22 protein-coding genes and 8 pseudogenes (1 of these 30 cut by a window edge) are annotated in these 57,671 nt (G+C 71.3%); 10 read left to right on the top strand and 20 right to left on the bottom strand.

The features are described from left to right. The first annotated feature begins 72 nt into the window (after positions 1-72). Complete coding sequence (locus AC3IYI_RS32065) at positions 73-726, top strand: hypothetical protein (RefSeq protein WP_489406954.1); 654 nt, start codon at positions 73-75, stop codon at positions 724-726. Between the two features lie 360 nt (positions 727-1,086). On the opposite strand, the pseudogene AC3IYI_RS32060 reads toward AC3IYI_RS32065, so the two are convergent. Continuing rightward, a pseudogene (locus AC3IYI_RS32060) lies at positions 1,087-1,880 on the bottom strand (IS5 family transposase). Between the two features lie 116 nt (positions 1,881-1,996). On the opposite strand from AC3IYI_RS32060, the pseudogene AC3IYI_RS32055 reads away from it, so the two are divergent. After that, positions 1,997-2,804 (top strand): annotated as a pseudogene (locus tag AC3IYI_RS32055) (IS5 family transposase). Between the two features lie 203 nt (positions 2,805-3,007). On the opposite strand, the pseudogene AC3IYI_RS32050 reads toward AC3IYI_RS32055, so the two are convergent. Both AC3IYI_RS32050 and AC3IYI_RS32045 read right to left on the bottom strand, forming a co-directional pair. Next, positions 3,008-3,343: pseudogene (locus AC3IYI_RS32050) on the bottom strand (flavoprotein); the annotation flags it as partial. A gap of 218 nt (positions 3,344-3,561) precedes the next feature. Further along, complete coding sequence (locus AC3IYI_RS32045) at positions 3,562-3,963, bottom strand: NUDIX hydrolase (RefSeq protein WP_489406953.1); 402 nt, start codon at positions 3,961-3,963, stop codon at positions 3,562-3,564. A 320-nt stretch (positions 3,964-4,283) separates the two neighbouring features. Here AC3IYI_RS32045 and AC3IYI_RS32040 point away from each other — a divergent pair. Further along, a pseudogene (locus tag AC3IYI_RS32040) lies at positions 4,284-4,469 on the top strand (CorA family divalent cation transporter); the annotation flags it as partial. A gap of 27 nt (positions 4,470-4,496) precedes the next feature. On the opposite strand, the gene AC3IYI_RS32035 reads toward AC3IYI_RS32040, so the two are convergent. The 4 genes from AC3IYI_RS32035 to AC3IYI_RS32020 are packed head-to-tail and all read right to left on the bottom strand — an operon-like array spanning position 4,497 to position 10,707. Further along, complete coding sequence (locus AC3IYI_RS32035) at positions 4,497-4,979, bottom strand: barstar family protein (RefSeq protein ID WP_489406952.1); 483 nt, start codon at positions 4,977-4,979, stop codon at positions 4,497-4,499. Then, entirely contained in the window at positions 4,979-9,667 is a 4,689-nt protein-coding gene (locus AC3IYI_RS32030) for a putative T7SS-secreted protein (RefSeq protein ID WP_489406951.1), read from the bottom strand. Before AC3IYI_RS32030 ends, AC3IYI_RS32035 begins: the two co-directional genes overlap by 1 nt. Continuing rightward, positions 9,668-10,312, bottom strand: a complete 645-nt coding sequence (locus AC3IYI_RS32025) for a hypothetical protein (RefSeq protein ID WP_243339077.1) — start codon at positions 10,310-10,312, stop codon at positions 9,668-9,670. Beyond that, positions 10,309-10,707, bottom strand: a complete 399-nt coding sequence (locus tag AC3IYI_RS32020) for an SseB family protein (protein ID WP_489406950.1) — start codon at positions 10,705-10,707, stop codon at positions 10,309-10,311. The genes AC3IYI_RS32025 and AC3IYI_RS32020 overlap by 4 nt, the downstream gene beginning before the upstream one ends. Before the next feature lie 315 nt (positions 10,708-11,022). Here AC3IYI_RS32020 and AC3IYI_RS32015 point away from each other — a divergent pair, with 315 nt between their 5' ends. Together AC3IYI_RS32015 and AC3IYI_RS32010 are read left to right on the top strand one after the other, a co-directional pair. Continuing rightward, the gene (locus AC3IYI_RS32015) at positions 11,023-11,217 is read left to right on the top strand and encodes a hypothetical protein (protein ID WP_489406949.1); all 195 of its coding nucleotides are present in this window, start codon (positions 11,023-11,025) and stop codon (positions 11,215-11,217) included. 274 nt (positions 11,218-11,491) lie between these two features. Then, positions 11,492-11,677, top strand: a pseudogene (locus AC3IYI_RS32010) (CorA family divalent cation transporter); the annotation flags it as partial. A 932-nt stretch (positions 11,678-12,609) separates the two neighbouring features. Here the strand turns inward: AC3IYI_RS32010 and AC3IYI_RS32005 are convergent. From AC3IYI_RS32005 to AC3IYI_RS31955, 11 genes and pseudogenes are all read right to left on the bottom strand, one after another. Beyond that, the gene (locus tag AC3IYI_RS32005) at positions 12,610-14,193 is read right to left on the bottom strand and encodes an acyl-CoA carboxylase subunit beta (RefSeq protein WP_489406948.1); all 1,584 of its coding nucleotides are present in this window, start codon (positions 14,191-14,193) and stop codon (positions 12,610-12,612) included. 2 nt (positions 14,194-14,195) lie between these two features. After that, on the bottom strand, positions 14,196-14,927 hold the full coding sequence (locus tag AC3IYI_RS32000; RefSeq protein WP_489406947.1) for a 4'-phosphopantetheinyl transferase family protein: 732 nt from the start codon (positions 14,925-14,927) through the stop codon (positions 14,196-14,198). Further along, positions 14,924-15,826, bottom strand: a complete 903-nt coding sequence (locus AC3IYI_RS31995) for a metallophosphoesterase family protein (RefSeq protein ID WP_489406946.1) — start codon at positions 15,824-15,826, stop codon at positions 14,924-14,926. The genes AC3IYI_RS32000 and AC3IYI_RS31995 overlap by 4 nt, the downstream gene beginning before the upstream one ends. Before the next feature lie 12 nt (positions 15,827-15,838). Next, entirely contained in the window at positions 15,839-16,606 is a 768-nt protein-coding gene (locus AC3IYI_RS31990) for a thioesterase II family protein (RefSeq protein WP_489406945.1), read from the bottom strand. Between the two features lie 248 nt (positions 16,607-16,854). Next, positions 16,855-18,036 (bottom strand): cytochrome P450, encoded by a 1,182-nt coding sequence (locus AC3IYI_RS31985; RefSeq protein ID WP_489406944.1) that lies wholly within the window; start codon positions 18,034-18,036, stop codon positions 16,855-16,857. Between the two features lie 41 nt (positions 18,037-18,077). After that, positions 18,078-19,526, bottom strand: a complete 1,449-nt coding sequence (locus tag AC3IYI_RS31980) for a flavin monoamine oxidase family protein (RefSeq protein ID WP_489406943.1) — start codon at positions 19,524-19,526, stop codon at positions 18,078-18,080. A gap of 207 nt (positions 19,527-19,733) precedes the next feature. Continuing rightward, positions 19,734-20,573, bottom strand: a complete 840-nt coding sequence (locus tag AC3IYI_RS31975; RefSeq protein ID WP_489411747.1) for an NAD(P)-dependent oxidoreductase — start codon at positions 20,571-20,573, stop codon at positions 19,734-19,736. Positions 20,574-20,744: 171 nt separating this feature from the next. Then, entirely contained in the window at positions 20,745-21,170 is a 426-nt protein-coding gene (locus AC3IYI_RS31970; protein WP_327303704.1) for a YybH family protein, read from the bottom strand. A gap of 188 nt (positions 21,171-21,358) precedes the next feature. Continuing rightward, positions 21,359-22,705: an FAD-dependent oxidoreductase gene (locus AC3IYI_RS31965; RefSeq protein ID WP_489406942.1), complete on the bottom strand. Its 1,347-nt coding sequence runs from the start codon at positions 22,703-22,705 to the stop codon at positions 21,359-21,361. Beyond that, positions 22,692-28,358, bottom strand: a pseudogene (locus tag AC3IYI_RS31960) (thioester reductase domain-containing protein); the annotation flags it as partial. The pseudogene AC3IYI_RS31960 and the gene AC3IYI_RS31965, both read right to left, overlap by 14 nt. A gap of 73 nt (positions 28,359-28,431) precedes the next feature. Continuing rightward, a pseudogene (locus AC3IYI_RS31955) lies at positions 28,432-33,117 on the bottom strand (type I polyketide synthase); the annotation flags it as partial. Between the two features lie 313 nt (positions 33,118-33,430). Between AC3IYI_RS31955 and AC3IYI_RS31950 the strand changes: the two are divergent. The 3 genes from AC3IYI_RS31950 to AC3IYI_RS31940 all read left to right on the top strand — a co-directional run bounded on the left by AC3IYI_RS31950 (position 33,431) and on the right by AC3IYI_RS31940 (position 52,775). Further along, a complete protein-coding gene (locus AC3IYI_RS31950) occupies positions 33,431-35,071 on the top strand; it encodes an aspartate aminotransferase family protein (RefSeq protein WP_489406941.1) in 1,641 nt (546 codons plus the stop codon). 59 nt (positions 35,072-35,130) lie between these two features. Continuing rightward, positions 35,131-52,281, top strand: coding sequence for an SDR family NAD(P)-dependent oxidoreductase (locus AC3IYI_RS31945; protein ID WP_489406940.1), 17,151 nt, complete (start codon positions 35,131-35,133; stop codon positions 52,279-52,281). A gap of 137 nt (positions 52,282-52,418) precedes the next feature. Then, the gene (locus AC3IYI_RS31940) at positions 52,419-52,775 is read left to right on the top strand and encodes a nuclear transport factor 2 family protein (RefSeq protein ID WP_489406939.1); all 357 of its coding nucleotides are present in this window, start codon (positions 52,419-52,421) and stop codon (positions 52,773-52,775) included. Here AC3IYI_RS31940 and AC3IYI_RS31935 read toward each other — a convergent pair. Beyond that, a complete protein-coding gene (locus AC3IYI_RS31935; RefSeq protein ID WP_489406938.1) occupies positions 52,762-54,990 on the bottom strand; it encodes an ATP-binding protein in 2,229 nt (742 codons plus the stop codon). The genes AC3IYI_RS31940 and AC3IYI_RS31935 overlap by 14 nt on opposite strands. A gap of 1,172 nt (positions 54,991-56,162) precedes the next feature. Between AC3IYI_RS31935 and AC3IYI_RS31930 the strand changes: the two are divergent. Continuing rightward, positions 56,163-56,447, top strand: a pseudogene (locus AC3IYI_RS31930) (GNAT family N-acetyltransferase); the annotation flags it as partial. On the opposite strand, the gene AC3IYI_RS31925 reads toward AC3IYI_RS31930, so the two are convergent. After that, complete coding sequence (locus AC3IYI_RS31925) at positions 56,359-56,691, bottom strand: hypothetical protein (RefSeq protein WP_489406937.1); 333 nt, start codon at positions 56,689-56,691, stop codon at positions 56,359-56,361. The pseudogene AC3IYI_RS31930 and the gene AC3IYI_RS31925 overlap by 89 nt on opposite strands. A gap of 131 nt (positions 56,692-56,822) precedes the next feature. Between AC3IYI_RS31925 and AC3IYI_RS31920 the strand changes: the two genes are divergently transcribed. Continuing rightward, positions 56,823-57,671: the 5' portion of an arylsulfatase gene (locus AC3IYI_RS31920; RefSeq protein WP_489406936.1), read on the top strand. Its footprint extends 651 nt past the window's final position; the window shows 849 of its 1,500 coding nt (coding positions 1-849); it begins with the start codon at positions 56,823-56,825; its stop codon lies off the right edge, out of view.

Raw genomic sequence — 57,671 nt, 5'->3', positions numbered from 1 at the left:
CTCGCGATTGACGTGTGGCAGCGCCAATGCCAACGCCCTAGCTCACACCACAAACCAACCTAGGTGGACAACATGTCTGTACCCCTCGCGGTGAGGCGGAAGGGCCTGGTGGCAGCCGCAGTGCTGTTCGTCGGCATCCTGACCGGGGCCTGCGCCGAGTTACCGCAGAATGCGGCAGCAGAGAAGCTCTCCGGCCCGACGCCTACCAGCCGGCTCTCGCCGCCCGCCTCTGCGAAACCGTCGACACCGGACTGCCCGTCTCCCACGCCCCCGCTTTCCCCATCGTGGACCCCCTCGACCGAGGCTCAACGCAAGGCCGCGGAGGAAATCGACCGCGCGCGGCAGGAACAGGCCCAGCAGCTCGACCCCTCTGGAACCAATACCCCGTCCGGCGCTGCGGCTCCGGAACCCGACCAAGGGGAGCCCGTTGCGGTGAAGGGCGACGTAGCGGCGTACGAGCCCAAGCGAGGCAACGACGGATCGTCACTCGTTATCCCGATCGAGATCACCAACTGTGGCTCCGGGCGAGCCTTCTACGAGGTCGGCATCAAGGTCACCGGGCCCGGCGGCTACCGGGCCACCGCGGACATGAAGACCGAGACCACCGGCGTCTACTCCGGAACCACTTGGCCGACCGAGCTGACCGTCAGCGACCCAAAGCACTCGGCACCCGAGCATCCCAAGGTCGAGATCACCGTCAACCGCAAAGAAAGCCCGGTGTCCTGAGTCGCGAATTCGCTGCGTAGTTCCCTCTCAGAGGACGTTAAGTCCGTTTCTGGTGGCACTCTCGTCCGGCTTGGGTGAGGAAGTCTTGGCGGGTGAGGCATCCGAGGTGGCTGCGGGCGACGTTCATGGACGGGTCGTCGGTGGGCATGCCGAGGAGTTCGTGCAGCTCACGGACTCGGAAATCCTGGTCGGGGTGCTGGTTGCCGCGATGACCTTCCGGGTGGTGGCCAGGTCCGCGAGACACGCTTCGGTCTCGGCGAGGGCGGCGGTGAGGTGCTCGATCTGGTCGCGTAGGTCGCCTGCCCGAGCGGTGGCCTCATCGCACTGGGCCTGGAGGTCCGTTGAGGAGTTCGATGACGCTCACGCGGCCGGCCCGAGGGTGTCGCGCCAGGCCGGGGTGGGGGTGGTGAAGCGGCGGGCCATGTTCGCGGTCGAGGCCCAGTAGACGCGTGAGGCAAAGGTGTCAAGTCGGTGGTCGTACTCACGGGCCAGCCGCCGGTGCAGCATCAACGTGCCGTTCGTCTGCTCGACCCCCACCGCTTGGGCTGCGGGACGAATCCTTTGCCTTGGTCTGCAGGGTTGCGGCGGACGACCTCGACGTCGATGTCCAGCAGGACGCCGTGGATGATGACTTCGTCCTTGAACCCCTGGTCCACCGGGGGTTCCTCCAGGCGCATCCCGCACCGCCCGGCGGCCTGGTCGAGCAGGGTGGTGCCGACGGCGTTGTCGTGCGCGAAGGCGGGCAGGATGACGACGCCGATGATCAGCCCCAGAGCATCTCTGGCCAGTCCCCGCTTGCGTCCCGACACCTTCTTGTTCGCGTCCAGCCCCGTCATGGTCCTCGGGACACCCGCCGCGGCGCGGACGGACTGGGTGTCGTTGATCACGAGAGACGGGTCCTCTAATCGGTGGGCCTTCTCCCGCCCCTGGCAGCGCAGGAGTTCCTGGATCCGCTGGTCCAGCCCGTCCTGGCGCCACAGGCCGAAGTAGTAGAACACCGCCGACCAGGCCGGTACGTCATGTGGCAGGAAGCGCCACTGACAACCCGTCCGATTCTGATGGAAGATCGCGTTCACGACCTCCCGGAGGTCGCAGGACCCGGGATCGCCGGTCGCCAACCGCGCCACCCTGTCCTGCTTCCAGGCCGTGATCATCGGCTCGATCAACACCCACTGCTCGTCCGATAAGTCACTAAGGGCTCGTAACAGGATCTTGATGAGATGTGCCGGACGGCCGTGACTGATGTGACGATTCGACCGTTCGTGGTGGTGTGAGTACTCGGTCGTGGATCGTGGACGACGACTTGTGGGCATGTATCGAGCCGTTGCTGCCGCCCTGGCCGACGAGATCACCGGGCCGAGGCCGGTGGCTGACCGGCTGCGCCTTCAAGGCATCTTGTACATGCTCTGCAACGACATCGCTTGGCAACCCCTGTCCCCTGAGCTGGGATTCGGCTCAGGGCAGACCTGCTGGCGGCTCCTGGAGCGGTGGCAGCAGGCCGGGGTCTTCGACCAGCTGCACCGACTCCTGCTCGCCGAGTTGAACGCGACCGGCCGACTCGACTGGTCCAGGGCCTGCGTGGATGGCTCCCACATCCGGGCGAAAGAGGGGGCGCCGACACCGGTCCGTCGCCGGTCGACCGGCGGAAGACAGGCAGCAAACACCACCTGATCTGTGACGGCCGCGGCACCCCGCTGAAGGTCATCACGACGGCGGCGAACGTCAACGACGTCACCCAGACCCTCGCCCTGGTAGACGGCATCCCACCCGTCGCAGGCCGCCCCGGCCGGCCCCTCAAGCGTCCGGAAGCCCTGCTCGGCGACACGGGATACGACTCCAACCCCAACCGGGAAGAGCTGCGTAAACGCCGGATCCTACCCGCCATCTCCCGCAAGGGAACCTCGAACATCAAGGGCATGGGCAAGCTCCGCTACGTCGTCGAGCAGACCTGCGCCCTGCTCCACCAGATCAAACGCCTCGCCGTCCGATGGGAACGCCGCACCGAGCTGCACGACGCGTTTGTTTCCCTGGCCTGTGCACTCATCTGCTGTCGACGCCTGAAGAAGCACCGACCATGATCGCGTTACGAGCTCTAAGGTACGGCTCTCTCTTCACGCCCACATCTCAACATGTACATGGTCACCACGCGGCGCGGACGGCGATCAGTACCACGATCGAGCGAGCGATCACGAACCGAGGAAGGTCGGACTTAACGCCCACTTACGCTTGGGGCCGCGCCCCTTGCCGTCTTCCCAAACCGAACGGTGACACGCCAACGTCGTCACGACTGCCGCGCCACGTGCGGGAAGTGCGGAGCAAGGAGATCAACAGCCTCTTCCCAGAGGAACTGGTCAGCACCACCAGTGGACTTCGGGCGGTGCGGAACGTACCACCCGAACATAACCCCCATCTCGCAAAGCTCGTCAACGCTGCGCCGATAGGCGCGGTGGGCAGCGAGGGGAGTGTTCCCGTAGGGCGGCACCACGGCGGGAATGCCCATGCCGGGCACCTCTCAAAGAATGCCGAGAGCGAGGTCGTCCGCGAAGCCGGCGGCCCATGTGTTAACAGTGTTGAAGGTGGCTGGCGCGACGGCGATGGCGTCGGCCCTCGGGTGCGGCAATGATGAGTTTGCCGAATCGCCGGCGATCCCCGCAGCGCGGACGCCGACGTACAGGACAGCCTTGCGTTGCGGCTCGGTCACACGGGTACTCCCAGTCGGCGGCTCGAGCGGTCGAGCTATGGCAGGGTACGACAACGGCCTCAGGCAGCCACATCTCGTGGGCCAGATCCCGGACCGCCGGCTTCCGACGCATCTGCGGCTCGCAGATGGGCCGATCAGCCGAGTGCACCGTCCAAATACGCCTCCACCGGTCCGAAGAACCCGTGCGGTACATACGCCGAGATCTGGCCGCGGGTGACCCAAGCGATCTCGGCGACTTCCCGCTCTGCCGCGACGTGCGCCGTGCCGCTGAGTACATCGCAGGCCGTGTAGGAAATCAGCCGGCCGGTAGCGGGATGGACCCGCTCGCCGAGCAACTCACGCGCAATCACCCGCAGACCGGTCTCTTCCTGCGCCTCCCGGACAGCAGCAGCCTCGCGTGACTCCTCCGGCTCCACCTTGCCGGCGGCGAACTGCCAGGACAGTTGCCCCTCCGTGATGCGACGCCGCACCAACAGCAGCCGCCCCTTGTGCACCACAACAGCGGCGGCAACAGGTCGCTCAGACTCATCGGCCACAGAGACCACAGCCTCCTAGTTCAACCTGGGCTCGGAGATACGCAGGGACGTCCGCGATCGCCAGGTCGTACCGTTCCCATTTCCTACGCCGCGTAGCCCTCCCTGCCGCCGCAATCACGGCCCCAGCCAGCGGCGACCCGCCGCCAGAAGCTGCCTCCGCTGGGGGAAATCTGGGGGGAATGAGGCCTCGTGGGGGGGCGACTGGGGGGAATCGGCTGCATACGCAGGCAGTAGGGTGAAAGACTCGGAAAGGTCGATCGCTGCAGGTCAGACCGCCTGCGTGGGCAATTTTCGCAGGTCAGCGGTGTGAGGGTGACGACTTCAAGAAGATCTCCTCGTGGGCCGCCAGCTTGTTTGCACCCACCCTGGTCGGCACGATCTACGGCATGAACTTCGAGACCATGCCCGAACTCCAGTGGGCGGCGGGCTACCCCTTCGCAATCCTGCTGATGGCAGTGGTCTGCGTGAGCCTCTACGTCATCTTCAAGAAGCGCGACTGGCTGTAGCCGGCAGCCCGGGTGCGCGGTTGTCGGTTAGGAGTGCGATCGGGCCTCAAGTGATTCAAGCTGTGCGGCGAGGCCGGCTGCGGACTCCTTGCCGCATGACAGGACCACAACGAGTTTGCTGAGCGTGACACCCTCGGGTCTTTTCGTGTAGGACCACCGCTGGCCGGCGCGCCATAGGGTTCTGAAAAACTCCTCGCGAGCGGCATCGTCCTCGGAAAGGACACTCTCGGCGGCGTCGACAATGAGGATGTGGTGATCCGATGAGAGCCATCCGAGGTCGCGAAGGCAGTCAAAGAATGCATTCCAGTTCCATCCGAAGTATTCGGGGAACTTCAGCGATTCATCGAACTGCTGAAACGTCGAGATCTCGTCGGTCATACCCTGCCCGTTCAGACGTGCCACGTAGACACTGCCGGACGTGGGCAGGAGTTCATCGAGGCATACGCCGCCGCCTGCCGTGATGACGTGCATCCACGGGGCGATACGGATTGCCGGTTCCTCTTCTGTCATCAGTTCACCCATCTGGGACTTTCGCCCACAATGTACGTCTGGTAGTGAGTGGGAGTGTAGTAGGCGGACCCATCGCTGCCGAACACCCAGCGCTCGCCGCCTGGCTTGGGATTGTCCGGTGACGGGTAGGTGCCATATTCCCTATAAGTGATCGGCTGACCTGAGGGCTCACGGGTGGGAAGTATGTAGCCGTCGTTCTTTCCGCTGTTTTCGAATGGCTCAACCCACCATTTCGGCCCATAGAAGCCGGGCCCTCCTCCCCAGCCCCAACCTTCCTTGCGCACGTCCTGAAGGACGTCCAAGGCCTCCGCGGGGATGGACTTGGGTACCCATCCGTGGACTTTGCTGACGTCCCCCAGCGTTTCTCCCGGAGTGAAGGTCGGGCAGGCCGCCAACCCCATCGGGTCGACCCACGTGAGGGGATTGGGGACGTAGGCCGCCGGATTGGGTGCCGGGGTGAGGCCCAGGGGGTCGTGGCTGACGTAGCGGGCGGTTTCGGGGTCGTAGTGGCGGAAGTAGTTGTAGTGAAGGCCCGATTCCGGGTCGAAGTACTGGCCCGGGAAGCGAAGCGGGGTGTACGCCTTGCTGGTGGACGCCCAGGTCGTGGTGCCCCACACGGCGCTCCGGGTGCGCCAGGCCAGTGCCCCTGCCTCGTCGATCAGTTCCGCGGGGGCCCCCACCAAGTCGGTGACGATGGTGAAGAAGCGGGCGTCCATGACCTCTTGGGGTGACTCCCGGTCCAGGAGGCGTTCTCGCTGGGCCAGGGGCTGCAGGCCCTTGTGGTCCCAGGTGAGGACGACCGCGTGGGCGAGGTCCGGCGATTCCGTCCTCTGTTCGCACAGGGTCGTGCCGTCCCAGGTGAACACAACCTGTTCGAGAACCCTCGTGCCGTCGGCAGCGAGGCGCTGCTTGGAGGTGCGGCGGCCGAGTGCGTCGTACGCGTAGCGCCATACGGCACCATCGGGGGCGGTCACCCCGCGCAAGCGGTCCTCGGCGTCCCAGTCGTAGCGCCAAGTGTCCGTCGCGCCGGACAGCCGGGCCCTGCGGCGCAGGGTGACGCGGCCCAACGCGTCGTGTTCGTAGCTCGTCCTGCCCGCGCGCGTGATCGTCGTGCCGGTGTACTCACGTGGCCCCACGGCGTCCTGGCCCGGGTGAGTGGCGGGCCAGGAGGCGGTCGTCTGGTTGCCCGCTCCGTCGTAGGCGTACCGCTCGGTCCAACCCTCCGCCCGGACGGCGGTCACCCGGCCGGCCGCGTCCAGGTCGAAGGTCTTCGCGCCCGCGAGCTGGTCGTCCAGGGCCGTCGGGTTGCCGTCGGCGCGGTACGTGTAGTCGCGGCGCTGGATGCTGTGACCGGCACGGGTGACGTGTTGGGTGCTGAGGCGGCCCCCGTGGTCGTACCGGGACGACAGCGTGACGGTATCACCGATCCGGCGGGTGACCTCCCGGCCGGCCGCGTCGTAGTCGAACGCGATGGCGAGGTCGGCCGCGGTCAGTGCGGTGAGGGAGCCGACCTCGTCGTAGGTCCAGGTGCTGACCGCCCCCGTCGGGGTCGTGCGGCCCGTGCGACGGCCGAGCTCGTCGTGCGCGAACGCCGTCGTCCGGCCGTTCACCGTCTCGGCCTTGAGGCGGCCGTACCGGTCGCGCAAGCGCGTGAGCGTGGCATCCGGGCCGACCGCTTCCGCGAGCTGATCGCCGGAGTCGTACACGAAGGTCGTCACGGCGCCGGCGGCGTCCTTGCGGACGACCCGGTCCAGCTCGTCCCGCTCGTAGCGGATGGTCTGGCCGAGCACGTCCGTCCGGGACACGAGCCGCCCTGCCGCATCCCTTCCGTACGTCAGCGTCCGGTCGCCGAAGTCGGTCTCGGCCGTGACCCGGCCGACCGGGTCGTACACGTAGTCCCAGGTCAATCCCTGGGGGTTGGTGACCTGGGTGAGGTGGAGGTCGGTGTCGTAGCGGAACGCGTAGCGGAAGCCGTCCGGCCCCGTGCGGGCCGTCAGGACATCGAAGTCCGCGTACTCGAAGGTCGTGACCCCGCCGAGAACGTCCACGTGGGCAACGCAGTTGCCCTCCCCGTCGTATGTCCACGACTGCTCGCTGCCGTCGGCCTCGACACGGCGGGCGAGTTGGCCCTCGACCGTCCAGTCCAGATGCGTGACGGCACCGGCCGGGTCGGTGATCGAGACGGCTCGGCCGAAGGCGTCCCGCTCGTAGTACGTGGTCGCCCCCAGCGGATCGGTGATGGCGAGGGGCAGACCGGCCTTGTCGGAAAGGATGGCCGAGGTGTTCCCGAGCGCATCGGTGACAGAGGTGACGACGCCGGTCTCGTCGTAGGTGAACCGGGTGGTCGCTCCGGACGGCTCCGTGACCGACGTCCGGTTGCCGCTGGTATCGAACTCCTGACGCCTGACGTTGCCGTCGGTACCGACCGTGCGTATCGGGAGCCCGATCTCGTTGTACTCGGCTCGCGCCTGCCGTCCGTCCGGGCGCTCCACCACGGCGGTGCGGCCCCGCTCGTCGAAGACGCGGCGACTCACGTGGCCCAGCGGATCGGTCCGGGACAGCAGTCGGTTGTAGCGGTCGTACTCGAAGTGGGTGACCGCGCCCATGGGGTCGATCTCGGCGACCACCTGGGACCGGCCATTGACCAGGTGACGCTCGGTGTGCCCCAGGCCGCTGGTGAGGGTGGTCATGCGGAGCCCGGTGGCAGGATCGACGTCGTCCCAAGTGAAGGTGGTTTCGAGGTGTCCGTTCGTACCCGACTGGTAGGTGCAGCGGTCCCGCTCGTCGTAGACGTAGGCGAAGCCGCTTCCGTTGGTGTCGGTCCACGAGGTGATGCGGCCGTGTTCGTCGTAGCCGAAGTTCAGCGGGCGGCCGGAGGAGTTGGTGACCGTGGTGAGGTGGCCGTCGGTGTAGCCGTAGCGCAGCACCTCTTGGTCGGACCCGTCCGGCGCAGCGCCCTTGAGGTGCAGGGCCGTGACTCGGCCCGCACTCGTGGTGAGCTTCAGCTGGTAGCCGGCGTGGTGGACGATGCTCGTCGGGGCGCCCGCCTCGTCGTGCTCGAAGGTGATCCAGCGACCGTTGCGGTCGTCGATCTGGACCAGGAGCGCGAGCTTGTCGCCGTGGTCGGTGAAGTGCCAGACCCTGCCGGTGTCGGGATCCGTGATGGTGTACCCGCCCGGAACCCGGTCCAGCGGCCACTGCCGACCGTGCGTTGGCCGGACCGGGACCCCGGGGGCCGGGTGGGGGTAGGCAAGGAGGCTGCCCTCGCCACAGCTGAAGATCACTCCCTGGGAATCGATCTCCAGCCGCTGATCCACCGTGGAGGACCACGTCGGCCCGAACCAGCGTCCGGAGCGGCGTGAGGAGTCAAAGGTGCGCTGGAAGACGAGCGGAAGCGCGCCGGGCAGGGCAATGTCGGTCGCGGGCAGCAGCATGCGGCCCGTCGCGATGTCGACCGGGTCCCGCTTGCACACCGTCTCGCTGCACCGCTTGCCGTTGCTGTCCGGGTTCTGTTCGTGGTCCCCGCGGCTGCCGCCCGGCTTCGCCTTCCCGTCGGGCAGGTGCTTGGCGCCGTTCAGACCGGCGCGCAGACCTCCCCGGATCACGCCCGCGCCCTTCGTCCCGATCAGCTCCGGCACCAGCCGGCCGATGAACTCCGACGGATCCCCCTTGGCTGCCTCCCACGCACCCTTCAGTGCCCGGTCCGGGTGCGCCGCCGTGGACGCCAGACCGGCCAACGTCAGGTTGATATTCTTGTAGTACTCGGCGGGGTGGGTGATGTTGTACGGGTCGAGCGGGTTCACCGCGCGGACGAAGTTGGTGATGCCCACCACGCCTTTGACGACACCGCCGCCCAAGTGCATCGCCTCCACTCCCTGACCCATGCCCCAGTCGGCCAGGTTGAGCTTGGCCCGGTCCGTGGCCGACGGCATCGCCGGTGCGTTCGCGAGCGCGGCGGCGACCGCCCTGTTCGCCGTGTCGGCCGCCTCGTTGCGCTGGCGGCGCGTGTCGTTCAGAACTTCCTGTGCTCGGCCCCGGTCCGCGTGGCCCGGGTCGGCGAACGGGTCCGGCTTGGGCAGCGGATCATCGCCGGTGCGCGCTTCGTTGTAGGCGTCGACCTTCCTGTTGTACGCGTCGACGGCGGTCTTGGAGGTCTCCTGCCCCTTCTTGTAGAGGGCGATGGCCTCCTTCGCCTTGCCCTGTGCCCACGTCACCGTCGTGGCGTACGTCTCCAGGGCCTTGGCCGCGTCCTCGAAGGCGTCCGCCGCGTGCAGCCAGTCCGTGGGGAGCGTCTGGAACTTCTCCCGGAAGGCGTTGGCCGCCGCGCCCTTCCACTGACTGGGGTCGAGGCCCCTCATCCCCTGGCCCACCGAGTCGAAGGCGCCCTGGAAGTCCCGCAGGTTCTTGACGCTGGCGGTGATGGCGCCGACGTTGCCGTGGATCAGCTCGTTGGCCTCCTCGGTCTGCCCGAGCTGCTGTTCCCCGACCTTCGCTCCCAGCGAGGACCCCGTACGGTCGCCCCAGTCCTCGACGGCGTCCGCCCAGTCTTCGGCGCCGACGTACTCAAGACCGTCCCCAACGGCATCCGTGGCCTTGTCGATGCCCTCGCCGACGATCTTCTTGCCGGCGTCCCATCCGTCTTCGAGCTTGCCGAGGCCCTTGTCGACGAGCCCCCCGAAATCCACCACTTACCCGCTCCCCCACACCGGCTGCTTCGCGCGGTCCACCGCTTCCTGCGTCGGCTCCAGCGTCTCGCGCAGTTCCTGGTCCATCAGCCCGCGCTGCTTCGCATCGAGCAGGCCCGAGTTCTCCATCGAGTCCAGCAGCCCGTCCTCGACGTCGTAGGCGGTGTCCTGCCAGTTCTGCTTGACCTCCTTGTGGGCCTCGGAGAACGACTCGCCGCTCCAGTCCGCCCCGTCCCACTGGTGCTGGTCCCGGATCTCGTCCCAGTCCTTGGCCTTGACCTCGTCCTCCGTCAGATGCGGGTTACCGTTCATTCCGTTCACCGCGATCTTGAAGGTGTCCTTGATGTACTGCTCCTGCTCGCTGATCGCCCCCGCCGACAGCCCGACGGCCTTCGCGAAGCCGTTGCCGCGCATCATCAGGCCGCGTACGCCCCACTCCCAGCGCTCGCAGAACGCCTGGAACCCCGCCGCCAGCCCCTCGTGGCCCAACTGCATCCCCGTCAGCGACAGATCCGAGAATCCGCGCCCGGTGGACGCCTCGCCGATCATGCCGAGGTCCTTCAGCTCGCCATGCGCCTTGTTGATGCCGCTCGCTATCAACTGCATGGCGGCAGGGGGTGCTTCGAGATCAGGCTCCGAACCGCTCATCGCGCACCTCCGAGATCCACCACTGCCGACTCCGGTACCAGGCCCTCAACGGGCGGGAAGAGCATGCCGTCGTCACCGCCGGCGTCCAGGGCCACTCCGGCGGGAACCCGCAGCATCGGCACCATCACGTCGAGCAGTCGCGCACCGAGGACCGTGCGGTACTCCCATTCCCGCTCCGCGTCACCCTGCGCACGCGCGAACCCGGCCAGAGCCTCCTCGTCCGAGAACGCGCAGATCCACCGCACCCCGCCCTGCTCCGCCGTCCACAGGCTGCCGTGCGAATCGATCGGCACCAGCACCGCCGTACGCCGGAACTCACCCAGCAGGACCGCGAACTCCCGGCGGCCTGCGGCTTCCCGGTCCTCGACGACCTCCGAGGCCTTCGTCTCCGCCATGGCGGGCAGCTCAACCGTGTCAACCAGATCGGCCAGCCGCATGGGTCGCCTACGCTGTGGGGCCACTCCCCCCTGGCTTTCTCCGTTCATCATCACGCCAGCGATCATCACATGTTCCTTTTTTCGACTGCAATCCTCGGTCGCGCCCATCGCGGCAACGCACCTGCCGAAGCAGCCGAATTCAGCCTGCTCACCTCGCCCCCTTCCCGGCATCGACCTCGCCAGCGGCGTTCAGCTCGGCTGACGCCCGTCCGATGGGGCCTGTGAAATGATCAAGGGCCATGGCCCTCTGCCGACGCGGGCATGGGCATGGGCATGGACACGTTGACCCTGTTGTTGCTGACGCCCGCCTTGCTCCAGCCGATCGACGCCGAAGCACGTGGGTTCGCCGAGGACAAGCTGGTGCTCGTCCTGACCGAATTCGACAGCTTGTTGTGGAACGTCAGGGCTGTCGACAAGCGGGTACTCAGCGAGCTTCGCCGCCACTACCCGGGTACCAAGGACCTCTGAACGGGGTCCCTGCCACAGCTGCGCCGACTCGCTTCCACTACGTTGCGTAGCTTGTACCGGTACTTGGATCGGACCCTGACTTGCGGGCGATCCGTCGTTCCGGGCAACGACGGCTGGGGAGAATCCGGGGAGAACTGAGCCCTCTTGGGGAGTGGCTGGGGAGGACCGGCCGTACAAACGGGCAGCAGGGCGAAAGGGCCGGAAAGGCGGACCGTTGCAGGCCAGATCACCTGCACGACCGATTTCCGCAGGTCAGCGGCGTGAGGGTGACGACTTCAAGAAGATCTCCTCGTGGGCCGCCATCCTCTTTGCACCCACACTCGTGGGAACCATCTACGGCATGAACTTTGAGTCCATGCCTGAGTTGGGTTGGAGCCTCGGATACCCCCTTGCGATCTGCCTCATGGGGATGGTTTGCGTCAGTTTGTACGTGATTTTCAAGCGACGGGACTGGCTCTGAGCCCCTCGCGTGACGCTCAGTCATCCTTGGCACTTCGCTTTCGCATCACTCACAGATCGGCCCAGAAGCGGCCGTGGGGGCCTCTGGGGGAATAGATGCGGGTGATCTCCTCGCCCTGTCCCCGGCAAGCCTGTGACCAGGTCTTTTTGGGCGTCGGCAAGCTCTGGGGAGAATCCGGGGAGAAACGAATGGCGGCCAGCGCCTTGCGGCCGCCGCGACGAGCCTGCCTGGCTTCCTGTTCAGCGATCCCTCCAGAGCCCGCCGACCCTGCGGCCCATCACAGACAGTGACCTCCATGTGCTTGCCGTCCCTGGCAGCCCGAAGTCATATCGTCAAGCACGGACACACCGAGCGGAGTCACCTCCGGCCTGCCTCACCCGCTCGCCCGCGGCCCGCGGCCCGCGGGGTCAGAACGCCGGGAACTGTCGCAGGTGTCGTCCGTGCAAGCCATGCCAGGCTCGAGGCTTCAGCAACTCGCCACACACCGCACCGTGCCCCGGGACGGCAACAGAGCAGACGCCTTCGGTCGGCAACCTGCTGTGAGCTCGCCAAGGCTTCACGCCTGCGTCGACAGTGACCACGCGGCAGGCCGCCGACAGGCCGCCGACAGGCCCAGTCTGGGAGGCACCCCCGTCTCCGTACGCGACCATTTCCAGGCATCCCTAAAAGTGCAGGTTGCGATCCCGTCACTGCCGATTCGAGGATCGCCACGTACTCCACGTGATACGTCATCGGGAAGGAATGCACGGGCCCTGACGGCCAAGAAACGCACATGTCAGAGGCCACTCGGTGACCTTGACCGGGCAGCCGTGCGTCAAACGAGCGTCACAAGCGGCGTCGACCATCCGCGGCCCATGCCCCGTGGCAGCCCACGTGCCTCAGATGTCCATGCACTCCTGCTGTCCCCCTATCCAGCCTGAGGGTCTCGCCGATTATTGGGGCGGGTTGCCGTGCTTGCGCGACGGCAGGTCCGCGTGCTTGTTGCGGAGCATCGCGAGGGCGGCGACGAGGACCTCGCGGGTTTCCGCGGGGTCGATGACGTCGTCTACGAGGCCTCGCTCGGCCGCGTAGTAGGGGTGCATCAGCTCGGCCTTGTACTCCTTGACCATGCGCGCGCGCATCGCCTCGGGGTCTTCGGCGTCCGCGATCTGCTTGCGGAAGATGACGTTGGCGGCGCCCTCGGCGCCCATCACCGCGATCTCGTTGGTGGGCCAGGCGTAGGTCAGGTCGGCGCCGATGGACTGGGAGTCCATGACGATGTACGCGCCGCCGTAGGCCTTGCGCAGGATCAGCGAGATCCGCGGGACGGTGGCGTTGCAGTACGCGTACAGCAGCTTGGCGCCGTGGCGGATGATGCCGCCGTGCTCCTGGTCGACGCCCGGCAGGAAGCCGGGGACGTCCAGGAGGGTGATGATCGGGATGTTGAAGGCGTCGCAGAGCTGGACGAAGCGCGCGGCCTTCTCGGAGGCGTGGATGTCCAGGACGCCGGCGAGGTGGCCGGGCTGGTTGGCGACGATTCCGACGACCTGTCCGTCCATCCGCGCCAGCGCGCAGATGATGTTGCGGGCCCAGCGCTCGTGGATCTCCAGGACGTCGCCCTCGTCGACGAGCTCCTCGATGACCTTGAGCATGTCGTACGGGCGGTTGCCGTCGGCGGGCACGAGGTCGAGCAGGACGTCGGAGCGGCGGTCGGCCGGGTCGCTGGTCTCGTGGACCGGGGGGTTCTCGCGGTTGTTGGAGGGCAGCATCGTGATGAGGTAGCGGACCTCGGAGATGCAGGTCTCCTCGTCGTCGTACGCGAAGTGCGCGACACCCGAAGTCTCGGCGTGCACGTCGGCTCCGCCGAGGCCGTTCTGGGTGATCTCCTCACCGGTCACCGCACGGACCACGTCCGGGCCGGTGATGAACATCTGCGAGGTCTCGCGGACCATGAACACGAAGTCCGTCAGCGCCGGGGAGTAGGCCGCACCGCCGGCGCAGGGGCCCAGCATCACCGAGATCTGCGGGATGACGCCCGAGGCCTTGGTGTTGCGCTGGAAGATGCCGCCGTAGCCGGCCAGCGCCGAGACGCCCTCCTGGATGCGGGCACCCGCGCCGTCGTTCAGGGAGACCAGCGGGGCACCGGCCGCGATGGCCATGTCCATGATCTTGTGGATCTTCGTCGCGTGGGCCTCGCCCAGCGCGCCGCCGAAGATCCGGAAGTCGTGCGCGTAGACGAAGACCGTACGGCCCTCGACCGTGCCCCAGCCGGTGATGACACCGTCGGTGTAGGGCTTCTTGGTCTCCAGGCCGAACCCGGTCGCCCGGTGGCGACGCAGCTGCTCGACCTCCTTGAAGGAACCCTCGTCGAGCAGCAACGCGATCCGCTCACGGGCGGTGAGCTTGCCCTTGGCATGCTGCGCTTCGGTCGCCCGGTCACTCGGTCCGCGCCGCGCCTGCTCGCGCAGGTCGTGCAGCTCGGCCACGCGCCCGCGGGCGTCCGTCGGCTCGTTGGGGGTCTCGCCGGACAGGGACATTGCTAGGTACTCCTCATCAGTGCCTTGTGGGCGGTGCCGAGACCGTGGCGGGCCGGGGTGTGGCGCACACGGACGGGTGCGGGCAGGGCGATCGCGGTGAGCAGCAGTCCCCGCCGGGCCGTCCAGCGCCCGCTGAACCCGGTCAGCCGGATGCCGTCGATCACGGGGCCGGGCACCAGCAGACGGGCGTGGAAGGTTCCCGCGTCCGGATCGATGGTGATCAGGGCGTCCTCGAAGTCGAGCCAGCGGCCGGTGACCGGGAACCACGCCTTGTAAACGGACTCCTTCGCACTGAACAGCAGCCGGTCCCAGCAGACGTCGGGCCGCAGCACCTGCCGACGGGCCAGCCACTCCCGCTCCTCGGGGAGGGATACCAGGGCCAGCGTCCCCGCGGACGGGAGCGGCTCGTTGGGTTCCGCGTCGATGCCGACGGACACCATGTCGCCGGCGCGTGCCACGGCGGCCGCCTGGTAGCCGCCGCCGTGGGTCATGCTGCCCACGATCCCGTCGGGCCACCTCGGCTCGCCCCGCGGGCCCGGCAGGATGGGCGCGGGCGGCACCCCGAGCGCGGCGAGGGCGTTGCGGGCGCAGCCGCGCACCGTGGCGAACTCGCGGCGGCGCTGCTCCACACTGTGGGCGACGAGTTCCTTCTCCTCTTCGTAGAGCACCGAGTCGGGCAGGTGGTCGAAGGACCCGCGGGCCGCGACGGTGACGGGCAGCAGTTCCTCGATCATGTGCGGTCCACGGTGTTTACGGGAGCGGCGGGCCGAATGCGGATGGGCCTCCCGGCCGGCGCGGCGCGGCGGCCCCACTCGCGGGGGTAGCCGAGCGAGACCTCTTCGAACGGCACGCCGTCCTTGCGCATGGTCCGCGGGATGTGGAGGTGCCCGTAGACGACGGCGGCGGCGCGGAACCGGCGGTGCCAATCGGCGGTGGCCTCGGTGCCGCACCACAGCGCGAACTCGGGCTTCCACAGCACCTCGGTGGGGTCCCGTACCAGCGGGAAGTGGTTGACCAGAACGGTCCGCGCGTCGGGCGGGAGCGCCTCCAGGCGTGCCTCGGTGTAGGCAACGCGGGCCCGGCACCAGGCGTCACGGCTGCCGTGCGGCTCCGGGTCGAGGAAGAACTCGTCGGAGCAGACCACGCCCGCGGCCCCGGCCCGCTCGAGCGCGTCCTCCTTCGAGGTCGTGCCGGGCTGCCGGAAGGTGTAGTCGTACAGCAGGAACAGCGGGGCGATCACCAAGGGGCCGTCCTCGCCCTCCCACACGGGGTAGGGGTCTTCGGGGGTGACCACGCCCAGGGACCGGCAGATGTCCACCAGGTGGCGGTAGCGCCGTTCGCCGCGCAGTTGGACGGGGTCCTCTCGCATGGTCCACAGCTCGTGGTTGCCCGGCACCCAGACGACCTTGGCGAAGCGGCCGGCGAGGAGTTCCAGCGCCCAGGCGATCTCGTCGACGATCTCGCCGACGTCGCCTGCGACGATCAGCCAGTCCTCGTCGGACTCGGGCCGCAGGTCCGCCACGATCCGGCGGTTCTGCGGGTAGTGGACGTGGAGGTCGCTGATGGCCGCCAGTACGCCGACACCGGGGCGGCGTGCGGGCGGGCGGGCGGGGCCGCGCGTCTCGTAGGGCATGTGTGCCGTCCGTCAGCCGGCAACGGGCAGGGTGCGCAGGCGCTCCCTGACGGCCGCGAGCACGGCGGCCTGTTCCCGGAGCAGGTAGAAGTGGCCGCCGGGCAGGATCTTCAGGTCGAATCCGGCGGTGGTGTGGTCCGCCCAGGCCCGCACGTCATCGGGCTCGACGCGGGGGTCGCTGTCCCCCACCAGGGCAAGGACGGGGCAGGTCAGCCGGGCGGGGGTAGTCCGAAGATACGTTTCCACGGCCTGGTAGTCGCCGCGCACGGCGGGGAGGATCATACGGATGATCTCCTCGTCGCCCAGCAGCCCGGAGTCCGTGCCGCTCAGCTCGCGCAGTTCCTCGATCACCCCGTCGTCGGTCCGCTTGCGGATGTCGTCCCCGCGGTACAGGTGGGGGGCACGGCGGCCGGAGACGATCAGCGCGGAGACCGGCGTGCCGCGGTCCTGGAGGCGGTCCGCGACCTCGAATGCGACGAGCGAGCCCATGCTGTGTCCGAACAGGGCCAGTGGACGGCCGTCGGCCCGGGCGGCCAGCCGGTCCGCGAGCTCGTCGGCGAGCACGTTGATATCCGTGATGACCGGCTCGGAACGCCGGTCCTGGCGTCCCGGGTACTGGACCGCGAAGACGTCGACGTCCGGCGTCAGGGCGCCGGCCATCGGGAAGTAGAAGCTGGCCGAGCCGCCGGCGTGCGGGAAGCAGGCCAGGCGTACGGGGGCATCGGGTGCGGGACGGAAGTTCCTGAGCCAGAGGTCCTCGGGGGACGGTCCGGTGGTCATGGGGAAGGGGGCCTTTCACAGAGCTGACTGGCGGCGCACCGGCGCACCGGCGCCGGGTGCGGTAAGTCGTGCCGTACGGGACCGGCCGGCCGGGCGGCGGGGTGGCCGACGGGCAGGGGCCCGGGTGGACCGGCCGGAGCGCGGGGGTCGCCCCGGCCGGCCACCCGCGGCCCCGCCCGTCAACTCACCTCACGCGGTCCTGCGGACCGTCGGGCCGGCAGTCCCGCGCGCCGGGTACGGGAACGGGGTCAACGGGTCACGCGGACCGGCAGCCGCCGGGGGCAGATGATCTGCATCGGGTTCTCGAACTCCACGCCTGCCGAGTAGTCCACGGAGATCTCGTCGAATCGGTCGAACAGCGCGTTGAGCGCGATGCCGACCTCCAGCCGGGCCAGCGGGGCGCCGAGGCAGAAGTGGATGCCCTGCCCGAAGGCGATGTGGCCGCCGGTGTCGCGGTGGATGTCGAAGCGGTCGGGGTCGGTGAAGCGCTGCGTGTCCCGGTTGGCCGCGCCGACCCACAGGGTCACCAGCTCGTCCTTGCCGATCTTCTGCCCGCCGATCTCGGTCTCGGTGGTCGTCACCCGCGCCATCCGGGAGAACGGCGGGTACAGGCGCATCAGTTCCTCGATGGCGCCGGGCAGCAGCTCGCGGTTCGCGCGCACCGCGGCGAGCGCCTCGGGGTGGCGGTCGAAGGTGAGGATCGCGTTGCCGATCATCGCCATGGACGCGGCGTGGCCGGCGAACAGGGTGAGGCCGACCAGGCCGATCAGGTCGGCGTCGCGCAGCGGCTCGCCGTCGACGCTGGCGTGGGCCAGGCCGGTGAGCAGGTCGTCGGCCGGGTTCTGTCGGCGCCGGTGCACGTGCCCGAGGATGTATTCGTTCATCTCGCGGATGGCGGGCGCGACTTGCGACTCCATCACCTTCGGCGGCACGGTCGCCGCGTCCAGCGCGCCCAGGGCGTCGCCCCAGCCCCGGAACATCGGCACGTCCTCGGCCGGCAGGCCGAGCATTTCCGCGACCACGATGATCGGCAGCGGGTAGGCCACCGCGTCGATGAGGTCGAAGGTGTCCGACCCCGACACTTCGTCGAGCAGGGACTCGACGGTCCGCGTGATCCGCTCCGAGAGGCCCGACACCGCCCGCGGGGTGAAGGCCTGATTGATGGCCCGGCGCAGCCTGCGGTGGTGGGGCGGGTCGTTGGTGACCAGGTTTCCGGTGAGGAACAGGTCGAGGTCGGGCTGCGGTTCGTTGAACAGGCGCACCGTGTCCGAGGAGAACGTCTTCGGGTCGGTGAGCACACGGGTGATGTCGGCGTGGCGGAACAACTGCCAGCCGTACTCCTCGTCGCGGTGGACCGTGTGCTGTTCCTGCATCTGGCGGAACCAGGAGAACAGCGCGTCCACGGGTTCGGTTGCGGATTCTTCAGTCACCGGCATGGATACCCCAAGATCAGACTGCCACTGAGTTGTTGTCACAGACCGAACACCGAGCGGTAGACCTTGCGGTCGACCGCCGGCATGGCCACGCGCCCGGTCTGCACCGCACCCGGCGCCGGCGACAGTGTGGCCGAACCGGCGGCCCGCAGGCCGGACTCGATGGCGCCGTCCATGTAGCCGATCCAGCCGAGGGCGAGGTCGTCGGCGCAGAACTTCACCGGCCCGAAGGGCTGGTTGATCGCCTTGTGCAGCCTCGTCAGCTGGAAGGGCTGCCGGAACGCGGGGCCGCCGCGGGAGAATTCGTCCGCCTCCCAGTCCGAGACGGTGTAGTCGCGCAGCGTCGCCGACGGCAGGATCTGCCGCACCGCGGCCTCGACCTGGGCGCGGTCGGCGACGTTCAGGGTGCCGTCGACGCTGAAGGCGACGACGGGGGCGTTGTCGTTCAGCCGGCCCATGATCACGAACGGAGAGCCCTCGGGCGCCTCGGCGATGAACCGGTCGGAGGGGGAGGCCAGGTCCAGGAACAGCTTGCGCTGGCGCGGCACGCCGTAGCCCTGGGTGGTGGCGTCGCGGTGCGCCTGCGGCAGCGCCGGACTGAAGGTGATGCCCTTCCAGACGTTGACCGGCACCGCCATGATGACCTCGGCCGCGGTGTAGGCGGCTCCCGCCCGGGTGACCACCTTCACCCGCCCGAGCTGCTGGGTGACGGAGGCGACCGGGGAGTTGAGCTTCAGGTCCGGTCCCCCGTCCGCCAGGATCGCGTTGGCGAGCGCGATGGTGCCCTGCGCCAGGCGGTAGGTGTTGACCCCGGAGAAGCCCGTGTAGTTCCAGCCGGCCAGGGCCCACCACTGGGCGAGCTGCAGCATCGATCCGCGCGAGCTGGGCGACCCGTACAGCCCGGTGGTGCTCGTCATCCTCAGCTCGTCTTCGGGCGAGTAGGCAAGCTGGTTCAGCCGGTCGCGCAGGGAGAAGCGGTCCAGCGGGGTGATCAGGTCCTCGCGGGTGAAGGGCGCGTAGGGCTTGGGGAAGTACTCGCGGGAGCCGTCGAAGAACGGGGTGAACAGCTCGCCCTGCCGGGTGTACGCGGTGACCGGGTCTGACTCGGCGAACCCGCCCGGGGTCGGCATGAGTACCCGCTCGGGCCCCTGGTCGGCCACGATCGTCAGGTTGTAGCGCGATATCTCGCGCCAGACGTGCGGCTGCAGCGGGTCGACCCAGGCGCCGCCGCGCTCGATCTCCCAGCTGTTGAACGTGTCGGTCCAGGTGCGCCCGCCGATGCGTCCGCGCGCCTCCAGCACGAGGACGCGGCGGCCCTTCTTCCGCAGTTCGCGGGCCGCGGTGAGACCGGCGAGCCCGGCCCCGACGACGATGACGTCGTAGCTGGTGCGCCCGGTGAAGTCCGCTCCGTCGGCGGCCTCCGCGATTCCGGGAAAGCCTGCGCCCAGGGCCGTTCCCGCGATGGCCAGGCCACTCGTCCTGAGCACGTTCCTCCGGGTGAAGGAATTACGGGACGCGACCTTTTTCGTTCTGCCTTGACTTTTCGACACGAATTTCCCCCGTACGGTGAATTCAAGGAGCGGTGCTGTATGAGAATCTGCGGGATCTCGGGCAGGGCCGGGAATCCGGATCGCGAAGTGCGTGATCCGGATTCCCGGCCCGCTCAGTGCAGTGCGGTGCGGTGCGAGAAAGGATCAGGCGGTCGGCTTGCGGAACTGCTTGATCATCGCCGCGTAGCTGTCCTCGGCGTTGCCGTCGGCCACCGCGCGCTGCGCCAGTTCCAGGAAGAAGCGCGGCAGGTCGGTGCTGACGCCGAGCTCCCGGCTCTCCTCGAGCAGGTGCTGCATGCCGCCCACGTGGACGTTGACGGTGGCGTCGGTCGCCGGGAACTTCCCCTCGTCGATCTGCTGCGCGTACGCGGAGACGTAGTCCGCCGTCACGTTGATCGCGGTGGTGGCCATCTCCGCGAACGTCGTCGCCTTGACGTTCGCGGTGCCGAGCAGGGCGGCAGCGTGCAGGAAGCTGTTCAGGACGCCCCACATGATGCTCAGCACCGACATGTCGTACAGGGCCGACAGGCCGTGGTCCTCGTCGAGGTAGACCGTCCCGGTCTCGCCGAGCGCCTGGAGCGTGGCCTGGTGCTTCTCGAAGCCGTCCTTCGGCCCGGCGTACAGCAGCGTGGCCTCGGCGGTGCCGATGGCCTGCGGGAGCGCCAGGATCGCGCCGTCGATGTAGTCGGCGCCGGCCTTGGCCGCCCACGCGGCGGTCTCCCGCGCCTGGGTCGAGCCGGCCGTGGTCAGGTTCACCAGGGTGCGGCCGGCCAGCGAGGAGCCGATCGGGTCCAGCAGCCCGTGCACGGCGTCGTAGTCCGAGACGCAGACGACGACGAGCGGGCTCGCCTCGACGGCGCCGCGGACCGAGTCGGCGAGGATGGCGCCGTTGGCGACGAGGGCCTCGGCCTTGCCGGCCGAGCGGTTCCAGACGGTGGTCGGGTGGCCCTTCTCCAGGAAGGCCGCGGCGAGGGCCTGGCCCATCAGGCCCAGGCCGACGACGGTAACCGGGGATTCGGAGGCGGGAAGAGTGGTCACAGCTATGTCTCCGTACTTCGTGCGGCAGGCGCCGCGGTGGGTGTGATCGGTGGTGTGCCGGAGCCGGTGCGGCACCCGGGGGTCGCGTGCGGCGGCCCCCGGTGCGGGCGTTCCGGGTCAGCCCTGGGTGGCGCCCTCGGCGTCCCACGGGCCGCTCACGCCGAAGGGGTTGTCCACGACGTAGCGCCAGTAGCCGTCCGCACCCTGGCGCAGGACGTCGATGGCGACGCCCTCCAGGTGCTCCGGCTCGCCGTTCTCGTCGAGCGCCTCCATCTGCCACTCGACGATGAGCATCGCGGTGTCGCCCACCACGAGCTGCTGGCGGACGGTCGCCTCCACGGAGGGCTTGCGCTTCGCCAGGAAGTCGACCACGTACGCGCGGCGGGCCTCGCCGTAGACCGGGAATCCGGGCTCCCACATTCCGACCGCGTCGTCGGTGTACATCGCGTTGACCGCTTCCACGTCCCCGGCGTTGAAGGCTATTCCGAACGCCTCCTGATGTTTTTCGATATCGGTCACCAGCGTGTACATGCTGTCGCTCACGACGCTATTTCTCCATTCGCTTTTCTGCGGCACCTGAACAGATTGATTGGGACGCTATCAGCGGGGACTCCCCGATCCGGTCTCCTGCCGGTAATCGCCTGCGGCCCTGCGGCGCACCGGTTCGATTACCGGGGAAAGACCGCCCGATGGCGCGTCCGTCTGGGAGCCCTTCCGGTACGACCGGCCGTCTAACCCGCCTGGCCGGACACCCGCTCCACCGCTTCCTGGATCTCCGGGGCGACCAGCGCCGCCGCCGGGTCGAGGAGGAACGCCACCCGGGCATAGGCGACCAGCAGCTGCCCGTCCTTCGACGCCGCGTCCAGCAGCCGGTCCAGGTAGGCGTACTCGGCCAGTTGCTCCTCGTCGGGGTCGCCGCCGACGCCGGGGAAGACGAGGTCGGCGCCGGTGGTCAGCTCCCACACGTGGTCGACCGCCTTGGCCGCGTAGTCGGCGAGGTACGCCCGCGGGTCCACGGGCGCCGGCCGGGAGACGTGGTCGCGCAGCACGCGGGCGCCGAGCGCGGCCACCGTCATGCCCTGCCCGTAGACCGGGTTGAAGCTGCAGACGGCGTCGCCGAGGACGAGCAGCCCGGTGGGGAAGGAGTCCATCCGCTCGTACCGGCGGCGCAGGTTGGCCGGGAAGCGGTAGGACAGCGGCTCCCCGAGCGTCTCCTGGTCGTGCACCGCGTCGTAGATGTCGGTGGCGGCGAGCGACTTCAGGAAGTCGTGGAAGCCGGCGGTGTCGCGGGGCGGGTACTCGCCGGCGATGCCGTAGCCGGTCACTACGGCGCAGCCGTCCTCGATCTTGGCGCAGAGCGCCCCGCGCGGCACAGCCGCCGAGCCTCCGACGTCTATGGACACTTCGCCGGGCATCCGGTCCTCGGAGAGCCGGTAGTACTGCGTGGTGTAGCCGACGTTGACGGTGAGCTGCTCCTCCTCGACCTGGGGGTAGCCGAACTCCGCGAGCCACGAAGGGGTGCGGGTGCGTCGTCCGGTCGCGTCGACGACGAGGTCGGCGGTGAGGTCGCGGTGGGTGTCGCCCTGCAGGACCCGGGCGCCGACGACTGCGGACCGGTCGGGCGTGGTCAGCAGCTCTGCCATCTCGGTCCGCTCCAGGAAGGTCACGTTGGGGAGCGCGCGCACCCGCCGGCGCACCCGCCGCTCCAGGTGCGGCCGGCTGACCGAGAGCAGTGGGAGGCCGGAGTGCGGCTTGGGCATGTGGGTGCCGTTGACGACCCACCGCACGTTGGCGGTGCCGTCGCCCACCACCGCGCCGCCGGCGGCCAGCTCCTCGGTGATGCCGGGGATCAAGTCCTCCAGGGCGATCAGGCCGGCGGCCAGCAGGTTGTGCAGGTGCCCGCCGTGCGGGACGCCCCGCCGGGTCTCGCTGTGCGCGCGACCGGCGTCGTCTCCCGCGAGGTCGTCGCGGTCGATCACCACGACGTCGGCGTAGCGGTCCGCCAGCACGTGCGCGGCCAGGAGGCCCGCCATGCTCGCACCGAGCACGATCACGCGCTCACGATCAGTTTTCTCCACGGTGGTGGTCACTCCTCTGCTCGTCCCGAACGGGCGCGCGGGACGGGAAGTAGCCCGCGCGGACGAAAAAGCTCACGTACCTGCCGAAAAGGTCCCGGTCGATGTCCGGGCAGGTGATGCCGGTACCGCGCAGGGCGTGCTCGGTCTCCGAGACGTCGATCGGCGGGTAGGTGGTGGTGCCGCTGCCGGCGTTCATCCCCTCGAAGGAGTCGAGCAGCGGGACGACGGCGTTCTTCCGGTCCTCGCGCACCCGGGCCGACCAGGTGTCCCAGTCGAGTTCGGGCAGGTCGTAGCCCAAGGAGCGGAGGTGGCCGACGAACTCGGTGAACGTCTGGTTCTGCCGGTTGTAGAGGTGGAAGGTCCGGTTCGCGGTGTCCTCGCGGGCCGCGAGGGCCGTGATCGCCGCGCTGACGTAGTCCACCGGCACCATGTGGAGGACCCCGGCGAGGCTGTCGGGTACCGCTCCGGTCTCCAGCAGGCCCTTGAGGCTCAGCCAGACGAAGTCCTTGGTCTGGCAGGCGCCGGTCTCCCGGTCGCCGCACACGACGTCCACCCGGTAGACCGAGACGGGCAGCCCCCGGCTCCGGGCGAGCTCGATGACCTGCTCGGCCACCCACTTGCTCTGCAGGTAGCCGTTGTGCAGCAGGTGCGCGGGGCCGGTCGGGTCGCCCGCGCCGGCCGGCGCGGCGTCGGGGCCGGGCGCCGGGAACACGCCGGTGGTCGACACGTAGTGCACCGGAACGGTCCGGTGCGCCGCGGCCAGCCGCAGCACCTCCCGGGTGCCGCCCACGTTCCCCGCCGCGAGTTCGCTGTACGGCCGCACCCAACTGACCGTCGCGCCCGCGTGGTAGACGACGTCGACGCGGCGGGAGAGCTCATCGAACTCGGCTTCGGCCAGGCCCAGTCGCGGGGCCGTCAGGTCGCCTACGGTCACGGCGAGCCGGTCCGGGTCGATATCGTCCCGGACCTGGTACCAGGCCAGGCTCTCGTGCAGTCGGCGGGTCGCGTCGGCCCGGTCGGTGCCCCGCACCAGGCAGTGCACGGTGGCCGTGGTCGACCGCATCAGGTCGCGGAGCAGGAAGGCGCCGAGGAATCCGGTGGCGCCGGTCAGCAGGATCTCGCGGGGGTCGGCGGCCACCCGGCTGATCTCGGCGGCGGGCCGGATGCCCTCGTCGAGGCGTACCTCGGCGGCGTAGTCGAAGCCGGTGGCGCCGGCGGCTCCCCCGGTGACGGCGGACAGGAGGGCGGACAGGTGCCCGACCAGCTCCGCCGGAGTGGGGTGCTCGAAGATCAGCGAGGGCGGCAGCTTCAAGCCCGTGGCATCGGCGAGCCGGTTGCGTAGCTCCACCGAGGTGAGCGAGTCGAACCCGAGGTCGGAGAACCGCCGGTGGCCTTCGACCGCAGCCGCGGCGGAGTGCCCCAGCACCAGCGCCACTTCGCGGTGGACGAACTCCGATACGACCTCCAGGCGCCGGTCCTGCGGCAGTCCCGCCAGGTTCTCCGGCCGAAGTTCGGCCTGGTTCGCGGATCCCTCGGGGCCCTGGCCGGTGTCCTGGACCAGTCGGCGCAGCAGCAGCGGCGCCCGCCGGGCGTTACCGCGCAGCGCGGTCCGGTCGACCGGTGTGACCACCAGTGCGGGCCGGCCGGTGCGCAGCGCGAGGTCCATCAGTCCGGGACCGGTCTCCTCTGTGATGGCGAGCAGGCCGGAGCGGGCGATGCGGTCGAGTTCGGTCCGTGTCAGGTGCCCGCTCATGCCGTGCTCGTGCTCCCACAGGCCCCAGGCCAGCGAGGTCGCCGGGAGTCCGATTCCGGACCGGTGGGCGGCCAGCGCGTCGAGGAACGTGTTGGCGGCGGCGTAGTTGGCCTGGCCGGTGCCACCGATGACGCCCGCCACGGACGAGAACAGCACGAAGGCGTCCAAGTCCCGGTCGAGGGTGAGTTCGTGCAGGTTCCACGCGGCGTGCACCTTGGGCCGCAGAACGGCGGCCAGTCGGTCCGGGGTCAGGTCCTGGATCATGCCGTCGTCAAGCACGCCGGCCGCGTGCACGACTCCGGTGAGCGGGTGTTCGGCGGGGATGGCCGCCAGCAGCGCGGCGAGGGCGGCCCGGTCGGCGAGGTCGCAAGCGGCGACGTGCACGTCGGCGCCGAGTCCGGTGAGTTCGGAGGCCAGCTCGGCGGCGCCGGCCGCCTCCGGCCCACGGCGGCTGACGAGCAGCAGCCGGGACACGCGGTGCGTACGGACCAGATGGCGGGCGAACAGCCCGCCGAGCGCCCCGGTCGCCCCGGTGATCAGTACGGTGCCGCCGGTGCGCCACCGGGTGTCGCCGTCCGGTTCGCCGTCCGGTTCGCCGTCCGGCAGGGCGTCGGCGAGTCCCGGTACGAGGATCCGGCCGGAGCGGACGGCGGCCTGCGGCTGGCCGGAGGCCAGGACCGACGGCACGGCCGCCGCCGACTCGGGGTCCTCGTCCAGGTCGATCAGCACGATCCGGTCGGGGGCCTCCGACTGCGCCGAGCGCAGCAGTCCCCACAGAGGGGCGGCCACGAGGTCCGAGACGTCCGTGCCGCCGCCGTCCGCGGCCACCGCGCCGCGGGTCAGGACGACGAGCGGGGTGTCGGCGGCCCGGTCGTCCGCCAGCCACGACTGGACCAGCGCCAGCACCTCCTGCGCGGTGTCCTGGGCCCGGCGCGGCACATCACCGTCCAGGGAGAACGCCAGCGGCACGAGCAGGGAGTCGAACGGCGTGTCCGAGCCCAGCGCGGCCAGGGCGTCCGCCACGGCGCCGAAGGGCACGCCGGAGGCGAGCTGCGGCAGTCCGGTGTTGTCCGCCCCGGCGAGGTGCAGCGCCGCCAGTCTCATCGGCACGGTCGGCGCGGTCGGCTCGAACGGGGTCCACCCGACCCGGAGCACCGAGTCCCCCGCACGGGGCCCGGCCGTCGGCGCGGCGGCCGGCGCGTGCTCCAGCCAGTACCGCTCCCGCTGGAAGGGATAGGTCGGCAGGTCCACCCGCCGTGCTCCGGTTCCGGCGAAGACCGCCTGCCAGTCCACGGGGATCCCGGCCGACCACAGCCCGCCCAGGGCCGCGAGCGCGTCGTGCACTTCGGCCCGTCCGCTGCGCACCGCGGCGACCGGGGTGAGGGAGGTGGTCTCGGCGACCAGGGCGGAGAGCACGCCCGCCGGACCGAGTTCCAGGGTGACGGTCACGTTCTGGTCGGCGAGGGTCCGGGCCGCGTCGTGGAAGCGGACCGGCTGCCGCACCTGGTCGACCCAGTACTCGGGCGAGCGGAGCTCTTCCTCGGTGGCGAGGCGGCCGGTGAGCGTCGACACGAGGGGGATGCCCGGCGCGTTCAGGGTGACCTTCCGCAGTACCCGGCCGAACTCCTCCAGCATCGGGTCCATGAGCGGCGAGTGGAAGGCGTGGCTGACCGTCAGCTGCTTGGTGCGGCGCCCCCAGGACCGTACGGTCCCGGCGATCTCCAGAACGGCGTCCCGGGCTCCGGACACCACGGTCGCCACCGGGCCGTTGACGGCGGCGACCGCCACGGCGCCGTCCGACCGCTCCAGCAGCGGGGTGATCTCCTCCTCGGTGGCCTGCAGCGCGACCATCGCGCCGCCCGGCGGCAGAGCCTGCATGAGCCGGCCACGGGCGGCGACCACGGCCGCCGCGTCGGGCAGCGACAGTACTCCGGCCGCGTGTGCGGCGGCCAGTTCGCCGATCGAGTGGCCGGCGAGGTAGTCCGGGGTGATGCCCCACGCCTCGTACAGCCGGAACAGGGCGACCTCAAGCGCGAACAGCGCCGGCTGGGCGTGCCCCGTCTCGGCCAGCGCCTCCTCGTCGTCGAGGACGTCGCGCAGCGGCACGTCGAGGTGCCGGTCGAGTTCACCGCACACCGCGTCGAAGGCCTCCGCGAACACCGGGAACGCCTCGTACAGGCGGCGGCCCATCGCCGCCCGCTGGGCTCCCTGGCCGGTGAAGAGGAAGCCGAGCCTGCCCTTGCCGGGCGCCGTGGCGGCCGCGGTACGGGCTCCGTCCTCGGCCAGCGGGCGGAGGGCGGCGAGCAGGGACGCGGCGTCCGAGCCGACGACCACGGCCCGGTGGGGCAGGGCGGCGCGGGTGGTCGCCGTCGAATAGGCGAGGTCGGCAGCGGACAGGCCGGGGTGGTCCGCGACGTGCGCCATCAGGCTGCGCGCCTGCGCGGACAGCGCCGTACGGCTCTTGGCGGACAGCGGTAGCGGCACGAGCGCGGGGGCGGGGGCGGGGGCGGGGGCCCGGGCCGGGTCCGGGGCCGGGGTCTCCTCCGCCACGACGGCCTGCTCTTCGGGTGCCTGCTCCAGAATCAGGTGGGCGTTGGTGCCGCTGACGCCGAACGCTGACACCGCGGCGCGGCGTGGCCTGCCGGTCTGCGGCCACGGGCGGTGCTCGGTGAGCAGTTCGACCGCCCCCGCGGACCAGTCGACCAGCGGGGTGGGCTCATCGGCGTGCAGCGTCCGCGGCAGTGCGGCGTGCCGCAGCGCCTGGACCATCTTGATCACACCGCCGACACCGGCCGCTGCCACCGAGTGCCCGATGTTGGACTTCAGCGAGCCCAGGAGCAGGGGGTGTTCGGCGGTGTGGGCGGCGCCGTAGGTGGCCAGCAGCGCCTGGGCTTCGATGGGGTCGCCGAGCCGGGTGCCGGTGCCGTGGGCCTCGACGGCGTCGACGTCGGAGGCGTCCAGCCGGGCGCCGGTGAGCGCGGTGCGGATCACCCGTTCCTGCGAGGGGCCGCTGGGGGCGGTGAGCCCGTTGGAAGCGCCGTCGGAGTTGACCGCCGACGAACGCAGGACGGCCAGCACCCGGTGTCCGTTGCGGACGGCGTCGCCGAGCCGTTCGAGGAGGATCAGCCCGACGCCTTCCGACCAGCTCGTGCCGTCGGCGGCGGCGGCGAAGGACTTGCACCGGCCGTCGGGGGCGAGACCGCGCTGCCGGGAGAAGTCGACGAATCCACCGGGGGTTCCGGCGACCGTGACGCCGCCGGCGAGGGCTAGGCCGGATTCGCCGGTGCGCAGCGACTGCGCGGCGAGGTGCATGGCGACCAGGGACGAAGAGCACGCCGTGTCCACGGTCATGGAGGGGCCTTCGAAACCGAAGGAGTAGGAGAGCCGGCCCGAGACGACGCTGCCGAGCTTGCCCGTCAACAGGTAGCCCTCGAGCTCCTCCGGGCCGGCCAGCCCCAGGTAGGACTGCTCCACGGCGCCGACGAACACACCGACGCCGGCGCCCTTGAGGGTGGTCGGGTCGATCCTCGCGTGCTCGAAGGTCTCCCAGGCGGTCTCCAGCAGCACGCGCTGCTGGGGGTCCATGGAAAGGGCCTCGCGCGGCGAGATGCCGAAGAAGTCGGCGTCGAATTCGGCTGCCCCGTCGAGGAAGCCGCCTTCGCGTGCGTACGTGGTGCCCGGAACATCCGGGTCGGGGTCGTAGAGCGCGTCGAGGTCCCATCCGCGGTCGGCGGGGAACTCGGTGATGCCGTCCCGGCCGTCCGCGACGAGTTGCCACAGGTCGTCCGCCGAGCGCACGCCGCCGGGATAGCGGCAGGCCATTCCTACGATCGCGATCGGCTCGGTGCGGCCGGACTCCAGTTCTGCGATGCGCTGCCGGGCCTTCCGCAGATCAGCGGTGACCCATTTCAGATAGTCCGCGAGCTTCTTCTCATCCGCCATGGGGGGTTTACCTGTTCCAGATGTCGGGGCGTCAGTGCCGGGCACGGCCGAGCTCGTTGTCGATGAAGTCGAGGAGTTCGTCGGTCGATGCCGACGCGAGGGAGTCGGCCGGGTCCTCGTCGGCTCCCTCGCCCGGCTGCGCGCCGGTCTCCAGCCACCGCGACAGGAGGGTCTGCAGACGCACGGTGATCTCGTCGCGGTCACCGTCGGCGCCGTCGCTTTCCCCGGCCGCGAGCACCTGCTCCAGGTCGTCCAGCGCGGCGATCGCGGTCGATCGCCGTTCCGGCGCGTCCTCGGGCGCGATGCACGTCAGCAGGAACGCGGCCAGCTTCGACGGGGTGGGGTGGTCGAACACCGCGGTGGCCGGGAGCCGGGCACCGGTGACGGTGTTCAGCCTGTTGCGCATCTCGACCGCGGTCAGCGAGTCGAAGCCGAGCTCCCGGAAGGGCTGTTCGGGATCGATCGCGGACGGGTCTCCGAGGCCGAGGACCGAGGCCACCCTGCCGCGGACCAGTTCGAGGACGAACTCCGTGCGCTCGGCGGCGGTCAGGTCGGAAAGCCGCTGCGCCATGGGCACTTCGGTGGAGCTGTCCGTACGGTGGGCCGGGGCGGGGACGAGGGACCGCAGCAGCGGGGGCACCCGGTCGAGCGACCGTATGACGTCCGAGTCGAACTCCGTGGTCACCACCGCGGGCCGGGCCGAGGACAGGGCGGCGTCGAGCAGGGCCATGCCGTCCTTCACGCCCGTCGGGACGAAGCCGTCCCCGGCGAACCGGGCGCGGTCGATGTCGCCCAGTGCCGCGTTGATGCCGCCGTCTACGTCCCACAGGCCCCAGGCCACCGAGGTCGCGGGCAGACCGTGCGCCCGCCGGTGGTGGGCGAGCCCGTCGAGGTACGCGTTCGCGGCGGCGTAGTTCGCCTGGCCGGGACCGCCGAACAGTCCGACGGTCGAGGAGAACAGGACGAAGGCCGACAGGCCGGCGTCGCGCGTCAGGTCGTGGAGGTGCCGGGCGGCGTCCGCCTTGGGACGCAGGGCGGCGTCCAGCTGCTGCGGGGTCATCGCCGTGAGCAGGCTGTTGTCCAGCACCCCTGCCGTGTGCACGATTCCGGTGAGCGGCCGGTCGGCGGGGACCTCCGCGAGCAGCGCGGCGAGGGCTTCGCGGTCCGCGACGTCGCAGGCGGCGATGCGGACCGTCGCGCCGAGTGAGGTCAGCTCGCTGTGCAGGTGGCCGGCTCCCGCCGCTTCGGCGCCCGTGCGCGCGGCCAGCAGCAGGTGTGTGACGCCGTGTTCGGTGACGAGGTGGCGGGCGACGGTGGCGCCGAGCATGCCGGTACCGCCGGTGACGAGGACGGTGCCTTCCGGGTTCCACACCGCAGCGTCCGCACCGGTGCGCGCCGCGGAGGAGCGGACCCGGACCAGCCGGGGGACCAGGACCCGGCCGCCCCGGACGGCGGCCTGGGGCTCGTCGGCGGACAGCAGGGCGGAGAGCAGCGCCGCGGGCACCGGCTCGCCGCCGCTGTCGGTGTCGACGTCCACGAGCAGGATCCGGTCGGGTGCTTCCGACTGGGCGGAGCGGACCAGTCCCCACACCGCCGCGGCGGCAGGATCGGGGGCCTCGGTGTCGGTGGTGGCGACGGCTCCCCTGGTGACCACGACCAGACGCACACCGGTGAAGCGGTCGTCGGCCAGCCATTCCTGAAGGAGGGCCAGCGTCTGGCGGGCCGGCCGGTACGGGGCGTCGGCCGCGTCGTCGTCCAGGCTCGCGGCCGAGGGTACGACGAGGGTCCGGACCGGGTCGCCGGCGTCGAGCGACTGCCCGAAGGAGGCCAGGTCATCGTGGTACGGGATGCCGTCTGCCGGATCGGCGGCCGGTCCGAGCCGCGCCCAGGCCGCGGCCCGGGCGGACGGCCGTACGACCTCCGGGAGCCAGCCGACCTGGTGCAGGGCGCCGAGGGGGTCCGGCCCTGCGGGTGCCGCTCCGGCGGCGGCCGCGGCGTCGGCCGAGGGGTCCAGCCAGTACCGCTCGCGCTGGAAGGGGTAGGTCGGCAGGTCGACCTTGCGCACCGCGGTGTCGGCGAAGAACGCCGGCCAGTCGACGGGCACGCCCCGGGTGTGCAGCACGCCGAGGGCGTGCATCAGCGACTGCGGTTCGGGCTGCTTCCTGCGCATGGCGGGCACCGCGACCGCGTGGTCCGCGCTGGCGGCCGCAAGCGCGGAGAGCACCCCGTCGGGGCCGAGTTCCAGCAGGGTGGTCACGCCCTGCGCCTCCAGGGTGCGCACCGCGTCGACGAAGCGGACGGGCCGACGGATCTGCTGCACCCAGTACTCGGGCGAGCTCCAGCCGTCCCCGGGCTCCACCTCGCCGGTCACCGTGGACACGACGGCGAACTTGGGCCGGTGGAAGGTGAGGCCCTCGGCGATGGCGCGGAACTCGTCGAGCATCGGGTCCATGCGGGGGGAGTGGGAGGCCCGCAGGATCGGCAGCACCTTGGTGGAGCGGCCGCGCTCCTTCCAGATGTCCGCGACGGCGTGCACGGCGTCCGCGTCGCCCGAGAGGACCACCGCGCGCGGCCCGTTGATCGTGCCGATCACGGCGCGCCCGTCCGGGTCGAGGGTCTCGCGGACCTCTTCCTCGGTCGCCTCGACGGCGATCATCGCGCCGCCTTCCGGCAGCGACCGCATCAGGCGCCCGCGGGCGGTCACCAGGATGGCGGCGTCGGGCAGCGAGAGCACGCCCGCGAGGTGGGCGGCGATCAGCTCGCCCGTCGAGTGCCCCATGAGGTAGTCGGGGTGCACCCCCCACGCCTCGAAGAGGCGGAACAGCGCCACGCCGACCGCGAAGAGGGCGGCGAGGGTGTAGTCGATCTGGTCCAGCTCGTCGCCCGACTCGATCACCGAGCGCAGCGGGCGGGGCAGGTGCTCGTCCAGGGCCGCGCAGACCTCGTCGAATGCTGCGGCGAACGCCGGGAAGGTTTCCGCGAGTTCGTGGGCCATGCCGATGCGCTGGGCGCCTCCGCCGGTGAACATGAACGCGATCCGGCCCTCGTCCTTGGTGCCGGTGACGGTGCCGGATTCGTCGTCCGCCAGGGCCGCGAGTCCTTCGATCAGTTCGTCCCGGCCGGCCGCGAGCGCGACGGCCCGGTACCGCATCGCCGTACGGGTGGCGGACAGCGAGTAGGAGAGGTCGAGCAGGTCGAGGCCGGGGCGCTCGGCAAGGAGCGCGCCGATGCGCTCGGCTTGGGCGCGCAGTGCCTCGGGGGACCGGGCGGACAGCAGGTAGGGCATGACCGGCGCCGGCGGCACGGCGGGGGCAACCGGTTTCCCGGCGGGCTCCCAGGCGGGCTCTTCGTGGGCCGACAGCGGTGCCTGCTCGACGATGACGTGCGCGTTGGTGCCGCTGAACCCGAAGGCGGAGACGGCGGCCCGGCGCGGCCGGTCCAGCTCCGGCCAGTCGCGTGCCTCGTCGAGCAAGGTCAGCGCGCCGGAGTCCCAGTCGACGTGCGGGGTCGGGTCGTCGGCGTGCAGGGTCTTGGGCATGACGCCGTGGCGGATGGCCTCGACCATCTTGATGATGCCGCCGACGCCCGCGGCCGCCTGAGTGTGCCCGACGTTGGACTTGAGCGACCCCAGCCGCAGCGGCTGGTCGGCCGGGCGGCCCCGGCCGTAGGTGGCGAGCAGGGCATTGGCTTCGATCGGGTCGCCGAGGGGCGTTCCGGTGCCGTGCGCCTCGACGATGTCGACGTCGGCCGTGGAGAGCCCCGCGCTGTCGAGGGCCTGGCGGATCACCCGTTCCTGGGCGGGACCGTTGGGCGCGCTGAGCCCGTTGCTGGCGCCGTCCTGGTTGATTGCGGAACCGGTGATCACGGCGAGCACCGGGTGACCGTTGCGCCGGGCATCGGACAGCCGCTCCACGAGGAGGACGCCGGCGCCCTCGGCCCAGCCGGTGCCGTCGGCGGACGCGGCGAAGGACTTGCAGCGCCCGTCGGCCGACAGACCGCGCAGCCGGGAGAATTCGACGAACGCCTGGGGCGTGGACATCACGGTCACGCCGCCGGCGAGGGCGAGGTCACACTCCCCGCGGCGCAGCGCGGCCGCCGCGAGGTGGACGGCGACCAGCGACGAGGAGCAGGCCGTGTCGACGGTGACGGCGGGGCCCTCCAGGCCGAAGACGTAGGACAGCCGGCCTGAGGCGACACTGCCCGCGCTCCCGCTGTACAGGTATCCCTCGAACTCCTCGGGCGGCAGGTGCGGTCGGGATCCGTAGTCGTGGTACATCGACCCGATGAACACGCCCGTCCGGCTGCCGGAGACCGTGTCGGCAGCGATTCCGGCGCGTTCGAAGCTCTCCCAGGCCGTCTCCAGCAGCAAGCGCTGCTGGGGGTCGGTGGCGAGGGCCTCCCGCGGGGACATGCCGAAGAACTCGGGATCGAAGCGATCCGCGTCGTGCAGGAATCCGCCCTGGTCGGTGTACGACGTGCCGACGGTGTCGGGGTCGGGGTGGTAAAGCCGGTCCAAGGGCCAGCCCCGGTGCTCGGGGAACGACGTCACCGCGTCCACGCCGTCGGCGACCACCTGCCACAGGCGTTCCGGTGAGTCCACACCGCCGGGGTACCGGCAGGCCATGCCGATGATCGCGATGGGTTCCCGGTCCTTCTCCTCGATCTCGCGCAGACGCCTGCGGCTCGCCTGGGCATCGGCGACTGCGCGCTTGAGGTACTGGCGGAGCTGGTTCTCGTCAGTGCTCACGCGCCCTCAACTCCCGGGGTCTCCTCAAGGGAGGCGCCGGCCGATTCCTCGGTACCGTCCACGGATATTTTCCTTTCCCGGAGAACTTCTCATGCGACTCAGAGCCTCGAACAGTCTCGGACAAGAGCATCCGCGAGGTGGTAATTCCGCGCTCTTTCCCGGCAGGGCGAAGCCCGTCACCATGCGCCGATGCGCCGATTAGCGTCCGATTACAGGCCCGTTACGGCGAGGTCGGTAGGGTTCCGCACAAGTAGGCCCTCATAGATTGGGAACTCGACTCCAAATGAACCCGGAGATTGAAGAGCAGGACCTCGCGGAGCCCTATCTCGGGGGTCTGCTCGCCTCGCTCGGACTGAGCGTTCACTATTCCAGGGCGGAAAAGGACAGCCTTTTCTACCGTGATGAGACGGGCCGGGAGGTCGAGGTGCTCGACCTCGTCGGCGGCTACGGCTCGACGATCATCGGGCACGGCAATCCCGACATCGTCGGCTACGCGAAGGAGCTGCTGGACCAGGGCGTGCCGGTCCATGCGCAGTTCTCCAAGCACCCGTACGCCAACGACCTGGCGCAGAAGCTGAATGCCGTCATCCGGCGCGAGTTCGCCACCTCGGAGCCGTATTCGGCGATCTTCGCCAACAGCGGCGCCGAAGCGGTCGAGATCGCGATGAAGCACGCCGAGTTCGACCGGGGCGCCAAGCTGGCCGAACTCGCCGCGGAGATCGACGGGAACATCGAGGCGGCGCGTGCGGCGCTGGCCGCCGGCGGCGAGCTCGCCGCCGGTGCACTCGCCGCCGGTGCACTCGCCGCCGGCGAGTCCTACGACCGCCTGGTTGCGGCCGCGGGGCTCGTGCGCGGCAGCGCGGCGGACGAGGTGATCGCCGGGATCCGCAGCGCCAACGCCTCGCGCCTGGCGGCGGCGCCGGTGTTCCTGGCCCCCGAGGGCTCGTTCCACGGGAAGCTCGTCGGCAGCGTCCAGCTGACCCACAACCCCGGCTTCCGAACCCCGTTCGCGTCGCTGGCCGCGCGGTGCCGGTTCGTGCCGGTGCACGAGCCGGACGCGCTCGCCAAGACCATCGAGTCGGTCCGCAGCACGCTGTTCGACCTTGAGGTCGACGGCGCCGCGGTGCGCGTCGTCGAGCGCGAACTGCCCGTCATCGCCGCGTTCATCCTGGAGCCGGTGCAGGGCGAAGCGGGGATCCGGGTGTTCGACCGGGAGACCGTGCGCCGCATCCGGGAGGCCTGCGAGACGGTCGACTGCCCGGTCATCGTCGACGAGGTGCAGAGCGGCATGGGCCGTACCGGCGCGTTCTTCGCCGCCTCGCACATCGGCCTCCAGGGCGACTACATCACGCTGGCCAAGAGCCTGGGCGGCGGCGTGGCCAAGGCGGCCGTGACGCTGGTGCGCGGCTCCCGCTACCGCAAGGAGTTCGAGCTGGTGCACAGCTCGACCTTCGCGAAGGACGCCTTCTCCACGTCGATCGCCTGCCGGACGGTCGACCTGCTGGAGGCCGGGGGCGGCAAGGCCTACCAGCTGGCCGGCGAGCGCGGCAGCCGGCTGGCGGACATGCTGCGCAAGCTGCAGCAGGAGTTCGGGACCGTCATCAAGGAGGTCCGCGGGAAGGGCCTGATGATCGGCCTGGACTTCCACGACCTGTCGGACTCCCCCGACGAGGTCATCGCCGGGCAGGCCCGTGCCGGGCTGCTCGGGTACCTGCTGTCCGGTTACCTGCTGCGCGTGCACGCCCTGCGGATCCTCCCGACGGCCAGTGCCACGAGCACGCTGCGGCTGGAGCCGTCCGTGTACATCACGGACGTCGAGATCGGGCGGCTGGAATCGGGGCTGCGCGGGCTGTTGACGGTGCTCCGGGACCAGAACGGCGGCCTCCTGCTTCCCGCGGATCCGGCCGGGGAGCCCGGCGCGTAGGCACTCCGGCGGTAACCGCATTGCGACTGTCCAGGATGATGAAGGAAAGAGATATTCAGATGACGACATGGCACGACGGACACGAAGACGTTCTCGACGATTCGGTGGCGATCGTCGGAGTGTCCTGCCATTTGCCCGGGGCGATCGGGGCAGCGGAATTCTGGAATCTGCTGAGTGACAGTCGCAATGCGATAACCGAGGTCCCGCTCGACCGGCGGGACGGAATGTCGAATTCGGTCCGGTTCGACGGCGGCACCCGCTTCGGGGCCTTCCTCGACGCGGTCGGGGACTTCGACGCGGCGTTCTTCGGGATGTCCGCGAGGGAGGCCGCGGCGACGGACCCGCAGCAGCGGCTGGTGCTGGAGCTGGCCTGGGCGGCCCTGGAGGACGCCGGGATCGTCCCCGCCGCCCTGGCCGGCTCGGCCTCTTCGGTGTTCGTGGGATCACTCCGCGACGACTACGCCGGCCTGGTGCTGAGCAGCGGCGACGGATCGATCACACAGCACACGAACACCGGTGTGCACCGGGGCGTCATCGCCAACCGGGTCTCCTACGCCCTTGACCTGCGCGGGCCGAGCATCGTGGTGGACACGGCGCAGTCGTCGTCGCTGGTCGCCGTCCACCTGGCCGCCCAGAGCGTGCGGTCGGGCGAGTCGCCGGTCGCCATCGCTGCGGGCGTCAACCTCAACCTCCTCGCGGAGGGCGCGCTGGGGGCGCAGCGCTTCGGCGGCCTGTCCCCGGACGGGCACAGCTACGTCTTCGACGCCCGCGCCAACGGCTACGTACGCGGCGAGGGCGCCGTGGCCCTGGTGCTCAAGCCGCTGGCGGCGGCCCTGGCCGACGGGGACGACGTCTACGCGGTCGTGCGGGGCAGCGCCGTCAACAACGACGGGGCCACCCCCGGGCTGACGGTGCCCAGCCCGCAGGCGCAGGAGCGGGTCATCCGTGCCGCGCTGCGCCGGGCCGGCGTCTCCCCGGAGCAGGTGCAGTACGTGGAGCTGCACGGCACCGGGACCCCGGTCGGCGACCCGATCGAGGCGGCCGCCCTCGGCGCGGTCTTCTCGGGCCGGGAGGCGGACGGGGCGGCCGCCGGTGCGGACCCCCTGCTGGTGGGGTCGGTGAAGACCAACATCGGGCACCTGGAGGGCGCCGCCGGCATCACCGGGCTGCTCAAGGCCGTGCTCGGGATCCGCAACCGGCGCCTGCCTGCGAGCCTGAACTTCGCCACCCCGAATCCGGAGATCCCGTTCGAGGACCTCGGGCTGCGGGTCAACACGGGCCCTTCCGACTGGCCGCACCCGGACCGGCCGTTGATCGCCGGCGTCTCGTCGTTCGGCATGGGCGGCACGAACGCACACGTGGTCCTGAGCGAGCCGCCGACCTCCGGGCAGGCGGCAGGTGGCGCGGAGCCGGACGCCGGACGATCCGACGCCGGGCAGTCGGCCACCGGGCAGGCGGCAGGTGGCGCGGAGCCGGACGCCCGGCTGGTCCCGGTACCCGTATCGGGCCGGACCCGGGCCGCGCTGCGGGCGCACGCCGCCCTGTTGCGGGAGACCGGTTTCGCCCCGTACGACCTGGGCTTCTCCCTGGCCACCACCAGGACGGCGTTCCGGCACCGTGCCGTCGTCCTCGCCTCGGACGCCGAAGGCCTGCGCGCCGGGCTGGACGCCGTCGCACACGGGACGACCGCGCCGAACGTGGTCTCGGACGATGGGCCCGGGGCGGGGCAGGAAGCGGCGTCCGGTACCGCCGTGGGCCGCGGCGGCGAGCCCGCCGGCCCGCGGACCGCCGAACTGGCCGCCCTCGCGGCCGAGTACGTCCAGGGCGCGGACGTCGACTGGGCACCAGCGTACGCGGATGTCCGGGCCCGGCGGGTCCGGCTGCCGGGATACCCGTTCCAGCGGGAGCGGTTCTGGACCGGCGAGCACCACACCCCGGCGCCGGGCGCCGGCCACTCCGGCGCCTCTGGCACCGACCCGGCCGCCCTGGTCAGGGAACAGGTGGCGGCGGCCCTCGGCGCGGGCGACGTGGAGGGCGTGGAGCTGGACACGAACTTCCGGGACCTCGGTTTCTCCTCGCTCATGACGGTGGAGCTCATCGAGAGCCTGTCCACCGCCACCGGCCGGCCGCTGCCCAGCGGTCTGCTGTTCGACTACCCGACGCCGCAGGAGCTGATCGGCTACTTCGCCGAGACCGGGATCGACCCGGGACACGCGGGGCGCAGCCCTTACGTGCCCCGCGCGTCCGCACGGGCGGACTCCTCCGCCGGCCGCGACGAGGACGCGATCGCGATCGTCGGCATGGCCTGCCGCTTCCCGGGCGGAGTCGCCTCCCCGGAAGACCTGTGGCGCGTGGTCTCCGGGGAGCAGGACGTGACCGGCGCGTTCCCGACCGACCGCGGCTGGCAGCCCGGTGAGGGCTACTCCCGGGTCGGCGGATTCCTCGACACCGCGGCCGAGTTCGACGCGGAGTTCTTCGGCATCTCCCCCCGCGAGGCGCTGGCCATGGATCCGCAGCAGCGGCTGCTGCTGCAGACCACCTGGGAGGCGCTGGAGAGGGCCGGGATCGACCCCAAGTCCCTGCGGGGCAGCCGTACCGGTGTGTTCGTCGGCGGCACCTCCTCCGACTACGGCCCCCGGATGCACGAGGCCGGCGAAGACGTCAAGGGCTACGTGCTCACCGGGACCACGCCCAGCGTGCTTTCGGGCCGCATCGCCTACCAGTTCGGCTTCGTGGGTCCGACGCTCACCGTGGACACCGCCTGCTCGTCCTCGCTGGTCGCCCTGCACCTGGCGGTACGCGCCCTGCGCAGCGGCGAGGCGTCCGCGGCCGTCGCGGGCGGCGTGACCGTGATGGCCACACCGGGGATGTTCGAAGAGTTCTCCCGGCAGCACGGGCTGGCCGCCGACGGGCGGTGCAAGCCGTTCTCCGCCGACGCCGACGGCACCGGATGGTCCGAAGGCGTGGGCATGCTCGTGCTGGAGCGGCTGGAGGACGCCCGCCGCCACGGCCACCCCGTCCTCGCGGTGGTCCGGGGCACCGCCATCAACTCCGACGGCTCCTCCAACGGGCTGACCGCGCCCAGCGGCCTCTCCCAGCAGCGGCTGATCGGTGCCGCGCTGGCCGACGCCGGTCTGGCCGGGTCGGACGTCGACCTGCTGGAGGCCCACGGCACCGGCACCTCGCTCGGCGACCCGATCGAGGCCGACGCGATCCTCGCCACCTACGGGCAGGACCGCGAGGCCCCGCTGTACCTGGGCTCGCTGAAGTCGAACATCGGCCACACGCAGGCGGCCGCCGGCGTCGCCGGCGTGATCAAGACGGTGCAGGCCATGCGGCACGGGCTCCTGCCCCGCACCCTGCACGCCGACGTCCCGACCACTCGGGTGGACTGGGATTCGGGCCGGGTCGAGCTGCTGACTCAGGCCCTGGAGTGGCAGCGCGCCGACCGCCCGATCCGCGCCGCGGTGTCCGCGTTCGGCATCAGCGGCACGAACGCCCACGTCGTCTTGGAGGAAGGAGAGCGGACCCCGACGGCCCTGCTGTTCACCGGCCAGGGGGCACAGCGCTCCGGCATGGGCCGCGAACTGTACGAGCGGTACCCGGTGTTCGCGCGCGCCCTCGACGAGGTGTGCGCCGCGTTCGACCCCCACCTGGACCGGCCGCTGAAGGAGCTGATGTTCGGCGCCGGGTCCGATGCCGCGCCGGAGCTGAACCAGACCCGCTACACCCAGCCCGCGCTGTTCGCCTTCGAGGTGGCGCTGGCCGAACTGGCCGCCGACCAGGGCCTGGCCGGCGAGCTGCTCGCCGGGCACTCCATCGGCGAACTCGCCGCGGCCTACGTGGCCGGGGTGTTCTCGCTGCCGGACGCGGCGAAGCTGGTGGCGGCCCGGGGCCGGCTGATGCAGCAGGCCCGCTCCGGCGGCGCGATGATCGCCGTGGAGGCCACCGAGGCCGAAGTCGCCGGCACCCTCGTCGAGGGCGTCGTGGTGGCCGCGGTGAACGGCCCGGTGTCGGTGGTGCTCGCCGGCGATGCCGACGCCGCCGAGACCGTCGCCGCAGGATGGCGGGAGCGCGGCCGCAGGGTCACCCGGCTGACCGTCAGCCATGCCTTCCACTCCCCCCACATGGACGACGTACTCGACGAGTTCCGCGCGGTGGCCGAGTCGGTCGACTACAGGCCGCCCCGGATTCCCGTGATCTCCACGGTGACCGGGCGACCGCTGCCCGCCGACACGGCCGGGTACGCCGACCACTGGGTCGCGCAGATCCGCGGCACCGTCCGGTTCCACGACGCCGTGTCGGCCCTGCGCGAGGCGGGCGCCGGCCTGTTCGTCGAGATCGGGCCGTCGGCCGCGCTCACCCCGCTGGTCAGGTCCGCCGGCGTCGCGCGGGCCGTCGCGCTGAGCCGGTCCGCCGGCTCCGAGGCAGACGTGTTCTCCGCCGGTCTGGCCCGGGCCCGGGGCACGGAGCCCACCCACCCCTTCCGCCGCGACCGGTACTGGCTGCCGCCGCGGCCCGCGCGCGGCGCCTCCGGTCACCCTCTGCTCGACTCGGTGGTGGAGCTGGTCGACCGGGACGAGGTGGTACTGGCCGGAACCGTGTCGTTGGCCGACCACCCGTGGCTCGCCGGGCACGTGATCAACGGTTCGGTGCTGCTGCCCGGGACGGCGTTCCTGGAGATGGCACTGTTCGCCGGCGAGCGGGTGGGCCTGCCCGAAGTGGCGGACCTGACCCTGGAGAACCCCCTCGTGCTGCCCGCCTCCGGCGCGGTGCAGCTCCAGGTCACCGTGCACGGCCGGCAGCTGGCGGTGCACTCCCGCCGGGACGGGGAGCAGGGGTGGACACGGCACGCGTCCGGACTGCTCGGCGACACCGACCCGGACTCCGGGCCCGGTGCGGATGACGTGCTGGAGTGGCCACCCGCCGGCGACCCGGTACCCGTCGAGGACGCCTACGAGCTGCTGACCGGGCGCGGATACGACTACAGCGGCATGTTCCGCGGGCTGCGGGCGGTGTACCGGGACGGTGACACCGCGTACGCCGAGGTCCGGATCCCGGACGGGCACCTCGGTGCGGAGTCCGGCTTCCTGCTGCACCCGGCGCTGGTGGACGCGGTGCTGCACCCGATCGTGCTGGGCCTGGTAGACGGCGGGGAGGGCGCGCGCCTCCCGTTCGCCTGGAGCGGGGTGCGCCTGCACCCCGGCACGGTCGGCGGGACCGAGTTCCGCGCCCGGCTCACCCCGGCCGGCGGCGACACGTACGAACTGCTGCTCGCCGACGCGACGGGCACCGTGGTCGCCGCCGTCGATGGACTGGCCTTCCGGGCGTCGTCCCCGGCCTCGGCCGACGCCGTCCCGCTGTACGAGCTGGCCTGGCAGCCCCGCACCGCCCGGACCGGGGACGCCGACGGCGACGCCCTGCGTCCGACCGTGGCCGAGGTCGCCCCGGCCCGCACCCCCGCCGCCGCGGCCACCGCCGCGCTCGCGACGATCCGAGACTGGGTGTCCGCCGACCACGAGGCGCGGGACCGGCTGGTGCTGGTCACCCGGAACGCGGTGGCCGTCGCACCCGGCGAGCACGTCGCCGACCCGGCCGCGGGCGCGGTGTGGGGCCTGGCGCGCACCGCCCAGAGCGAGTACCCCGACCAGATCGTCGTGGTGGACGTCTCCGGCACCGCCACCGCGGCGGAAGCCGCCGACGCGGCCGTACGGACCGGGGAGCCGCAGCTCGCCGTACGGGACGGCGGGCTGCTGGTGCCCCGGATCGCCAGGTCCGCCGCACCGGCCCCCGGCACCTCCGTGACCGAAGACCCCGCAACCGCCGACGGCACCGCAGACGCGGCAAGCACCGCAGCCGCGTTCGGTTGGAACCCCGACGGCACGGTCCTGATCACCGGTGGCACCGGCGGGCTGGGCGCCCTGATCGCCCGGCACCTCCACCACCGGCACGGCGTACGGAACCTGCTGCTCGTCAGCCGCCGCGGCCCGGACGCGCCCGGCGCCGCCGAGCTGGCGGCGGAACTCGACGGCGCGCGCATCGCGGCCGTCGACGTGACGGACCGCACCGCGCTGGCCTCATTGATCGACGGCCTGCCGGCCGGCAATCCCCTGACCGCGGTGATCCACACCGCCGGGGTACTCGACGACGCCACGATCAGCGCCCTCACCGAGGAGCGGATCGGCACGGTCATGGCCGCCAAGGCGGACGCCGCGCGGTACCTGCACGAGCTCACCGCCGACCGGGACGCGGTCTCCTTCGTCCTGTTCTCCTCGATCTCCGGTCTGCTCGGCACGGCCGGCCAGGCCAACTACGCGGCTGCCAACGCCTACCTGGACTCGCTGGCCGCGCACCGCCGCGGCCTCGGCCTGCCCGGCACGTCACTGGCCTGGGGCCTGTGGGAAGAGGGCATGGGGCAGTCCCTCTCCGCCTCCGACCTGGGCCGCTGGACCCGGTCCGGAGTGGCGCCGCTGACCGCCGGGCAGGGGCTCGCCCTGTTCGACCGGTCGCTGTCCGCGGACGCGGCGGACACCGTACTGCCGGTCCCGGCGATCCTCCAGCCGTCCCTTCTCGCCGAAACCGGTCCGGTCCCGCCCCTGCTGTCCGGGCTGGTCCGCCGCCGCAAGCCCGCCGCGGCCGCTCCGGCCGCCCGCGCGGGTCAGTCCCTGACCGCGAAGCAGGCCGAGGAGCTCGTACGGGCGACCACGGCCGGGGTGTTGGGACTGCCGAGCCCGAGCGCGCTCGACCTGGGCAAGGCCTTCCGGGAGCAGGGCTTCGACTCGCTGGCCGGCGTGGAGCTGCGCAACCGGCTGATCGCGGCCACCGGCCGGCAGCTCCCCGCCACCCTGGTGTTCGACCACCCCACGCCGCAGGCCCTGGCCGCCTTCTTGGCCGAGGACGCGGGCGCGGCCGGGGACCGGCAGCAGGCCGGCGGTGCCCGGCGGCCGCGGAAGGACCGCGGCCGCACCGACGAACCGATCGCGATCGTCGGCATGGCCTGCCGGTTCCCCGGCGGAGTCCGATCCGCCGACGACCTGTGGCAGCTGGTGCTGGACGGACGGGACGCCATCTCCGAGTTCCCGACCAACCGCGGCTGGGACCTGGACGGGCTGTACCACCCCGACCCGGACCACCTCGGCACCAGCTACACCCGGCGCGGCGGGTTCCTGCACGAAGCGGACCTGTTCGACGCGGCGTTCTTCGACATGTCGCCGCGCGAGGCGCTGGCCACCGACCCTCAGCAGCGGCTGCTGCTGGAGACGGCGTGGGAGACCTTCGAGCACGCCGGGATCGACCCGGCGGTACTGCGCGGCAGCCGGACCGGTGTGTTCACCGGCGTGATGTACGACGACTACGCCTCGCGCCTGGCAGTCACCCCGCGGGAGGTGGAGGGCTTCCTGCTGGCGGGCAACACCTCCAGCGTGATCTCCGGCCGGCTGGCGTACAACTACGGCCTGGAGGGGCCGGCGATCACGGTGGACACCGCGTGCTCGTCCTCCCTGGTCGCGCTGCACCTGGCCGCGAACTCGCTGCGCTCGGGCGAGGTGGACCTGGCCCTGGCGGGAGGCGTCACGGTCATGTCCGGGCCGAGCACGTTCGTGGAGTTCTCCCGGCAGAAGGGGCTGTCGACCGACGGCCGGTGCAGGTCCTTCTCGGCCGACGCCGACGGAACCGGCTGGTCGGAGGGCGTCGGCCTGCTCCTGGTGGAGCGGCTGGAGGACGCACGACGCAATGGGCACCAGGTGCTGGCCGTGCTGCGCGGTTCCGCGGTGAACTCCGACGGCGCCTCCAACGGGCTGACGGCACCGAGCGGGCCCTCGCAGGAGCGGGTGATCCGCGCCGCCCTGACCGACGCCGGCCTCGCCGCCGGCGAGGTCGACCTGATCGAGGCGCACGGCACCGGCACCCGGCTCGGCGACCCGATCGAGGCCCAGGCCCTGCTGGCCACGTACGGGCAGGACCGCGAGGAGCCCGTCCGCCTGGGTTCGCTGAAGTCGAACCTCGGGCACGCCCAAGCCGCCGCCGGTGTCGGGGGCGTGATCAAGATGGTCCAGGCGATGCGGCACGGTGTCCAGCCGCGCACCCTGCACCTGGGCGAGCCCTCGCCGCACGTGGACTGGTCCGCGGGCGCGATCGAGCTGCTCGGCGAGCAGCAGGAGTGGCCGGACCTCGGCCGGCCGCGCCGCGCCGCGGTGTCGGCGTTCGGGATCAGCGGCACCAACGCCCACGTCATCCTCGAACAGGCCCCGGCCCCCGCCGGTACGGCCGCCCGGCCCGGCCCGGTCCCGCCGGTGGTGCCGCTGGTGCTGTCGGCCCGCACCGACCGGGCCCTGCGGGAGCAGGCCGCCGAGCTGCGCGCCCACCTCGACGGACACCCTGACCTCGGCCTCGCCGACGTGGCCGGCACGCTCTCCGGGCGGCGTGCCCTGCTGGACCGGCGGGCCGTCGTGCTCGGCGCCGACCGGGAATCCCTGCTGCGCGGCCTCGACGCCGTCGCGGCGGGCACCGCGGCCGCGGGCGTCGTCCAGGGGCACGGCACCGGCCGCGGTGCGACGGCCTTCCTGTTCACCGGGCAGGGCGCACAGCGGGCCGGGATGGGACGCGGGCTGTACGAGCGGTCCGACGTCTTCCGTACCGCGCTCGACGCGGTGGCCGCACACATCGACCCGGTGCTCGACCGGCCGCTGACCGCCGTCCTGTTCGCCGAGCCGGAGAGCGCCGACGCGGCCCTGCTCGACCAGACCGCCTACACCCAGGCCGCGCTGTTCGCCGTGGAGGTGGCGCTCTACCGGTTCGCCGAGCACCACGGCGTCACCCCGGACTACCTGCTCGGGCACTCGGTCGGAGAGGTGGCCGCGGCACACGTGGCCGGCGTGTTCGACCTGCCCGATGCCTGCCGCCTGGTCGCCGCCCGGGGGGCTGCCATGCAGTCCGCCCGCGACGACGGGGCGATGGCCGCGCTGGAGGCCTCCGAGGAGGAGGTGCTCGAATCCCTGGCTGCCGGGGCGGCGATCGCCGGGGTGAACGGCCCCCGGGCCGTCGTGGTGTCCGGTGACGCCGACTCGGTGACCGCGATGATCGCGCTCTGGTCGGCCCGGGGCCGACGGACCCGGCGCCTGTCGGTCAGCCACGCCTTCCACTCGGCGCACATGGACGGGGTCCTGGCCGGCTTCCGCGCCGAGCTGGACACCGTTGCCTTCCACGAGCCGCTGATCCCGGTCGTCTCGAACGTCACCGGGGAGATCGCCACCGCCGGGCAGCTGACGTCGCCGGACTACTGGGTGACCCATGTCCGGGAAGCGGTCCGCTTCTTCGACGGCGTGCGCACCCTGCGGCGCGGCGGTGTCACCGAGTTCGTCGAACTCGGCCCGGACGGAGTGCTGACGGCGATGGCCGGACAGGCACTCGCGGACGAGGCCCCCAACACGGTCGGCGACACGGGCGACGGCGCCTCCGTGTCGATGCTGCGTGCCGGACGCGGCGACGTGGAGAGCGCGTTCACCGCCCTCGGCGCCCTGCACGTCCGGGGCGTACCGGTGGACTGGTCGGCGGTGCTGCGTACGACCGCGCCGGTACCGCTGCCGCGCTACCCGTTCCAGCACCGCCGGTACTGGCTGGAGACCCCGTCGTCCGCGCATCCGCTGCTGGACACCGTGGTCGACCTCGCCGACGGCGGGACCGTACTGGGCGGCGAGATCGGCGGCGCCGGCTGGATCGGCGACCACCGGATCCGCGGGGAGGTCCTCGTACCCGGCACGGCGCTGCTGGACATGACGCTGCACGCCGGGGCCCGGCTGGACTGCCCGACAGTCGCCGAACTCACCTTCACCACACCGCTGGTGGTACCCGAGGAGGGGGCCGTGGCGGTCCAGGTCCGGGTCGAGGCCCCGGAGCCCGACGGCAGCCGTGCGGTGACGATCCACTCCGGTCCGCGGGCCGGGAGCGGCGAGCCGGCCGAGTGGACCCGGCACGCCCACGGCGTGCTCGTGCCCGGGCTGCAGGAGCCCCCGGCCGCACCGGAGCCGACCGGCACCGAGGCCGCCCTGGCCGGGGTGTACGAGCGGCTCGGTGAGCACGGCTACCACTACGGCCCGGCGTTCCAGGGCCTGAGCGCGGTGCGCCACGCCGACGACGAACGGTTCGTCGAGGTGGAGCTGCCGAAGCGGTACCACGGCGAAGCGGCCCGGTACGGCGTACACCCGGCGCTGCTCGACGCGGTGCTGCACGTGCTGCTCCCCGGAGTCGTCGATCCCGGCGCCCGGCCGGTGCTGCCGTTCTCCTGGACCGGGGTGACCCGGTACGCGACCGGAGCGACGGCCCTGAGCGCGCGGGTCACGGTCCGCGGGACCACGGCGGGCCTGGTGGTCCACGACCGCGAAGGCCGCGCGGTGCTGACGGTGGACGAACTGGCGCTGCTGCCCGTGGGCGCGGGACATGCGCCCACGGGGATGCACACGGTGGTCTGGCGGAATGCCGCCGGCCCCGACTTCTCCCTCGAACCGGCTGTCATGCACCGTGTGGCGGCCCTGCCGGAACACGCCCGGCACGCGGAACACGACGTCCCGACGGCGGCCAGGGCGCTGGTCCAATCCGTTCTGGCCGAGCTCAGGGCGGTCCTCGCCAAGGACGACCAGCGCCGGCACGCCTTCGTGATCACCCCGGGCCTGTCACACGCCGCGCTGCGCGGCCTGATCCGCACCGCCCAGGCGGAGAACCCCGGCAGGTTCGTGCTGATCGAGGCCGGCGAATCCGCCGACGGGGCGCGGCTGGAGGCCGCGCTGCAGACCCCGGAGCCGGAACTGGCGATCCGCGGGGACAGGATCCTGGTGCCGCGGCTGGCCCGCCCGGGCGGGCCGGCGGCGGACGCCGCGGCCCCCGGGGTGGACCTGTCCGCGGGCCCGGTCCTGGTCACCGGCGCCACCGGAACCCTCGGCACGGTGCTGGCCAGGCACCTGGTCGTACGGCACGGGGTGCGGAACCTGGTGCTCCTCAGCCGGCGGGGCGAAGCGGCGCCCGGCGCCGCCGGCCTGCGGGACGAGCTGGTGGACCTCGGCGCGGCCGTGAGTCTGGTGGCCGCCGACGCGACCGACCGGCAGGCCCTCGAGCGCGTGTTCGCCGAGCACGGGCCTGCTGCGGTGGTGCACACCGCGGGCGTCGTCGCCGACTCCACTCTGGCCGGCATGACGGCCGAGCAGGTCGACGCGGTGCTGCGTCCGAAGGTGGATGCGGCCTGGCACCTGCACGAACTGGCCGGCGACCGGCCCCTGTTCCTGTACTCCTCGGTCGCCGGACTGCTCGGCACCGCGGGCCAGGCGAACTACGCGGCGGCCAACACCTTCCTGGACGCCCTCGCCGAGCACCGCCGCGGCCTCGGACTTCCCGCGGTCTCGCTGGCCTGGGGCCTGTGGGCGCAGACGAGCACCATCTCCGAGCAGCTGACCGACGCGGACATCCAACGGCTGGCCCGCTCGGGCCTGCGTCCGCTGGACACGACGGAGGCGCTCGGCCTGTTCGACGCCTCCCTCGACGCAGCCGCCGGCGACGGCGCCGCGGTGCTGGCCCTGACCCGGTTCGACCGCTCCGCGCTCCGGGGCCGGACCGATCTCCCCGCGGTGCTGCGCGACCTGGCCGGACCGGCCGCCGGCACGACGGTGGCCGTGCGGGACCACGCGCCCCGCGGGGACGGCGCGGACGCGTCGGGATTCCGCCCCGCGGCCCTCCGGGAGATCGTCCGCGACCAGATCGCCGCGGTCCTCGGCCACGCCGACGCTTCCGAGATCGAGGAGGACCGCTCGTTCAGCGAGCTCGGGTTCGACTCGCTCACAGCCGTCGAGCTGCGCAACCAGCTCGGCACCGCGATCGGCCGCCGGCTGTCCGCGACCATAGTGTTCGACCACCCCACCCCGGCCTCGCTGACCGAACACCTGCTCGGGCTCGTCGCGGCCGAGGAGCCGGCGCCGCCCGCTCCGGTCCGGGAACGGCCCGCGGCGGCCGGGGACGGCCACGACGAGCCGATCGCGATCGTCGGGATGGCCTGCCGCTACCCGGGCGGGGTCGCCTCGCCGCAGGACCTGTGGCAGCTGGTGGCCGACGGCCGTGACGCCACGTCGGACTTCCCGGTGAACCGCGGCTGGCCGGCCGACCTGTTCCACCCCGACTCGGACCACCCCGGAACCTCCACGACCCGCCGGGGCGGGTTCCTGCACGACGCCGACCGCTTCGACGCGGAGTTCTTCGGCCTGTCGCCGCGGGAGGCGATGGCCGTCGACCCGCAGCAGCGGCAGCTGCTGGAGACCACCTGGGAGGCCGTGGAGCAGGCGGGCCTGGACCCGCAGGACCTGCGCGGCAGCCGGACCGGCGTGTTCGTCGGCGTGATGTACAGCGACTACGGCTCGCGGCCGGACCTGCCGCCGGAGGGGGTTCAGGGCTACCTCTACAGCGGCAGCGCCGGAAGCATCGCCTCCGGCCGGCTCGCTTACACCTTCGGGTTCGAGGGGCCGACCCTCACCGTGGACACCGCGTGCTCGTCCTCGCTGGTCGCGGTGCACCTGGCCGCGAGCGCACTGCGCGGCGGGGAGTGCGAGCTCGCCGTGGCGGGCGGCGCGACGGTGATGGCCACGCCGACGCCGTTCGTGGAGTTCTCCCGGCTGCGCGGGCTGTCCGTGGACGGCCGGTGCAAGTCGTTCTCCGACGACGCCGACGGCACCGGCTGGTCCGAGGGCGCGGGCATGCTGCTGCTGGAGAAGCTGTCGGACGCCAGGCGCAACGGGCACCGGGTGCTCGCCGTCCTGCGCGGCTCGGCGGTGAACTCCGACGGCGCATCGAACGGGCTGACGGCACCGAACGGCCCCGCCCAGGAGCGGGTGATCATGGCGGCGCTCGACTCCGCCGACCTGTCCCCCGCCGACGTGGAACTGCTGGAGGCGCACGGCACCGGGACCAGGCTCGGCGACCCGATCGAGGCGCAGGCCGTGATGGCCACGTACGGGCGGGACCGGGAGCGCCCTCTGCTGCTGGGCTCGCTGAAGTCGAACATCGGACATGCCCAGGCGGCGGCGGGCGTCGGCGGGATCATCAAGGTCGTCCAGGCCCTGCGGCACGAAATCGCCCCGGCGACCCTGCACGTCGGCACTCCGTCCCGGCACGTCGACTGGTCGGAGGGCAACGTCGAGCTGCTGACCGAGGCCCGCCCGTGGCCGCGGGGCGCGCAGCCCCGCCGGGCCGGCGTGTCCTCCTTCGGCTTCGGCGGCACCAACGCGCACGTGGTCCTGGAGGAGGCCGAAGCCGCACCGGCCCCTGCCTCCGAGGCACGGGGCTCCGGGGCCCCGGTATCGGCGGCTCCGGCCGGCCCCGCGCGGCCCCCGGTCCCATGGGTGCTGTCCGCCCGTACCGGGCAGGCGCTCGCCGAGCAGGCGGAGCGGGTCGCATCCTTGTCCACGGCGGACGAGTCGTACACCCTGGCCACCCGTTCCGCCATGACGTACCGGATCGCGGCGACGAGCCCCGAGGCGCTGCGGGACGCGGTCCCGGTCCGCGTGGCGGGAGGCCGGCTGGCCTTCGCGTTCACCGGGCAGGGCGCCCAGCAGATCGGCATGGGCCTCGAACTGGCCGCCGCCTACCCGGTGTTCGCCGCAGCCTTCGACGCGGTCTGCACGCACTTCGACACCTCGCTCCGGTCGACGGTGCGGACGGCCATCGCCGACGGATCGGGCCTGGACGAGACCGGCACGGCGCAGCCCGCGCTGTTCGCCTTCGAGGTCGCACTGTTCCGTCTGGTGGAGTCGTGGGGAATCCGGCCCGACGTGGTACTCGGCCACTCGATCGGCGAGCTGGCCGCCGCACACGTCGCCGGCGTGCTGTCGCTGCCGGACGCGGCCAGGCTGGTCGCCGCCCGCGGCCGCCTCATGCAGGCCCTGCCCCGCGGCGGCGCGATGGTCGCCGTGGAGACGGCCGCGGCCGAACTGGGCGGGCTGGACCTGCCCGACGGGGTCGCGGTCGCCGCGGTCAACGGTCCCGCCTCGGTCGTGCTGTCCGGCGCCGAGGAGGCCCTGCTGCCCTTCGTCACATCGGAGTTCACCGCACGGGGCAGGCGCACCAAGCGACTGTCGGTCAGCCACGCCTTCCACTCGCCCCTGATGGAGCCGATGCTGGAGGACTTTCGGGCGGTCGCCCGGGAACTCGCCTACCGCGCCCCTGCGATCCCCGCGATCTCCACGGTCACCGGAGCGAACGCCGAGGAGTGGACCGACCCCGAGTACTGGGTGAACCAGGTGCGGGCGACGGTTCGCTTCCACGAAGCGGTGCTGACCGCCCGGGACGAGGGTGTGCGCACGGTTCTGGAGGTGGGACCCGACGCGGTGCTCACCGGCATGGTCGCGGCCGCGTTCCCCGCCGACGAGGCGGACAGCCCGGTCGGGGTGCCGCTGCGGCGGGCCGGCCGGCCCGAGGCGGACTCCGTGGCCGGCGCGCTCGGCACCCTGTTCACCCGCGGTGCCGGGATCGACTGGAGTGCGGTGTTCCCCGGCGCCGAGCCGGTGGACGCGCCCACCTACGCGTTCCAGCGCAAGCGGTTCTGGCTCAACCCGGCCGGACGGGCCGACGTGGTCGGCGCCGGTCTGCGCTCCGCCGGACACCCGCTGCTGGGTGCGGCGGTGGACCTGGCCACGGGCGGTACGGGCGAAGGCGGCGCCACCGTCTCGACCGGCCGGCTCTCGCTCGCCGCCCATCCGTGGCTGGCCGACCACCGGGTGCGGGGCGTCGTGATCGTCCCCGGTACGGCGCTGGTCGAACTGGCCGCTTCGGCGGGCCCGCTCGCGGAGTTCACCGTGACCGAGCCGGTGGTCGTACCGGAGTCCGGTGCGCTCACCCTCCAGATGGTTGTCGACGGCGCCGACGTCACGCTGTTCTCCCGGAGCGGCGATCCCGGCTCCGGCGACCTTCCGTGGACCCGGCACGCCGCCGGAACCCTCGACCCGGAAGGCCGCCCGGCCGTGGCGGAGGCCGGTCCGTGGCCGGAGGGCTTGACGGAGATCGACCTCACCGGGGTGTACGACCGGGTCGCCGGGCACGGCTACGCGTATGGTCCCGCCTTCCAGGGGCTGCGGCGGCTGCTGCGGAACGGCGACGAACTGTTCGCCGAGGTCGAAGTCCCGGCTGAGACGGCCCCGTCCGGTACGGGGTTCGCCGTGCACCCGGCGCTGCTGGACGCGGCCTTGCACGCGCTGCTGCCCGGCGTCGCCGGGGACCGGCCGGCCACCTTGCCGTTCGCCTGGAGCGGGGTGCGCTTCCACGCCCCTGCGGCGGCGCCGGGCGCCCCCGTCCTGCGGGCCCGGATCACTCCCACGGGACCGGACTCGGTACGCCTGCTGGTGACCGATGGCGACGGCCGCGTCCTGGCCGAGGTGGACGAGCTGGCGCTGCGCCCGCTCACCGGTCTCCCGGGCGGCGCCGCGGCCGGGGAGAACCTGCTGTACACCCCGGTGTGGCGCAGGCCCGAGCGGTCCGGCGAGCCGGTCGGCGCGTCGGTGGCCGGCGCCGGGTACGAGGTGCTCCTGGTCGATTCCGGTGCCGGCGACCTGCCTCAGCGGGCCCGCGGCGCCGTCCACCACATCCTCGGGGTGCTGCGCGACCGGCTTGCCGGCGACGCCCCCGGCAAGCTCGCGGTGGCCATCGGCTCCGACCTGGCGCATGCCGGTGTCCGCGGCCTGGTCCTCAGCGCCGCGGCCGAACATCCGGGCCGGTTCGTCCTGGTGGACCTTCCGGACTGGGACGGCTCCGCGGACGTACGGGACACCGTCGCCGAGGTCCTGGCCGGAGCCGAGGGCTCGGACGAGCCTCAGGTCCGCATCGTGGGAGGGGAGCTCCTCGTCCCGCGCCTGGTCCGGTACGAGCGCCCCGCCGGTGACCGGCCGGGCGTCACGGAGGGCGAGGGCGGGCGCGGGGACCGTCCCGCGTTCCCCTGGGGCGAGGGCACGGTGATGATCACCGGGGCGAGCGGCGCGCTGGGCTCGGAGTTGGCCGCGCACTTGGTGGCCCGGCACGGCGCCCGTTCACTGCTGCTGGTCAGCCGGAGCGGGAAGGCTCCGGAGCTCGAAGGCGCCGGGGACGGCGTCGAGATCATCACGGCTGCCTGCGACGTGACCGACCGCGAGGCGCTGGCCGGACTGGTGGCACTGCACCGGCCCGTTGCCTTCGTGCACGCCGCCGGGACGCTGTCCGACGGAACCCTGGAGGGGCTCACGCCCGAGCAGGTCGACTCCGTGCTCCGGCCCAAGATCGACGCCGCCTGGCACCTGCACGAAGCGGCCGGTGACCGGCCCGTGGTGCTGTACTCGTCGATCGCAGGGCTGCTCGGCACGGCAGGGCAGGCGAACTACGCGGCGGGGAACACCTTCCTGGATGCCTTGGCCGAGTACCGCACCTCGCTCGGCCTGCCCACGGTCTCGCTGGCCTGGGGACTGTGGGAGACCGGGATGGGCGACGGGCTCGCCGATGCGGACCTGCGACGGATCCTCGGGCTCGGGCTGCGTCCGATCGCGGTGCCGGACGCGCTGGCCGCCTTCGACCTCGCCACCGCGGAGATTGCCCGCCTGGCCACGGACGACGGCCGGCGCCCGGTGTTCGCCGTGACGGGGCTCGACCGGGCCGCGCTCGGCGCCGCCCCGCACCCGCACCCGGTGCTGCGGGGCCTCGTACCCCGTACCGCACCTGCTGCCGCTCCGCGGGCCGGTCTGGGCCGGGCGGCTCGGCAGCCGGCCGGAATCCCGTGGGACCAGCCGGGGGCCGTGCTCGACATGGTCCGCCGCGAGGTCGCCGCCGCCCTGGGGCACGACGAGGTGTCGGCGATCGCCTCGGAGGTGCCGTTCACCGACCTCGGCTTCGACTCGCTCACGGCGGTCGAACTGCGCAACCGGCTGGCGGCCGTCACCGGCGAACGCCTGCCGACCACCCTGGTGTTCGACTATCCGACGGTGGCCGCCCTGGCCGAGAACCTGCGCACCATCGCGGCGACGAGCCAGGCAGCGCCCGTTCTCGACCAGCTGGAGACGCTGATCCGCGAGGGGCTGCTCGACCCGGATGCGGTAGCACGGCTGCGACAGCTGGTCGGTCACGCTCCGGCGGGCGGCAGCGCCCGGGACGAGCAGCCGGACAAGGACCTGCAGGACGTGGCCGACGAGGATCTGTTCGCCATGATCGACGACCTGGGATAGACACCTCACCGGAGGGCTCCCGGGTGACCGGCAGGGGTGTTCCACCCTTCGACCGGACCCGGGAGCCCTCCGGCCCCCATCCCTCATCACCCAATAGACCGAATATTCAGGCGAATTCACTGATAGGGTATTGATCTATGGACAAGAATGGCGTCGGCAGGCTGGTCGGGCAATACATCGCGATCTGGAATGAATCCGACGACCGACTTCGGCAGACCCTGATCGAGGAAGTCTTCACCCCGAACGCGATATACACGGATCCGAACATCGTCGCCCAGGGCGCCGCGGCCATCAGCGATTACGTCGCCGTGGCACAGCGGAACTTCACCGGGATGCCCTTCACCCTGGGTCCGGTACTGACCCATCACGACGTGGTCCACTTCGCATGGCAGGCCGGCCCCGCCGGCGGCGCGCCGGTGGTGAGCGGATTCGACGTCGCCTCCTTCGAGGACGGCCGGATCAACCGGCTGACCGGATTCTTCACAGACTACTGACCCGCTCTTGGGGCACATGGTCACCGGGAAAGGAGTTCGTCCCGACAATCAGTGGCAATGCCCTGAGCAGGCTCGCCCTTTTCACCGATACGGAATCCGGGTCGCCGAAGATCCGGTGGAAGGTCTCCCAGGTCGATTCGGCGATGCAGTCCCCGATGGTCGCGATCAGATTCTCGAAGAGCCGGGCGACTGCATCGACCGACAGGGTTTCGAGCAGGATCCGGGTGCTGTTCAGCTGGCCCTGTCCCCACTGGGGGAACCTGCGGTGGAAATCCTCGTTCGCGCAGGCCACGATGAGCAGCATCCCGGACTGACTTCCCGATACGAGCCCTTCGAAGAATTCGAGCGTGGCTTCGTCGGCGAGGTGCAGATCGTCGGCCGCGATGACGACCGGGTGCTTGCGGGCGAGTTCGTGCACGAGGTGCACCGCCTCTTGCACACGGCCCGCCGGCTCCGGGCCGTTCGGATCGGCGGCGCCGACCGGGTCCGTCGGACCGGTCTCGCGGAACAGCGACCGCAGTTGAGCGACGACCGATGCCGGGTCGATGCTCACCGACCTGCTCACCCGGTACTTCACTACGAAGGGAGCGGGGCGGGCCTCCTCCTCGAGCAGCCGGCAGAACTCCATCAGGAGCCGACTCTTCCCCGTCCCGTGGTCGCCGAGGATGGTCACGAGGTGGGGAAGGCTCCGCTGTTCCACCCGCTGGAAGGTCCGCTGCAGGATCTCCATCTCGTGATCCCGGTCCATGAACGGTTTGGTGTCGACCGGATACTCCACCGAACGCGATTCGGCGATCCAGTAGGGCAGCTCCTCGACGCCCATGGCCAGGTAGCACGCCTGGTCGAGGGTCAGCGCCCTGGTGCGGTCGGACACCCAGATCACGCCGTCCGGCACCTGCGGGAAGATCTCCCAGCACTGGTCCAGCAGTGTGCCGTTGGCCGAGACCCGGTTGCGGCGGGGCGCCGGGTCGGAGTGCCGCTGGAGGTCGCCGGTCGCCACTATGGCCCTGATCGTGATGCCGTGCCGACTCTCGTCCGACGCGTCGAGGCTGTCCCGCAGCAGCAGGGCGAGCTGCGCCGCGCGCGCGGCGCCCTCCCGCGGATCGTCGAGGTCGAAGAGGGCGATCGTCGCGGAGCCCACGGATGCGACCACCTCTCCCCCGCAGCACTCCACCCCGGCCCTGACCAGGGTGTGTATCCCGTCGAGGAGATCGTCTACACACACGGGGTGCGGTGTTCCCGCCCCAGCTCCGACATTCGCTCGGACGATCATGACCGTCACCTCGCGCCGGTGCGACCGCTCCGGGGACGCGGCCGAAGCCTGCGGCCGGCTCGTCGTGTTCAGCAGGCCGGGCACGGGTCCGTCGCCAGCGGGAGGCGCCTCCGGAGCGGGCCGCGCACTCACGTCGGCCGGCCGGCCGGTCCAGCCGGCCTCCTGGGCCCCCGGCTCGACTTGGGAGAACTCGTTGAGCGTCGGGTCGTGCGACAGGATCCGCCGCTGCAGGTCTCGCAGCCACGGCCCGGGCTCCAGACCGAGCCGGTCCACGAGTTCGGAATGCGTGCGCTGGTAGACGGTCAGCGCTTCGCTCTGCCGGCCGGCACGGTATAGGGCCAGCATGAGCAGTCCGCGGGCCCGTTCCCGCAGCGGCTCGGCCTCCACCAGCGTCTCGATCCCGCTGATCACTTCGCGGTGACGGCCGCAATCCAGCTTGGCCTCGAAATACAGCTCCTGGGCGTCGATGCGAGAGTTCTCGACGATGCTCGACTCCGGCCAGACGATCCCGGCTTCCACGAGATCGGCCAGCAGGTCTCCGCGCCACAGGTCCAGCGCGTCCCGCAGGATCACGGCGGCCTCGGCCGGGAGCCCGTCGGCCATCATCTTGCGCCCTCGCTCCAGCCGGTGGGAGAAGGCGTGTACGTCGACCATTTCCTCGTCGATGTGCAGCATGTATCCGGGGGAACGCGTGATCAGCGCCGGCGACAACTCACGCCCGCGCAGCGACCGCAGCACCGACCTGAGCGACCAGACCGAATTCTGAAGAATCTTCCGGGCCGTAATGGGCGGCTCACCATCCGGCCACAAAGAATCCAGCAACCGACTGGTCGCGACAACCTGATTCGGCTCGAGTAGGAGTCGCCCCAGCAGTGCACGCTGCTTTACTCCACCAAGAACCGCCCGTTCACCATCACGAACCACTTCCAGCGGTCCGAGCAAGCGAAATTGCATCATGACCCTCCCCCGTTTATGCATGATCAATAAGCACCCCGCCCGCGAATCCACGCGGCAACGACAGGGGATTTAATGAAATCTACGCATCCGGCACGATCGGATGATCCACGATCCGCGAGCAGAGCCACTACCAGGAACAACTGCTCCGAGACGGCCGATGCGCCTATCTGGAGAACGGCAGGCGACAGGCCGCAAATAGCCCCGCACAGCATGCCGAAACAGGGGGCCCGGCCGGGAATCTCGGTCGCGGACACACGGACGGACAGGCACTCAGGCACGCAACGAGAAATGGCCGCCGAGTATCGATATCGATCCACCCCCACCGCATCAACAGAGAAACTTCAATATAAGTGAAGCATACAACTTCCCGGCATGCAACCGAGAATCAATGGGGCCGCAACCCCAACGCTCGGCACCATGCCAAGATTTTACCCAGCTCGATTGCAATCAAAGTAGACAAGCCTGTCCGATGTGTTCAGAAACACCCGCCGCCCCCCTCATCCGACCTCCCCAAAACCAGCCAACAAGCCACCCAAAGGCTGAATAGCACCTTGCGCAATACGCCCCCGCCTCACTGCACTTCGATCCCATCACTGCAAAACGGTCCGCCAACCGGAAGAAGCCGCCCTCCTCTGCGAACGGTTTTCGCACTGCAATCCCTCTCGCGAGGAGGACTCGCAAGCGCTGCACGACAGTGGGACTACCCTCCCGCGGCCGGCGGAGTCCGCACCCCGTCAGCAGGCCGGCAATGCGTCGCGTACGAGCAGCTGACGCGGCTACCGTTCAGCGCCCGCGCCTGCCACCGAGCCCTAGGGCCTGTCGTCAAACTCCTGTCGTCGCCCGAAGGGCGGCCTCGCGGCGTCTGGTGCGTGCTCTCGGCGTGCCGGGCGGAAGCCCGCGTACTGGACGTACGTGGGCTTTCGCCCGGTGCGGCGAGAGTGCGTGCCAGACGTCGCGAGGCAGACAGGAGTTTGACGACAGGCCCTAGGTCCGGTCGCATGGATGATCGCGGCCGGGCTGATCCAATGGGGCTTCAGGTTTCCTGCTCGGAACCGACCTGACAACGGTCGGGTACGGACTTCTCTCGACGCCGGCAGGGCCGGACACGCTGCCCCTACGGAGAGTCCGGCCAGGGTCGCGAAGAGGTGGGGCCGCCGGACCGGTGCGCGTACGCGGGCGCGGTCGAGCACTCCGTCCACGTCCACCCCGGCGCCCGGGGCCGCGGCGTCGCCCACGCCCTGCTCGACGAGCTGATCGCCTCGGCCGGGGCGGCGGGCATCTGGACGATCCAGTGCGGGATCTTCCCCGAGAACACCGCGAGCCTGGCCCTGCACCAACGGGCCGGATTCCGCATCATCGGCACCCGCGCGCGCATCGGCCGCCACCGCGGCCCATGGCGCGACGTCGCCTTGCTGGAGCTCCGCAGCCCCAAGGTCGACTGACTGATCGCCCGGTCGCCGCCCAGGATCTGGCGCGGCGGCGGTGTCGCGCGACCTTGGCCGCGGAGATCAGCAGGATGACCGCGAGTGCCGGGATGAGGACCAGGTCGGGAATCACGCCGAGGAGGAGTCCGCCAAGGACTGCCCCAGTGATCGAGCCGCCTGCCATGAGCGCGGCGAAGCGGAGGTTGGCGCCGAGGACGGCGAAGCTGCCGTCCCGGCTGTAGCGGGCGAACGCGACGAGCATCGTGGGCAGGGACACCAATAGGGACAGGCTGCCCGCCGAGACCTCACCCGTTTGCCGTAGCCTGCCGGGCTGCCGGGCCGGTCGCGCCGTACGTTCGCTCCAGGTAGCTGTTGGCGAGCGAGGAGGAATCCGTGGGCGAGCAACCGAATGTCCTGGTGCTGTGGGGCGATGACATCGGCATCACCAACCTGAGCTGCTACAGCGACGGACTGATGGGCTACCGGACGCCGAACATCGACCGGATCGCCGACGAGGGCATGCGGTTCACCGACTACTACGCGGAGCAGTCCTGCACGGCGGGCCGCTCCTCCTTCATCACCGGGCAGAGCCCCTTCCGGACCGGGCTGTCCAAGGTGGGCATGCCCGGGGCCGCTATGGGCATGCGCCCCGAGGACCCGACGCTCGCCCGGGTGCTGAAGTCGTCCGGCTACGCCACCGGGCAGTTCGGCAAGAACCACCTGGGCGACCGTGACGAGCACCTGCCGACCATGCACGGCTTCGACGAGTTCTTCGGGAACCTGTACCACCTCAACGCCGAGGAGGAGCCCGAGGAGCGCGACTACCCGACCCCGGAGGAGTTCCCCGACTTCCGGGAGCGATACGGGCCGCGCGGCGTGCTGCACAGCTGGGCCGATGGCAAGGGTGGCCAGCGGATCGAGAACACCGGGCCGCTGACCCGCGAGCGCATGAAGACCTGCGACGACGAGTTCGCGGACGCGGCACAGGACTTCATCCGGCGCCAGCACGGCGCGGACAAGCCGTTCTTCCTCTGGTTCAACACCACGCACATGCACTTCCGCACGCACGTCAAGGAAGAGATCCTGGGACAGGCCGGGCGCTGGCAGTCCGAGTACCACGACGCGATGATCGACCACGACCGGGTGATGGGCTCGATGCTCGACCTGCTCGACGAGCTCGGTATCGCGGACAACACGATCGTGGTCTACGGGACGGACAACGGCCCGCACGCCAACACCTGG

This window comes from Streptomyces sp. GL_148 (assembly GCF_057834205.1).
The sequence above is the reverse complement of the archived record's forward strand: the minus strand, read 5'-3'. Positions and strand labels throughout refer to the sequence as shown.

What these genes read in the sequence shown, in the direction of transcription:
- AC3IYI_RS32005 (WP_489406948.1), bottom strand. Translation starts at nt 14,193, where the DNA reads ATGTCCCTGTCCGGCGAGACCCCCAACGAGCCGACGGACGCCCGCGGG.
- AC3IYI_RS31995 (WP_489406946.1), bottom strand. Translation starts at nt 15,826, where the DNA reads ATGCCCTACGAGACGCGCGGCCCCGCCCGCCCGCCCGCACGCCGCCCC.
- AC3IYI_RS32065 (WP_489406954.1), top strand. Translation starts at nt 73, where the DNA reads ATGTCTGTACCCCTCGCGGTGAGGCGGAAGGGCCTGGTGGCAGCCGCA.
- AC3IYI_RS32015 (WP_489406949.1), top strand. Translation starts at nt 11,023, where the DNA reads ATGGACACGTTGACCCTGTTGTTGCTGACGCCCGCCTTGCTCCAGCCG.
- AC3IYI_RS32000 (WP_489406947.1), bottom strand. Translation starts at nt 14,927, where the DNA reads ATGATCGAGGAACTGCTGCCCGTCACCGTCGCGGCCCGCGGGTCCTTC.
- AC3IYI_RS31990 (WP_489406945.1), bottom strand. Translation starts at nt 16,606, where the DNA reads ATGACCACCGGACCGTCCCCCGAGGACCTCTGGCTCAGGAACTTCCGT.
- AC3IYI_RS31975 (WP_489411747.1), bottom strand. Translation starts at nt 20,573, where the DNA reads ATGGGCCAGGCCCTCGCCGCGGCCTTCCTGGAGAAGGGCCACCCGACC.
- AC3IYI_RS32035 (WP_489406952.1), bottom strand. Translation starts at nt 4,979, where the DNA reads ATGACAGAAGAGGAACCGGCAATCCGTATCGCCCCGTGGATGCACGTC.
- AC3IYI_RS31950 (WP_489406941.1), top strand. Translation starts at nt 33,431, where the DNA reads ATGAACCCGGAGATTGAAGAGCAGGACCTCGCGGAGCCCTATCTCGGG.
- AC3IYI_RS31925 (WP_489406937.1), bottom strand. Translation starts at nt 56,691, where the DNA reads ATGCTCGTCGCGTTCGCCCGCTACAGCCGGGACGGCAGCTTCGCCGTC.
- AC3IYI_RS32025 (WP_243339077.1), bottom strand. Translation starts at nt 10,312, where the DNA reads ATGAGCGGTTCGGAGCCTGATCTCGAAGCACCCCCTGCCGCCATGCAG.
- AC3IYI_RS32020 (WP_489406950.1), bottom strand. Translation starts at nt 10,707, where the DNA reads ATGGCGGAGACGAAGGCCTCGGAGGTCGTCGAGGACCGGGAAGCCGCA.
- AC3IYI_RS31940 (WP_489406939.1), top strand. Translation starts at nt 52,419, where the DNA reads ATGGACAAGAATGGCGTCGGCAGGCTGGTCGGGCAATACATCGCGATC.
- AC3IYI_RS31945 (WP_489406940.1), top strand. Translation starts at nt 35,131, where the DNA reads ATGACGACATGGCACGACGGACACGAAGACGTTCTCGACGATTCGGTG.